The organism is Alteromonas sp. KUL17 (genome assembly GCF_006538305.1).
GTDB classification, from domain to species: Bacteria; Pseudomonadota; Gammaproteobacteria; order Enterobacterales; family Alteromonadaceae; genus Alteromonas; species Alteromonas macleodii.
Window position 1 is genome coordinate 173015 of sequence record NZ_BJKJ01000002.1, and the last position, 57671, is coordinate 230685.

A 57671-nucleotide genomic window follows, 5' to 3' on the forward strand; every position below is an offset into this window, starting at 1 on the left:
CATGTCGAACTTTATTGGGCTGGCGAAAAATACGAAATGGGTTCAAAAGCTTTACTCCTAATAGCTACGTTTTACGTGCGCGCATAACCTGTGAGATGGTTTGACGACAGATTTCTAGAATCAATTCAACGCGCATCTGTTGATGCGATTTTTACGCGACCTTAGACGTAAGATGACACAATTAGCTTAGGTAGGCTAGGCTACCTCAAGGATCTCTAAGAAAGTATTAAGATCATCGGTGATGGAAGGGAGTAGCGCTTCAGCGTCTTCCCACTTTTTCGCCTTTGACAATTCCCATAAGCTCTCAAAGTCTCGTTGTAACTGTACGGCACCAATATCTGCAGACATACCTTTGAGCTTCAATGAAAGCACCTGAACCTTTTCGAAGTCTCGACTATCAACAGCCTGCTGAAGTAATTTAAGCTTGTCAGGCGCGCTTCTGGAATACAGGTCGCAGACACGAGAAAATAGCGCTTTATCGCCCATTATCCGAGCAATGGCATCGTCTTTTTCCCAACATCCATCAAGCTCCTCTGAATTGTTTTCATAAGCTTGAGTTTTACTGACGTTATCAATTTCAGCCTCCTTCTCCGAGCCCTCGCGAGCGGCGATATCATTAGCTATTTTCGCATTCTGTAACGTGGGGGCTATTTCTACTTCAGACTCTTTACTTGACTGAGCCTCTGTTCTTGAATGCGATAGCGTGTCGCAGTCCATTTCTTTTGAGATGGCACTCAACAAACTGTCAACCAGTGGAGGTTCGCTCGCAGTGATTCCGGTACCTGACCTCGTATCAGTATCGTTAAGCTCTGCACTTGCTAATGCCGTTATTTGATGTACTAACCATTGTTTCACTTTAGGAATAAGTACATCGGCCATGACAGGCTTTGTCGCAAAGTCGTCCATACCTGCCTCTAAACATTTCTCTTTTTCGCCGAGCATGGCATTGGCTGTCATGGCAATTATAGGTACATCTTTGTGCATCGCTCCTGCCTTACCTTCTCGTATGGCTCGGGTAGCGTCATAACCATTCATATTAGGCATCTGACAATCCATCAATATGCTGTGAATTCTGCGGCCTTTGCTTTCACATTTCGTCAAGAACGCCACAACTTCCTCACCATCGCTGCAGGTAAACAATTTAACAGGTAAACTTTCCAGCACTCCCTTCGCCACCTCGCGATTGATCATATTGTCATCAACTATCAATAAGTTGGCATTCTCAATAGACAATTGCTGCTCAGTATCGTCTGCTGCCTCTTCACCGTCTGAGATGTCCTCAGCTTTCCCTTTACCCGATGAGATATCTGATTGGTTTAATGTATATCCCGACAGAGCAGCGTCTAACCCTTGTTGGACAATTGCGAAACTCGACCTGAATAATGGCTTTGGCAAGTAAAGCGGCACAAGGTGATTGAAGTGGAAAGGTGTCCCTTCTAGTTTTTGAAGAATATAAACCACAGGTAACGAACCAGCGTCTTTAGTGGCAGCTTGTGCCTGCCATATATCATCTAGCTCACGAATGAGTGAACTGGCCTCGTCCACAATAATGGCATTAAATTGCGTCCAAGGTACTGTTCCTAACTCAGAATGCTTACCTAATACTTGCGGCTCTGCACCGACGTGTAAGGCTAAACAACAGATGTTTTCCTCTAAAGGTGGATAACTTGCAGAAACACCAATTGTGATCCCGTTAAGCAGCATACTTTCGTTTTCCACCGCCATTTTATGCTCGAACGCGCTGTCGTACGTTGTTTCAGGAAGAGTAACGAAAAATGAGAAGGTGCTGCCTATGTCAACTTCAGAATTGAACGTAATGTCTCCTCCCATAAGCTGGCTCAATTGCTTGCAGATAGACAAGCCAAGTCCGGTACCTCCGTATTGGGTAGCAACAGATGCATCAGCCTGCGTAAACGCGGTAAACAATTTGGGCTGATTTTCTTGTGCTATCCCTACGCCCGTGTCACATACGCTGAAATGAAGCTGTTGTGTCCCCGCATCTACATCACTTAACGATGCTTGTAGCTTTATATGCCCTTTTTCAGTGAATTTAATAGCATTGTTCAATAAATTACTAAGAATTTGGTTGATTCTGTGTGGATCTGAGTTTATTTCCACGGGGGGAAGACCTGTTGTGTCAACAAGAAGCTGTAGTCCTTTAGAAGCTGCCTTAACGGTAAAGACCTTGGCGATAGACTCGATAAGTGCAAGCGGGTCAAAATATTGATTATTAATATCAAGCTTGCCCGCTTCAATTTTAGACAAGTCGAGAACGTCGTTAATCAGCACGCTGAGATTGTTGCAGCTAATTTCCATCATGGAAACAAGCTGTTCAGCTTTCTCATTAAGGGGCTGACGCTTAAGTAGCGCCAACGAGCCAACTACCCCGTTTAACGGTGTTCTCATTTCATGGCTAATATTGGAAATAAAAGAGCTTTTAACACTGCTCGCTTTTCGCGCCTCTTCCGTCGCTTCAACAAGTTCTTTCGTCCTGCTTACCACTTTTTCTTCAAGCTTCAGGTTTACCCTTTCTATCGCGTCTTTTGCCTTGCGTTCGTCGGTCACATCTCTAATTACAACAGCAACGCCTGAAAACTGTGACTGTTCACCCCAAATGGTAGATGCGGTTATAAGTAGCGTGTGCTCTTCTTTTTCGTCATCGGTGTAAGGGGTTGTAAAGGTACTTTGCTTTCCGCCTTTGGTGAGAACCGATTCAAGCCCTAATAGAGAAAGCTCCTCAAATGACGAATAGTGATGATTTAAAATAAGCTGGCTTGGGATCCCAAAAAGTGACTCGGCTGCCATATTCCAACTTTTCACCACGCCAGCAGAATCTACGCTAAAAATCGCATCTTTAGATATAGCGATAATAGCAACGGACTCACCGCGCACCTTAGCCAGCTCAATGTTTTTACTGTTACTTCGGTGTACGAAGAGTAAAACGCTTACAAAAATTAGCGTAACTACCCCAATTACACTGTAAACGCTAATCCTCTTCTCATTGATAAGGGCTGCCACTTCTGACTGAGACAATGCCGTATGAAGAAAAAACGGGGCGGTTTGCTGATTTCCGTTTATCGTAAAAGCACGAGTGACCGTATACAAAGATGAGTTTGTCTGTGCGGTCTGTTTAATTTTAGCCCTGCCTATTTTCGAAGGGCTTTCGAACTCGCTCGCCCAATTCACCATTGGATTTAAATCTCTGGAGAAGGACTTATCACTGTCTGGATGACTGACAAAAAAGCCTTCACTGTCGGTAACAAATAGCAATTGATTGCCGACAAGCGTTTGTTCCATTTGCGACAGTAGAAACTGAGCGTTTACATTCATGATTATAAAACCATAACGCTCACCAGAGCTGCTGAAGATTGGAAGAGAAAGGCGAATAACGCTTTTATAAGGAAACTCGAGCTTCCCATATTCACGATTCAAATTGATATCTGAAATATAAAACTCGCCCTTATTGCGCTTAACACTCTCTATGAAGTAACTTCTCGCTGCTTTAGGTTGTAAATCGTTGTCCTTAACTACTAAAACACTTCCCCCGTTTCTTTCCACCCGAATAAACTCACTTCCATCCTCATTGGCTTGAATGATCCTTAATTGGTCGACTTCTTCGTTATTTTCGATAAAAGCAACGAAAATCGTTTCTAGTCGCTGCTTCCACTGTTCCAACGTCGTACCGTCTTTGGGGTCTAGATTTTCACTTTCAGTCGCGCGGACGATGCCGCTTATAGGTGGTGTCTGATGTAGAAAGTTAAGCGCATTGATATACTTTCTCACCTGAGAGTTTGCAGCATTTTCAGCACTGGCGGCACTCTCTTCTAATGCCGTGAAAGTTTGAGATTCAGCCGTCGCTTTGATATTACTTTCGAACAAACCAACAACAAGTACAACAAGCACTGTTGCAAGTACTAACGCTAAGCCTAAAGTACTCTTAGCTTCACTGATGGATGAACTGGATTTAAGGAACGACAAACAGGCAATATCCGTATAAATTTTGATAACTTAAAGCTAGTCATCATTTTGTTAATGCGCAAGTTTCGCGTGATACATCAAAACGCAAAATACTCAAAAAAAGACAATGATTAACGCGTTTTTTTAAGTCTTGCCGATGGCGAACAAGTAAATCACTGTTCATATTAACGCCAGCATTTGGTATTCAATTTCTCGCGGTGTACACTGCCATCAATATTTCTCTAACATCGCAATAGTGGTTATGCACACACCTACATTTTTGTGGCACGATTTTGAAACCTTTGGCACCAGCCCACAAAAAGATCTCCCCTGCCAATTCGCTGCAGTAAGAACTGATATGGATTTAAATGTGATTGGTAAACCCATAAATATCATGAGCGCCATTGCGAATGATTATTTACCACATCCAGAAGCGTGTTTGGTGACCGGCATAACACCGCAGCAAACCATTCGCGACGGTTCTAACGAAGCTGACTTCGCCGCGCGAATTTATCAGGAAATGTCGACGCCAAATACCTGTAGTGTGGGCTTTAATAGTATCCGATTCGACGATGAAGTTTCCCGCTACCTGTTTTATAGAAACTTTTACGACCCATATTCACGTGAATGGCGAAATGGCAATAGCCGTTGGGATATAATCGATTTAGCGCGAGCGTGCTATGCACTGAGACCCGATGGTATTAATTGGCCAAGCCGAGAAGATGGTGCACCAAGCTTTAAACTTGAGGCGTTAACTGCTGCTAATAACATTGGCCACGAAAACGCTCACGATGCTTTGAGTGACGTCTACGCCACAATAGCCCTTGCTAAACTGATAAAAGAGAAGCAGCCTCGCCTTTTCGATTATGCGCTGTCGTTACGCAGTAAACACACGGTTATGCAGCAAATTGATCTCACTAAACCATCGGTATTGCTTCATATCTCGTCTAAACTCCCAGCCTCTCAAGGCTGTTGCACTTGGGTTATGCCTGTGGCAAAGCACCCAACCAACAACAATGCATTTATCGCTATTGATTTATCGCATGACATTGACAGTTTAGTGAATGACACACCAGAAGAAATTAGACAGGCGCTTTATGCCCCGTCAGATACATTTGACGATGCGTTAGAAAGACCAGGGCTTAAGCTCATTCACGTCAACCGCTCGCCGTTTATTACCACAGCTAAAGCAATGACAGAAGACAATGCCGCACGACTAGGACTGGATCGCGAGCGCTGCTTAGACAATTACAAAGTACTTGCCAGTATGCCCGAACTCGCCACTAAAATCGTAGATGTCTATGATGACGACATTCAAAGTGGTGAACTGGATATAGATCACGCGCTATATAGTGGTGGGTTTCTTAATGACGAAGACAGAAGGTGGTGTGAGCGTGTAATTGAAGCACAGCCCGATGATTTAGCCACTCTGAGTGAAAAAACACAGCACGAAGGGCTCAGAAAGCAGTTATTTCGATACCGCGCTAGAAATTATCCTAATACACTGACCGCAGATGAAATGACCAGGTGGCAGCATCATCGCCAAGCTCGCTTGACTGATTCAGCTTTTCACGGCTCAATCACATTAGAAAACTATATGATGCGGTTGGAATCACTGGCGCATGAACACAGCGACAATCCTGAGAAGCAGGCCATTTTACGCGCACTTTACCAATATGCCGAAAACCTTTGACGGGCGTTTTAGAACGCCTTAAATTAGTAGATGAAAAAAATAGACAGGCCGAGAACAAGTCAACGTCAAGTAATCGATAGATGCCGCCGATAAAAAGAATACACGTGCGCAAGGGAATAAAGAAGTTATGAATGGCGTAACAATAAGCTTCGACAAATCAAGAACCTACATTAACTTACAGTTAAATCCTTCTGATTTCACGTCAGAAGTTGATAGTAGGGAAATAAGAAAGCAACTAGAGAGCGGTGAAACTAAGCGGCTGTATGTTTCTGAAAAAGCGTTAAAGTCGGCCTGTGATACAGCTAATCATTATTTCAAGACGGGTGATAGCACTGTCGTTCAGGAACGCGTTGGCGAGCGCAAAAATGCTGAAATTGAATTTCGCATTCCCGAGGATGGGATGCAGGCGAACCTTGTGCTGACCACACCCTATGGCGGTAAACTTCCCTCATTAAGTACCGTTAAATCTCTAGCAGTAAAAAACAGAATCATTCGTGGCTTAAGCACCAAAACCATTGAATCTATGCTTACCCAAGCAAGGCAGTCTCCTCCAGGCACAGTACTAGAGCAAATTGTCGCGAAGGGCCTACCAGCTAGAAATGGCAAAAACTCAAAATTTATTCCCCTGGTACCAAACGCACTTGAAAGGGTGTTAAAACCCCAGACGGGTGATGGCGAACGCGTGGACATGCGTAATTTAGGCGAAGTAATTTGCGTTAAAGTGAACACGCCTGTGCTGAGAAGAACCGAGCCAACTCAGGGCCGTTCTGGCTTCGATATCAAAGGGAATAAAATTCCAGCCGTTGCGGGCGAATGGGTTAACTTTAAAATGGGCAGCGGCACCGTGGTGTCCGACAGCGACGCCAATTTATTAATGTCTGCAATTTCTGGTATGCCGAAATACCGAGACCAGATAATGAACATTGACGATACCTTCATTTGTAGCGGCGTGAACGTTGGCTCTGGGCACGTGAATTACGAAGGTGCAGTATTGGTAAACGGCGATGTTACAGAGAAAATGCAAATCAAGGCCGCTGGTGATGTAACCATTAACGGCTTTGTGGAGTCGGCGTATATCGAGTCTGGCGGCGATATCATCATTACCGAAGGCGCGATGGGTAAAGTTAACGATACCCAAGGTGAATTCCAATGCCAACTAGTCGCAGCCGGCAGTATCCACGTTCAACACGGTCAAGGCATTGATATACAATGTAGCGGTAATATTACCGTTGGTCGTCAGTTGGCGTATAGTCGCCTGCGTTGCGGCGGCGCAGTCATAGTTGGACAAATTGATAAGCCCATGGGAAATCTATTTGCTTGTGACATTATCAGCCAAGATCGCGTTGAAGCTGGCACTTTAGGCGCTGTATCTGGCAGTACGTTGAAAGTTGATTTTAGCCCAGGCTTTAACCAATTGTTAGAGCGCAAAGACTCTTTAGATGAATTGTTGAAGCAAATTCGCGAAAACAATCTAAAACACAAAGAAAAGATTAACCTTATTCAAGGTAAGAAAGTGCCTAAAGAGCTTCAACGTAAAGTAGCTGAAGCGTTAGAGCTTTTTAACAATGAGAGCGCATTGCTGGAGTGGCTTGAAAACAAAGCCAACGACGTCAAAGCAGCAAAAGAAAACTACCAGTCAGATATAAAACTTATCGCAAACAAACGTCTTTATCCCGGAGTATCGGCGAAGCTTAATAACCGTAACTGGCGTTCTGAGCGAGAATACGACAGGGCGCAAATTCGTTACGATTCGCACCAATGGCACTACGACCCTTTAATTTGACCTAACTAGTTCACTGAAGTTACTGTGCTACAGTTACGTTGCCATACCCTTGGCGCTTTGACTGGTACAGTGCCTTCATGGTGCGTTCAAACCACTCTGTGAATTCCTCAGACTCCCTGAGCTCAGATAAACCCATGGCCGTTTTAAAGCTCTCGACAAGCGAGTGATGGGTAGAAATGCAGTCTAACAGTCTGTCTGCAAGGTTTTTAGCTGCGTTTAACTCGGTTTGAGGGCACAAGATAATGAACTGTTCACCGCTAAAACGCGAAACAACATCGACTTCTCGAACGGTATTTAGACAATTCGTTGCCACGGCTTTTAGCGCCTCTTCTTTAGCCGAGGGCTCAATTGAATCTCTGTCATCGCTTACAGGGGTTAGTTCGATAACAATTAACGAAGCCGTAGTGTGAAATCGATGGAAACGTGAGATTTCTTCTTCCGCTCGCTGGATCATATGATTGCGGTTATATAGCCCCGTTACCGTGTCGTGAGCAGACAAGAAAGCAAGGGTCTTGTTCTTTTCTAACAAGGTTGCTTGTAACGCACCTATTTCCTCGTTTTTCTGGTTAATAATACGCTTGTAGCCGCTAACGTTTCTATTTCTAAAAGTAAAAAGCAAGAAAACTAAAATGACAATTGCGGTGCTCAAAACCATAACAACATAGTTACGACTATAGCGAACTTGAACATTATTCCACTGCTTATAAATTTCTACCTTTCGCGTTTCTGGAATACGCTCAATGGCAAAGTTGAGCTTGTCCACCAGGTGGCCATAGGTTTTATTCACACCAAAAGCTAATGAGTCGAAGGGCTCGGCATAACCAACAATATTGAGGTCTTTCAGCTTCAAATTATTGATGTGCATATTCACGCTCATTAATGAGCCCACCATTACATCAAACTCATCATTCGCCAGCTGCTTTAGCCCTTCTTCTTCAGACGGAATAAGCTTTAAACGTAACCCCGGATAGTGACGTGAAATATATTCAACTTGGCGATAACCCTGAACAATCCCTACTACTCGATTTCCCACTCCAGCATAGCCTTGTATCATTGGCATACCAGACTTAGCCACCAGCACATTGGGCGCTTCAAAATACGGCACGCTAAAGTCGAGGAACTGCTTTCGATAGTCGGAAGTATTTAGCATGGGGATAACTTGGCACTTCCCCTGCTGTACGTACTCTAGGCTCTGTTGCCAGCTCTCAGTGGGCACTAGGGTAAACGTTAACTCAGATATTTCAGCAATAAGCTGCATATATTGGGCAGAAATCCCCACATGGATACCGTTTCTGATTGCTTCGTAAGGCGCCCAGTTAGGATCTATACAGTACGTTACATTATTAGATTGTTCAGATGCCGCCTTTTGACCAGCTTCTGCTTGTAGGAGCGCGCTAAAACAACTCGCTCCTACAAACAACATGGTACAAAGCAGATATTTTCTTATTTTTTTCAACTGCACACCCAAAACATGTGAAGATATCGATGACAACCGCGAAGTATTAAGCGTAAATTCAAAAATTGCAATTATTTAGCTGATAATCTCTCTTTTCAGCTAGGTAACGCTCTGTCTTTGCTGAAACTCATCGTTTTCATAGCGCTTTTCATTCATAATTTTGGTCAGGCTTGCCACCGCTTTTTCAATATCGACGAAACTTAAATACAATGGCGCAAAACCTATTCGCAGAATATTTGGTGCACGGAAATCTGCAATCACCCCCTCAGCGATCCAAGCTTGGCAAATGGCGTAAGCGTGGTCGTGAGCGAAAGCTAGCTGACTTCCTCGATTATCAATATTGGGGCTTACAATGGAAAACTTTTCCAGAAGGCCTGCGCGCTTGGCTTCTGCGATGAAAAATGCCTGTAGCTTTTTGGATTTTTCATCAATGGCTTTAAGTGATACATCTTCAAATACGTCTAATGCCGCATCTAAAATGCTCATTCCAATAATTCCTGGCGTACCGCACAAGTTTTGCTTCACGGAATTGTCGCCAGCGTAATCAGGAGAAAATGAGAAAGGCGAGCTGTGCCCCATCCAACCAGACAAAGGTTGTTGATACTGTGCTTGATGTCGTTTAGCGACATAGATAAACGCTGGCGCACCAGGGCCGCCATTTAGATATTTGTAGGTACAGCCGACTGCAAAGTCCACATTACATGCGTCTAGGCTGACAGGAAATGCTCCAGCACTGTGCGCTAAATCCCACAAAGTTAAAATGCCCTTTTGGTGGGCTTGCTCGGTAATGATTTGCATATCGAGTTTATTGCCACTTCTGAAATTTACCTGTGTCAGCATCAGTACGGCAATATCATCAGTTAGCTGCGACCCAATGCATGCTTCGTCAACATAGCGAATACTGTAATCGCTGCCGAGTAAGTCAAGCAGGCCTTGCACCATGTATATGTCGGTAGGAAAATTATCGCGGGTAGTCGCTATTACCTTGCGGCTTGGGTGCATTTTCAACGCCGCACTTAATACTTTAAACAGATTAATAGAAATGGAGTCACAACAAATAACTTGGCCACTTTTAGCGCCAATCAGGCCGCCAATCTTATCACCCACTATTTGAGGTAGATGGATCCACTGATGCTTGTTCCAGCTTGTAATGAGCCCCTTTCCCCACTGTTCATTGACAACTTCGTCAGCTCGCTGTTTGGCTGCCTTAGGCAGAGGCCCTAGCGAATTGCCGTCTAAATAGACCGTATTAGCGGGAAGCGAAAACGCCTGCGCCTTGTCACGGAGTGGATCTTTAATATCAAGTTGTTCAGCTGAAAAAACCTTATTCATCATGTTCACTAATAACCTCAAGTAAAGCATCAAAGGATGTTGATTCAGGGTGAAGCCAATCGAAATGGCCACCATTTTTAATTATTTTTGGTTGGTTCCAGATAATACAGCGTGGCGCGCTGGCACAATACTATCAGCATCGCCTTGGAGTAGTGTAATTGGCAAACTGCCATGGGTTGGGCTTGGTGTCGCCCTTTGATACGCGGTTGGAACATCTTCAGGCGTTCCATTCATGAATTTCGCTGTAGCCGACTGGCAGCTGTTATGGCCCATGGCATAGGACTGGATGTCCGTAATTGCCGCTAACCCGATAATCCGTTTTATGTTTGCGCGCGATAAGTTCAAGGATGACGAAGAAAGGCGTTGCGCAGCAAGCAAAGCTAAGTGCCCACCAGCAGAATGCCCCGCAATGTAAATGTTAGTGTAGCGCCCTTCGTTCTCTATTCGTTTTAAGGCTGTACTTATTGCTTGTGTCACGTCGTCTAAACTACCGGGCCAGCCACCGCCTTCATCACCTACGCGCCGATACTCTGTTACGTAGACACCCATCCCAAGCTCTGCTAAAGCATGGTACATCCCTTTCGCATGTTCGTAACCGTAGGCATTAAGCCAACACCCACCGTGAATAAATATTAACGCTTTATCAGCATACTTTTCGTTCGTAGACGAACGTCCATGCCAAGTATAAATCGTTTGTAATGGGTCATCGCCGTAGCTGAATTGTTCATCAGCTTCGCTTGTTGGCAAGACACCCAACGCTGAATAAGGTACCTGGCTTATTTTCTTGGGGTAGATAGCTGACGATTCACTGTTGGCATGGGTGTCATCCGAAACAGCGTCGTCAGAACCATCAACGGTTGATTGAGTTTCGTGAAGCGCAGACAGAGTTAAGTCATCGTGGGTGTCTTCATTACTCGATAAAGAACGTGATTCCTCGTAGTGAGTGCCATTGTTATCGTGGGTGTCTGCGTAAGTCGAGTTTACTGAAAACGATGAGTCAGCTTGGACTTTCGCAACAAGCGTTAGAGTGGATAGGGCAACCGCAAGGGTTATAGAATTGATAACGTAAGTCACTGTCTTCATGCTTTTGCATTTTTCTTTATATTGAACCACAGAGCGAAATCAATGTGATTAGGCTCCGTGATTAAATATTTTACATATTTGCCATCTATAGCGGCTTAGAGCATTTCAACGGCAAGCGCTACACCCTCACCACCACCAATACATAAAGATGCGATACCTTTGCGACCACCGCGTTGCTTAAGCGCGTGAAGTAGTGTTACCAAAATGCGTGCACCAGAGGCTCCAATTGGGTGACCCAATGCACAAGCGCCGCCTTTTACGTTTACTTTACTTTCATCTAGTCCAAGCTTCTTGACAGCCAACATGGTTACCATGGCGAAGGCTTCGTTAATTTCGAAAAGATCGACTTCTTCTTTCGTCCAACCTGCTTTATCCAGCACTTTTTCCATAGCGCCAACAGGCGCAACGGTGAAGTTTTCAGGTTCAATAGAATTTGTAGCGTGAGCAACCACGCGCGCAAGCGGTGCTAGACCAAGTTCATTTGCTTTGCTTTCGCTCATTACAACCAGTGCCGCTGCACCGTCAGAGATTGAGCTTGAATTCGCAGCCGTGACCGTACCGTCTTTTTTGAAAGCTGGTCTTAATGTTGGAATTTTTTCAGGTCGAGCGGAACCTGGGCCTTCATCGGTATCAACAACAGTATCGCCCTTACGAGACGAAACTGTAACGGGTACTATTTCATCGACGAAAGTTCCGCTGTTTATTGCTTCATGCGCCTTGGAAAGCGAGCTTAGTGCAAACTCATCCATTTCGCCGCGAGAAATATTTTCTTCATCAGCAGTATCCTGTGCGAAGCAGCCCATTGCTTTGCCGTCATAGGCATTTTCCAGACCGTCTAACATCATATGGTCAAGCACTTGACCATGACCCATACGATATCCAGTTCTAGCTTTAGGCAACATATATGGCGCATTACTCATGCTTTCCATTCCGCCTGCCACGACTGCTGTCGCACTGCCTGCTTTAATTAAGTCGTGTGCCATCATTACCGCTTTTAAGCCCGACCCGCATACTTTGTTGATAGTTGTCACACCTGCACTTAGCGGAAGCCCTGCCCCCAGTGACGCTTGTCTCGCCGGAGATTGACCAAGACCAGCAGGTAATACACACCCCATGATGACTTCATCAATTACAGAGACATCCATCTCTTCACAGGCTGCTTTAATCGCAACTTCTCCAAGTTTGGTCGCAGCAAGCGAAGACAAATTACCGTTGAAACCACCCATTGGTGTGCGCTTAGCCGCGACAATAACTACTGATTCGTTACTCATAACCGTGCCCTTAAAATTCATATAAATTATAGAGTTAAGTGAAGAAAACTACGTAGATGTATACAAAAGTAAACACCACTAACACCTACAACGTCTTGCCTTCACCATGAAAAATTGACGTTAGCAAAATGTTACTTTACCTTAACGTAAAATGTAATTAACGTTAACGTAAACCTGTACTAAGTATGTGTCAACCAAACACTACGTTTTAATATAGCGGTATATAAAACCATCTACCTTAGAACGATAGTGCTATTGCAATGACACCCAACCTACTACAGAGAATTTAATTACAAAGACACCCACGTTAAAACAAGGGTGTTAAACAGCGCTGAAATACAAGGTACGTGTAATGAGCAAGTACGACGACGAAACAACATATGCAATAGGCGAACTCGCTCGAGAGTTTGACATTACTCCTCGTTCAATTCGTTTTTACGAAGAACAAGGCCTAATGTCACCGTCAAGAACGGGACAAAATCGCGTTTATCTGAACAAAGATAGAGTGCGCTTAAAGCTGATCTTGCGAGGAAAACGACTAGGATTTTCCCTTGCTGAAGTCAAAACACTGTTCGACATGTACGACACCAACCCCAATTCGGCTATTCAGTTAGAAGCCATGCTCGAAATGACTGAACAGAAAAGAGCGGTGCTTAAACAGCAGCTAGAAGACATCCAGATGTTAATGACTGAACTGGATGATGTTGAAGCACGTTGCCGTGAAGAACTCGCAGAACTCAAACGAGGAAATATCGCATGAACACCTCCTACCCTACTTTAAATTTTGGACTTGGCGAAGACATCGAGATGTTACGTGATCAGGTCTATCAATTTGCACAAAATGAGATTGCTCCTCTTGCTGAACAAGCAGACGCAGACAACCAATTCCCAAACCAATTGTGGACAAAACTTGGCGATATGGGCCTATTGGGCGTTACAGTTTCAGAGCAATATGGTGGCTCTGATATGGGCTACCTTGCGCATACTATCGCAATGGAAGAAGTTAGCCGCGCGTCAGGTGGTATCGGTTTGAGCTATGGCGCGCATTCGAACCTTTGTGTTAACCAGATCTTTAAAAACGGTAATGATGCCCAGCGTGAAAAGTATCTGCCTAAGTTAGTAAGCGGTGAACATATTGGTGCACTGGCAATGAGTGAACCCAATGCAGGTTCAGACGTTGTTAGTATGAAGTTAAAAGCTGAAAAACGCGGCAACAAATACATTCTAAACGGCAACAAGATGTGGATCACGAACGGTCCTGATGCACATACATTTGTTATCTACGCTAAGACCGACCCTAACGCAGGGCCAAGAGGGATCACAGCGTTTATCGTAGAGCGCGATTTCCCTGGCTTTAGCCGCGCACAGAAACTCGACAAACTAGGTATGCGCTCTTCTAATACCTGTGAATTAGTTTTCGAAGATTGCGAAGTACCAGCTGAGAACATTCTTGGCAAAGAAGGCGAAGGTGTTCGCGTACTTATGAGCGGCCTAGATTACGAGCGCCTTGTTTTATCAGGTGGCCCGCTAGGCATTATGCAATCGTGCATGGATATCGTAGTACCTTACATTCACGACCGTCAGCAGTTTGGCCAATCAATTGGTCAATTCCAGCTAGTACAAGGCAAAGTAGCTGACATGTACACGCATATGAATGCCGCACGCGCGTATGTCTACACCGTTGCACAGTCATGCGATCGCGGTGAATCAACGCGAAAAGATGCTGCTGGCGCTATTCTTTACTCAGCGGAACTAGCAACCAAAATGGCGCTGGATGCTATTCAGCTGCTTGGCGGTAATGGCTACATTAACGAATACCCGACGGGACGCTTATTACGTGATGCCAAGCTTTATGAAATTGGCGCGGGAACGTCTGAAATTCGCCGAATGCTTATAGGCCGCGAGCTATTTAACGAATCGAAATAGCACGAAGTTCTGGGTGGAAACAAACTTCGTTTGAAACAGTGAAAGCTTAGGCATTCCCTGTGTCATAGAAATTAGGAAGACACCCACCCTACTCTATTTAAAGTAGATTTAGAAACGCTGAACTTTATTAATAGGCTAATGAATTGCAAAGACACCCACCGCAGCGAAAGCGCTTAGCATGGGTGTCTTGCTAATCATCTTGCTAACTAGTGGCTAACGCGACAGCCGTCGCCTAGGCCCAACACAAGGAGGGGTTATGCCCGTTCTTCGCTCAAGTATAAATACGAAATCTGAAACATTTATCGCAAATGCTGAACACATGCAGGCTCAGGTAAATGATCTCCTCGAAAAAATCGAACAAATTTGCCAAGGTGGCGGTGAAAAAGCGGCGGAGCGCCACGTGTCTCGAGGGAAACTTCTACCTCGCGACCGAATCAACGCACTGATTGACCCAGACACGCCCTTTCTGGAAATAGGCCAACTGGCAGCATGGGAAGTCTACGAAGATTATGTACCTTGTGCCGGAGTCGTTGCCGGTATCGGTATTGTTGCAGGTATCGAGTGTATGATTGTAGCTAACGATGCCACTGTAAAAGGCGGGACGTACTACCCCCTTACCGTTAAAAAGCACCTTCGCGCTCAGACTATCGCAGAGCAAAATAACCTACCTTGTATTTACTTAGTGGATTCAGGTGGCGCTAACTTACCTCGCCAAGATGATGTATTCCCAGATAGAGAGCACTTTGGTCGCATCTTTTTTAATCAAGCGAATATGTCTGCTAAGAATATTCCTCAAATTGCGGTAGTAATGGGTTCCTGTACAGCTGGTGGTGCTTATGTTCCCGCCATGGCTGATGAAAGCATTATCGTTAAAGAACAAGCGACTATTTTTCTGGGCGGCCCACCGCTTGTTAAAGCTGCAACAGGTGAAGTTGTTACCGCAGAAGAGCTTGGCGGTGGTGACGTTCATACTCGAATTTCGGGCGTTGCCGACCATCTCGCCAACAACGACCACCACGCACTCTCATTAGCGCGTAATGCTGTCTCCAGACTAAACCGAAAGAAGCCAGAATGCCTAGATGTGGCCGAGGTAAAACCTCCACGCTACGACACCAAAGAAATTTACGGCATTGTGCCTGCTGATAGTCGTCAGACATACGATGTAAGAGAAATCATTGCGCGTGTTGTGGATGACTCAGACTTTGATGAGTTCAAACCGCTTTACGGCACAACCTTGGTTTGTGGTTTTGCGCGCATTTTCGGTTTCCCCGTAGGCATTGTGGCTAACAACGGCATACTTTTCGGTGAAAGCGCGCTTAAAGGTGCTCATTTTGTCGAACTATGCGCCATGCGAAAAATCCCTCTCGTGTTTTTGCAAAACATCACAGGCTTTATGGTCGGTAAGCAATACGAGCATGGCGGTATCGCAAAACACGGCGCAAAAATGGTAACCGCCGTTGCATGTGCGAATGTGCCAAAGCTCACAGTGCTTATCGGCGGAAGTTTCGGTGCAGGTAACTACGGCATGTGCGGCAGAGCCTATGACCCACGCTTCCTTTTCATGTGGCCAAACGCTCGAATCTCTGTAATGGGTGGTGAACAAGCTGCTGGCGTTCTCGCTCAGGTTAAGCGCGACCAAAAAGAGCGCTCAGGCGAATCATGGTCGGAAGAAGAAGAAAAGGCATTTAAACAACCTGTTATCGAAACGTACGAAAAACAAGGGCATCCATACTATGCGTCTGCAAGGCTTTGGGATGATGGTGTTATTGACCCTGCGGATACTCGATTAGTGCTTGGCCTATCGCTTTCAGCGGCGCTTAACAAGCCTATCGAAGACACCCAATTTGGCATATTTAGAATGTAGGAGTGCAGGTAATGGAACAATCAGTGATTTACAGCGTAGATGAAAGAAACATTGCCACTGTTACTTTAAACAGAGCTGAAAAACATAATGCCTTTGACGACGAAATGATAAACGAGCTTACTCGCGTTTTTAAAAAAGCGGGGGAAGATAAAAGCGTTAGGGCACTAATCCTGAGAGCTGAAGGCAAAAGTTTCAGTGCAGGAGCCGATCTTAACTGGATGAAAAAAATGGCCAGTTATACCGAAGCGCAAAATGAAAGTGATGCACTTGCATTAGCAACCATGCTGCAGACGCTTTACAAAATGCCGAAGCCCACGATAGCAAGAGTACAAGGTGCAGCTTTTGGCGGTGCTGTTGGTTTAATTGCATGTTGCGATATTGCTATTGGAAGCAAGCTCAGTAAATTTTGCTTAAGTGAAGTTAAAATTGGCCTTATTCCAGCAACTATCAGCCCTTACGTTGTTGAAGCAATGGGCGCACGAGTATGCCGACGCTACTTCCAGACCGCTGAAGTATTTTCTGCGCGCAGAGCAAGACGACTTGGACTTTTGAGCGAATCAGTAACAGAAGACGAACTCGATAGCACTATCGACAATATTTTATCAAACATACTGAAAAACGGCCCCCAAGCAGTGGCGAAAGCAAAAGACTTAGTGCAATGGGTGTCTACGCAAGAGATTAACGATGCCCTTCTCACAAAGACGAGCAAACTTATCGCACAAGTTAGGACATCTGAAGAAGGTCAAGAAGGTTTGGCAGCCTTTTTAGAAAAGCGCAGTGCTTCATGGGTGGAGGTTAAGAATGATAAATAAATTACTAATTGCAAACCGTGGTGAAATTGCATGCCGCGTTATAAAGACAGCCAACACTCAAGGTATAAAGACGGTAGCCGTTTACTCTGACGCCGACAAAAATGCCCTTCATGTACAAATGGCTGATGAAGCTGTTTATCTAGGGCCATCTCCGTCGAAGGAAAGTTATTTACGAGGCGAGTTGATCATTGAAAAAGCAAAGGAGCTTGGTGTAGACGCTATCCACCCAGGCTACGGCTTTCTCTCAGAAAATGCTGACTTTGCGAATCTATGTGCCAAAAACAATATTATCTTTGTAGGCCCACCAGCATCTGCAATTGAAGCGATGGGTTCTAAGTCTGCCGCCAAACACATTATGGAAAAAGCTGGTGTTCCTTTGGTCCCAGGCTATCACGGCGACGATCAAAGTGAAGCGGTATTGAAAGGCGCTGCCGATGATATGGGCTACCCAGTCCTATTAAAAGCCGCTGCTGGCGGTGGCGGTAAAGGCATGCGCCAAGTTTGGAGTGAAAAAGAGTTTTCTCAAGCATTAAACGCAGCCAAACGTGAATCTATGGCGAGCTTTGGTGACGACCACATGCTGGTTGAAAAGTACCTGACGCGCCCTCGTCATGTTGAAATTCAAGTTTTCTGTGACACCCATGGCAACGGCGTATACCTTTTTGAACGTGATTGTTCAGTTCAACGCCGACACCAAAAGATTATTGAAGAAGCCCCTGCCCCCAATATGCCTCAGTCAGTGAGAGAAAAAATGGGTGAAGCGGCGATACTCGCGGCGAAAGCCATTAACTACGTAGGTGCGGGAACGGTTGAGTTTTTACTTGATGAAGACGATTCATTTTACTTCATGGAAATGAATACACGCTTGCAAGTAGAGCATCCTGTGACAGAAATGATCACCCGAGAGGATTTGGTTCACTGGCAATTAACTATTGCCGAAGGAAAGCCCCTTCCCAAAGAACAAAATGAACTCACCTTAACAGGACACGCATTCGAAGCGCGCATTTATGCTGAAGATCCAAACAACGAGTTTTTGCCTTCTACTGGCACGCTGTGCCTTTTACGTACGCCAAAAGAAAACGACGTAGTTCGCGTTGACACAGGTGTCGTTGAAGGTGATGAAGTAAGCGTTTTTTACGACCCTATGATTGCTAAGCTCGTGGTTTGGGGAGAGAACCGTGAGATAGCGCTCAAACGCCTAATTAGTGCATTGGGTGACTACTATATTGACGGTGTAAGCACAAACATCGACTTCTTAAAGCGTGTGGCTACACACCCTGCGTTCGTTGCCGCTGAGCTTACAACTACGTTTGTGGAGAAACACCATGATTCGTTGTTTAGCGCGACAAGTAATGATGCAGCTAGCGATGACACCCAAGTAAACATTCCTGTGATGGCATTGCTTTCACTTTTAAATAGAAAAGTTTCTAGAAGCGATAAAACCCCATCTGTGTGGTCAACCGCCGGTGCGTGGCGCGCTAACGCAAATCACACAGAAACTCTTACATTGCTTTGCAACCAAGAAGAAGTGCATGTTGGGGTCAAACACCAGCGTCACGGAACTGAAGATGCTTGGGAGCTATCTGTTGGAGACAATTCCTATAACGTTAAAGGCAAGCTGGTAGATAGTGCTTTGCAAGCAACGATTAATGGGTACAAATCAACATTTACGTTTTCAGATAATGATGGCGTGTTTACACTCTTCAACAAAGACACCCATGCTAAGTTCACCCTAATCTCAGCATCTCTTGGTGATGATAACGATGATAATGGCGACGCTAATTTCAGTGCCCCGATGAACGGAACCATAGTGGCGCATTTGGTCGAAAAGGGTTCGTTGGTCAAAAAAGGCGAGCCTATACTTGTTATGGAAGCGATGAAAATGGAGCACAGCATCATTGCCCCGCACGATGGTGCAGTAGAAGAGTTCTTTTTCAATCCCGGTGAACTAGTTGACGGTGGCGCAACACTGTTGGCGTTCTCCACTAAAGAAGCTGCCGAGGTTTGATGTGATGTTTCCTAAAGAAGTGAGTATTGTTGAAGTAGGTCCTCGAGATGGCCTTCAGAATGAAAAGCAGGCCTTAAGCGCCGAACAAAAGATTGAACTTATTCAACTTCTTTCTAAAACTGGCCTTAACCGTATCGAAGCAGGAAGCTTTGTATCGCCCAAATGGGTGCCCCAAATGGCGAACTCGGATGCGGTTTTTAAGGCGCTTAGCCCCGAAGACAAGATTCATTATTCTGCATTGACACCCAACCTTAAGGGCTTGGAAGCAGCCATTGAAGCGGGTGCGAAAGAGGTTGCAGTATTCGGTGCTGCCTCTGAATCCTTTTCACAAAAGAACATTAACTGCTCTATAAGCGAGAGCTTAAAGCGTTTCGAGGCTGTGTTTGACCTGGCAAGCGAAAACAAAATCAAAGTGAGGGGCTACGTTTCATGCGTAATGGGGTGTCCTTATGAAGGTGAAATTTCACCTAGTGCCGTTACACAGGTGAGTAAAGAACTTATTGACATGGGGTGTTACGAAGTATCCCTTGGCGATACTATCGGCGTAGGCACACCAATGTCTACAAAATTGCTATTAGATGACGTATTGAAAGAGATTAATGTCAGCAAAGTTGCCGCCCATTTCCATGATACTTATGGACAAGCGCTAGTGAATTTATACACTGCCCTTGGATATGGCATCTCTTCCATTGATTCAGCTGTTGCAGGACTTGGAGGCTGCCCGTATGCCAAAGGTGCAAGTGGGAATGTTGCAACTGAAGACGTCCTATATATGTTGAACGGTATGGGTATATCAACAGGTATAGACATGACGAAGTTGTTAAAAGCGTCTTCTTACATTTCAGAACTTTTAGGCCGCTCTCCCGTGTCGAAAGCAGCTAATGCGCTTCTAGCAAAATAAAAAAACTGATGGGGGATGCGGCAATGCGCCCCCTCTAAGAAAGACACCCACCCTAATTGTGAAGTTTCACTTTAAATCACCGTTTATGTAATGGGTGTCTTTATAAGTTTATAGGCACAAACTCAAAAATACATTCTTTCACGCTCAGCTAGTTCGCTTTGCAATGGATGTCTCTTCAAATATTCATTACTTTTCAGCGAAAAGTCTTACGTTGGGTGTCTCTTCTCAAACAAAACAAGTCCATCGGTCAGGTCACAACTCAATGTTCACAATGCTAAGGTCACACAATGACTAATTACCTTGCATTTATCTAACATGGCTCAAAGCAGAAAATCCCTCATTAGTTTAAAAGATACACCCTACTATCATTGTATATCTCGCTGCGTGCGCCGTAGCTACTTATGCGGGTACGACCGAAACAATAGAATTAGTTACGAGCATCGAAAATCGTGGGTAGAACAACGGCTGTTATTTTTGAGCCGGGTATTCGCGATAGATATTTGTGCTTACGCTGTTATGAGTAACCATGTCCATATCGTTTTATGCGTGAATAAAGAGGCAGCGCTCTCATGGTCATTACAAACTGTGTTACATCAATGGCATAAAATGCACAAAGGAACCGTACTCACTCAAAAGTTTATGAAGGGCGAAATCTTGAGCGAAAGTGAGTATGAGACAGTTAAAAGTACTGCTGATGTGTACAGAAAAAGGCTCTACGACATAAGCTGGTTTATGAGAAATTTAAACGAGTATATTGCGAGAAAAGCAAACGAAGAGGACGATTGTACTGGCAGATTTTGGGAAGGTCGCTTCCGTTCACAAGCATTGCTAACAGAAAAAGCTCTACTGTCATGTATGGCATATGTTGACTTAAACCCTATACGCGCAAAGGTCGCAACGGACTTACAAGACTCATATCACACAAGCATTAATAAAAGATTGAACACGAGTATTTCACAAAAAAGACAATAAAAGGGTTAATGCCATTAAAAAGCCACCAACGATGTAGAAACACTCGCGGCTTAGATTTAACGTTGAATGACTATTGCGATCTTCTTAACCAGTCAATCGAACTGTTGCGCGACACCGATTCGACAGCCGCTCAAACGAGACCTATTCAACATGTAAAACCTCTTGGTGTATGCCAACATCATTGGCATCACATTATCAGTGATTTCGAAAACGTGTTTTCAGTTGCGGCAGGAGACGGTTCATCTATGCGGAAGTTCCAAGCAAATACTAAAAGAAAGCGAATGGCCAAAATATCTTCGGCAGCGATATGCTTTGACTAAACCATTCTACTTTTCGTCAGGTAAGATAACAGTAGTGATAATTGCCAGTAACAGCATACCAGCCATAATATAAACCACTGAAAAGGTTAAAACAGGGGTTAATGCAGCGTAAAGTGCACCGAATGCTAATAAAATCATACCTATAGCCGTGTTTGAGAAGCCAACCAGCTCTGTTCTTTCATGACCTTCTTTAACATCTAAACTATATGTTTTCCGTCCGGTTCTTACGCCAGCATGGGATACCGATAACAAGAAAAACAACAGTGCAGAGGTTACAATTGTCGTCGTTTGCAATGTAAGCAAACCAATGCATGAAATTATTGCGAGTAACCCTGAAATTTGAAGTGTTAACTTTGCGCTTTTGTCTGCAATCTTTCCCCAAATTATTGATGATAGAAGAGCAGCAGTTGCTTCGGCTCCTATATAAATAGGAAGCAGCTCTTTTACATCGCCATTTTTTTCTATCATGAAATAAGGCGCAACCAAGGCTGAGTGAACGAAAAGCCCTCTTACCAAAATGAATTTGTAAACCGTGGCGTCGAAGTCAATACTAAACGCTTTCTCCTCTTTATCACCCACATCTACCGTCGTTTTAACAGGCCATACACATATAAGGGTCAAAACAAATGATAAAAGACTTACGCACAAGACTATCAGCAGTACGTTCGAAGAAAGAGAGCCGTCATAAATTGCCAAAGGTATAGCGATAACAAGGGTGACCATGCCTGAAACGGTAGATGCAATTCCGATTAGGTTACCCCGCTCACCTTTCTTAGCTACATCAGCCTCCATATCTTTCACGGTAAGAGAACAGGCAGAGCGACCCAGGCTCAGGAAGACAAGCGAAATAAGTATCAAGGTACCCGCCAAGCCCCCCGAAAATGAAATGGCCGCGATCAGCATACAGAAAACTGAAAGCGTTTGTGTGAGCATACCGACACGCCAAACCAAGTGCCGCTGAGTATGTTTTCGAAGATAAATGCTAATAAGTACTTGAGGCAGAAGCGCGCCCGACTCTCTAATTGGAACCAGCCAGCCTATCATCCAAACTGGTGCGCCAATGCTAATAAGAAGTGCGGTCAAGGTTGTTTTAGTAGAGATCAGTAGGTCGGCTAGTTTATTAAGCGAAAGGCCTGTAATAAGTAAACTTTTTTGTTTCATGGAAGATAAGCATGCACCGCAATTCGATTGAACATATACGGTGCACTTATTCAGTCAGATCAGAAAATTATATGCCCTACCCAGCGTTTTCAGCGAGTATTTTAAGATTTTCTAGGCCCATTTCGAAATCCGGACCAATCATGCTGTCCATCATCAAAGCAAAATATTTGTTTATAGGGTTATTGTCTACCGAGCCTTCATCTCTCCAGGTTACAAGAGAACCATTTTCTGTGGGCTCAATTTCTACGACGCCCGATGAACCCATGTCAAAATCGGGAAAATATAATCGGTACATCACACGTCTGTTATGCTCTAGTTGAGTAATCTCCATTTCTCCATTTCCCTCGGTTTCACTTAACCACTCGGAACGCATCCCAATAGCCCTATCAGGCCCTGAATAATCAAGTTTCATATCAGGATCACGCTTGAACCATACGCCCCATTTCTTCCACTCTTTCAAATCAACGACATAGGGATATATTTCTGATGGCTGAGCATCAATATTAATTGTTCTTTCAACGCTGTAATCTTTAGGAATAAAAAAGCTTGTTGCGACAAATAATACGATAACAACACCTACGACCATTAAGAGTTTTTTTAACGCTCCCATCTGAGACTCCATAAAAGAATTGACTCTTCAAATATAACATTTAATTAACACTTGTCACTTAAAGATCTTTCTTGCTCATTTTACTGTTAGATAGACACCCATCCCGTCATGTTTAACGCAGTTGAAAGCAAATTTATACTCAACATAACTATTATTGAGCCTTCTCTTTTGCGTTACCGAGAAAGGACACTCAGCAATAAAACCTTATGATGCATGAAGTAACCACTTCGTTTATCGAGCAAAGTGTAGACTAACTTTCTACAGTTTAAAAATGGGTGTCTACACAGTGACTTGCTTTGATCGAGGGTCTTTTCTGGATGCGCATGATGAAATTGAATTGTATGTCTCACTAACTTTTTTATCGTCAAATTTACTAAGTAACTAACTCATAGTAGCGATGGGTGTCATGCTAATACTTTAATTCAAGAAGCCTATTCCAGCTTAATAATAAGAGATAAGGGTGGGTGTCTTTGTAAGAGCAACGGTTGAATGCCATTGGATGAGATTAAGGGAATTAGGGTGGGTGTCTCTGTAAGGGCGAGAGCCCCCCGACCTACAATTTTTTAAAAACATTTACCATTTCATCACAAAGCATGAAAATCGCGCTGTCATTCTAAATTATCTTGTGTAATATGGATTTAGGTTATCAAGAAAGCCTGTTCAATCAGGCCTATCATGCATAGCGCAGTCAATCGCAACACTTCGTTTTCTTTTTATATTTCTATCGATACACAGTTGTCGCTTTATTACAGGAGTTTATAGGAAATGGCAGATCAAAGTTCTCGTTACATCAGTAACCTTACTCGCGATACATATGCGCTCATCCTCGCGGGTGGTAAAGGTTCTAGACTACACGAGCTCACAAATTGGCGAGCCAAACCGGCACTTTATTTCGGCGGTAAATTTAGAATAATTGATTTTCCGCTTTCAAATTGTGTTAATTCAGGTATCCGTCGAATAGGCGTGGTTACTCAATATAAGTCCCATTCACTCATTCGTCATCTCGTCAGAGGTTGGGGTCATTTTAAAAAAGAACTTGGCGAATCTGTAGAAATCCTACCTGCTTCTCAACGTTTCTCCGACAGTTGGTATGAAGGAACCGCAGACGCGGTCTTCCAAAACATAGATATCATTCGTGATGAGCTTCCAAAATATGTCATGATCCTTTCGGGCGACCACATATACCGTATGGACTACGGTGATATGTTGGCCAAGCACAAAGAATCTGGTGCAAAAATGACGGTTTCATGTATGTCAGTGCCCTTGGAAGAAGCCGCGGGTGCGTTTGGCGTTATGTCGGTTGATGAAAACTATCGTATTAACGGATTTGAAGAGAAGCCAGCTAACCCGACTCCACTTCCTAATGACCCAACGCGCTGCTTAGCATCTATGGGCAATTACGTGTTTGATACAGAGTTTTTATTCGAGCAATTACGTGTTGATGCTGAAAATATGGGCTCGCAGCGAGACTTCGGGAAAGACATCATTCCATCAATCATCGCCGACCACCCTGTATACGCTTATCCTTTTGAGAAAAGTGGCGGAGACAACGCCTATTGGCGCGATGTAGGTACTATCGATTCATTTTGGGAAGCCAATATGGAAATGGTTGCTCCTGTACCTCAATTGAACCTCTACGATAGAAAATGGCCCATATGGACATACCAAGAGCAACTGCCACCAGCAAAATTTGTTTGGGAAGACCACGACAGACGTGGTGAAGCGATTAACTCCGTAGTTTCTGGGGGCTGTATAATTTCAGGCTCTACACTTCGTTCATCTATTTGCTTTTCCAATGTACGCGTACATTCCTATGGCCTTATTGAGGACGCCGTTATTCTTCCTGATGTGGAAATTAAACGCCATTGTAAGCTGAAAAAGGTGATTATTGATCGAGGTTGTGTCATTCCTGAAGGTACTACAATTGGTTACGATCACGAGCAAGACAAGGCTCGTGGATTCCGCGTATCTGAAAAAGGCGTGGTACTGGTGACGCGAGAAATGTTAGGTCAGCCCGTGGGTGGACTAAGCAAGCCTAGAAAGCACGACTAACTCATTTATCCTAATGTTATGGCGAGATTGATTTTGGCGTTAAAACGCTTAAATCAATCTACGTAATGTTTAATTCGCCTCATTACTCCACTGCGTTAAAGTACGCTCAATAAAGCTCGCTACCTGCTCAGGGTGTTCTAGTGGAAACATATGCCCACCATCGAGCACGCTATGCTCAATAGCATTATGCTTCAGAAGCCGCGAGTACATTTCTGGCTTACACACGTTACTTTTGCTTCCAGTCGCCAATACGGCCGGACACTTAAGCTTTCCTTTATATTTACCCAAATTGTGCGGAACATTGCGAAACAAATCTGCTTCTACTTCTGCACGAAATGTGAGTGAAATATTGTCCCCCTTCAAGGCGGTTACAGATTTTACATAGTCGCGCACGCATCGTTTATCCATATCTCTAAACAATGCTTTGCTGTGAAAGTACGCCACCAAATCAGTATTGCTTGGCCAACTGGTATTGCGTGTTTGCGCGAGTTTCGCTGGCGTTAGCTTGTTAATTAACGGCGTGTGTTTCGCGAATTTAAAAAAGTAACTCAAAGGGCCAACTACGAGCGGAGGATCAAATAAAATAATGCCTCTGAACAGCTCTGGCGCTTCGCAAGCCGCCATATAGGTGATGACTGCACCAAATGAATGCCCAATACCATACACGCCTCGCGGATCCTTGTTCTCTTTTTTTATGTGCTTGATTAGTTCTTGAACTTGATTGCGCCAGTTACCATTCACAGGAAGCTGAGGATCGTGTCCGAAGCGCTCAACATGAAGACGGTGAAAGTGATCAGGTAACGCTGAAAACATCGCATTATAACTACCTGCCGGAAATCCATTTGCATGGGCAAAATGAAAACTCAACTCTGACGACGTCACCAATACACTCCTTTATACTTAAACAACAAAGGGGCTTTAAATCAGCCCCTTAGCATGAAAGTTCGATAATACTACAAGCCTCTGGCTTCTGCCATTTCCCAATCTTTTACAATCTTCGTGCTCGTCCATAAGAACACGGCAATAGAAAGCGCGTAAGGAACTACTAGGTAGATGAGTGCCTGTCTTAATGCCTCTGTCTCGCCTAAAGATGGCACCAATGCTTGGCTAATAATACCAGTCAGCGTTGGGCCACCGCCCAGAGCAATGATGTTCAATACAAAGAAGAACAACGCTGTCGACATAGCTCTTACGTTTATTGGAGCTAGTGTCTGTGCCATCGCAAAACTTGGGCCTAGGTATGAACCACTGGTGAATAACAACAGCGCCATGAGCCCTACTGATAACCACAAATCTTGCACTTGTAACGATGCATAAAATGCCGGCACACCAATAATAAGTGCGATCGCGGGCAATAACGCATAAGCTTTTTTATTGTGCTTACCCCATCTATCAGCAATATAGCCTCCTAGCCATACACCGAGCGCATAGGCGGTGCCATTGATAATGCCAAAAACGATTAGCAACTGTGTAATATCTAAACCCGCAAAGGCGCGAACGTAGTAATCAATTACCCATGTCGATATGGCATAGTTACCGAATGATCCAAAGGAAATACCCAGTGCCATTCCCCACCACGTCGGAATTTTCAATAGCATCTTGAGGGACGACTTTACACTCGGCTTATTCGCATCATCTGCGCTTGGTAAAGAGACCGTTCTGGCAGGTTCCTTGACTGTGAGCTTAAGCAAAATAGCCAGTAACACCCCTGGAATACCCACGCTGTACATTACCGTTCGCCAGTCGGCAGAACCGCCCTGTAAAAAGAACGCTGATGCAAAAAACGCAAGCATGACGCCAAAAGGAATACCTAAAGAGTATATTGCGAGCGCGCCCGCGCGTTTTTCTTTAGGGAATAAGTCAGAAATAATACTGTGGGACGGTGGACTACCACCCGCTTCACCAATGCCGACACCAATACGTGCTATGGCAAGCTGCATGTAATTGGCAGCTAACCCAGATGCAGCGGTAAAACCACTCCAAAGCGTTAGAGAGATCGCAATGATATTAACGCGGCTGTACCTGTCGGCAAGCCATGCAATTGGGATCCCCATCACGGTATAAAGTAGCGCAAAGTAGATGCCTTTAAGCCACCCAAGTTGGGCGTCATCTAACCCCAAATCAGCTTTGATAAAAGGAGATAAAATCCCAATGATTTGCCTGTCTATAAAGTTAAAGGCATACACCAAGGTTAATATGAATAGAACGTAATTCCGGTAACTTCTAGATGCTCCTGCATCTGCAGAGGGAATACCTTCAACGTGAGTATGGGCCATAACAGTCCTTTTAAGTGACAATAGCCCAGTCTATGCATTAGGCAAAAAATAAACAACTAATTGTTACTTATTTGTTAACATAACGAAAATTTCTAACTGAGGCTTTTCGTTCTATAGCGCTTAAGGTACGATGACAAACACTTAACTCATCAGACCAGACAAGCAAATATGACAGTAGATGAATTGCTCAATATTCCTCAATTATCTCAAACTTCGGAAAACACATGGAAAGTTGATGGACTAGTTATCCCTAAGACGTGGGGACAGGGACGAACTGCATTTGGAGGAATTTCTGCCGGTATGCTTTACACCGCAGTAAAGCAGCAAGTCACTGATAACCGCGTGCTGCGCTCTTTTACCACTAACTTTGTTGGTCCCCTATCTCTTGAAACGCCTTTTTCTATCGAAGTAACGCTACTTAGAACAGGGAAAAATGTCTCTCAGTTCACTGCTCATGCTATTCAAGACGGCAAAAGCTGTGTTTTTTCGCAAGCCTGTTTTGGTGTTGCGCGTCAGTCAGGTATTCAAGTTGAGAATACAGATACACACGACATGCCTCAGCCGAATAAAGCAAAGTTCATCCCGCAAATACCTAAAGTTACGCCTAAATTCTTACGCTATTTTGATTTGGCAATTGAAGATGGCGGCATTCCATTTACGCGCAGAAAAACCAGCCATTATCACGGCTTTATGCGCTTCAAGCAGCCCCCCGAAGCCATCACTGATGCACATATTATTACTATGATCGACGCATGGCCACCTACACTTTTACAAATGATGAAGCTTCCGGCACCAGCCAGTACAGTAAGTTGGAACTTGGAATTTATCCATCCTCACAAGCCGGTAAGCCCGACAGACTGGTTTGCTTATAAGGCTCACACAAGACAAGCTGCAGATGGTTATGGCCATACTGAAGCGACGATTTGGGATAAGGATAATGAAGTGATTGCCATCAGTAGACAAACCGTAGCGATTTTCGACTGATCGCTACGGCATTTCGAAAAGCACGTTATAAACGTTACATTAATACAACATAAACGCGTTAGGGTTAAACAAGGAAATCACCGAAATACACTGCAGATTGGTTATATCTAGCGCGTCTTCTAAATCTTCGCGATTAAGCGACAATGCCTCATGCAATTCTGGCTTTAAGTTGTGATAACTCGGGTAGATCTCAGGGTTAACGTTATCGAGTGCCAACACATACGAGAGTTGTAGAATCTTCTCATCTGTAGAAGCAGACTCCTCCTCTTCTTTGTGGATACTGGCAATTGGCGTATAAATAGAGCTTGGAATATCCCACTTTTCAATTAATCTTGCCGATAATTCCGCATACGTGAACCCTAGCACTCCAAATTGAAGTTCAGCAGGACTTACTCTGGTGTTGAATGCCTGACAACGGGTTGCCGACTCAGGCAAAACCGAAACGGTTACCAGCTCGCCTATGTTGTGAAGCAGCCCCGAAACAAAGAGTCGCTCAGGCTCACGAATATTGCGCATATCGGCAAAGTATTTTGCCAGGAGACCGCACGATACACTTTGCTCCCAAAACTTGTCGAGATCGATACGTTGACCGTCTACATCACTGAATGCTTGGCTTACGCCATAAGCCAGTGCCAAGTCGTAAGTGGAGCGGGTCCCCACTACCTGGATGGCTCTTGTGACGGTGTCTATTTTATTAGGAAAACGATAGAGCGCTGAGTTTGCTACTCTTAGCAATTGCGTTGCCAATGACGGATCGAAAGCAATAATATCGCCGATGTCGTCAATGCTTGAAGCTTCATCATCCATACAAGCTTTAAGTCGAGTTACCGAATCAGGTAAAACAAAGAGGTTTTCCGCTTTCGAAACTAATTCATCTAAATTCATTCGTGCACTCTCTTTCATGCCGCCTTTGTCAATATAGCGTTGAAGGCACCTCCATTCGCCTTGTGTCCATTAAGGTATAGGCACAAAAATGTAGTTGGTCAATAAATATCAACTAGTAAAAAAGTATGATTTCTTTACTAATCATTAAGTTAACCTGAATCCTTCATAAGCCGTGATACCGCGGGGCTCATTTTCAATTTGAAAATCTTGCTTTACGCTGAACATCAACAATTCACGCAACGCCGCTGATACGCACTGCCCTCGTGTATTCAGCGCATCTCTGGAAGGCCTGTATTATAGCTTTTTGCCCCTTTTTACATACAAATAATTCTAATACACAGAAAAACTTAGGGTAATTACCTATAAGAATTAGATTTTCTAAGGAACACTTGCTTTTGTAATGACCAATTCAAATTTATGGTAGTATTTACATACTATTCACTATGCCCTTGATGGCAAAATTCTTAAAGCAAAAGTTGTAATCCATCCATGTTAAATGTCGCTGTTATCGGTTATGTGTGGCCTGAGCCAAATTCTTCGGCCGCGGGCCAAAATATGTTAGCTATTATTAAGCGTTGCTTATCTGCCGATTTCAATGTGACATTTCTGACCGCTGCCACCGATAGCGACCATAAAGAAGACCTTACAGCATTAGGCGTTGATGTGCATTCTGTGGCATTGAATTGTAGTTCTTTTGATAGCCAAATAGCACATATAAAGCCTGACGTTGTTATATTCGACCGCTACATGACAGAAGAGCAATTTTCTTGGCGAGTAAAAGAAGCGTGCCCAGATGCACTTCGAGTTTTAAACACTGAAGATTTGCACAGCCTGCGTCAGGCTAGACACGAAGCGGTAAAACAGGACAATGATGCTCGCCTTGCTCAGTTAAATAGCGAATTGGCGCAAAGAGAAGTTGCAGCAATACTAAGAAGCGACCTTACATTAGTAATTTCAAAACGAGAAATGGCGCTTTTGACGGAACATTACGGTGTACCTAGAGCGCAGCTCCAATACCACCCTCTTGTTGTAGGAAAAACGCCCCTCGTCACGCTTCCTTTTGAGGAAAGAGCGCACTTTGTTCATATTGGAAACTTTCGCCATGCGCCTAATTGGGACGCGGTCCTGCAACTAAAGCAAAGCATATGGCCTGAGATAAGAAAAGCGCTACCTAAAGCAGAATTGCACATATACGGCGCTTACCCGCCTAAAAAGGCCACCCAACTGCACAACGAAAAACAAGGCTATTTGGTAAAAGGTTGGGCCGAAAATGTGGAATCTATAATGTTGAGCGCAAAGGTGCTGATTGCTCCTTTACGATTTGGCGCAGGCACTAAAGGCAAACTAATTGATGCGATGCGCTGCGCTACACCTAGTATCACCACGTGGATAGGCGCAGAAGGTATCACCTCAACCAGCTCAATCATTGCTAATAGCAATATACAGGAAATCGATGCTACAAAGCAGCTAGCGCAATGGCCTGGTGCGCTTTGTAGCGCGAATACAACTGACGCAGCGGTTATTCAAGACTACGTCAGACAAGCTGTGGCACTTCACAATGATAAGTCTACGTGGGATAGCGCTAGTAACTTAACGGCGACAATACTTAGCTCATTTGAAAGCGAACAGCCAGAAGTGCCGTTAATTGAAAAAATCACTGGTTTAAAACAGTCGCTTAACACGCATAGAAACGGTTTATTTATGCAAAGCTTGTTGTGGCATCAAACACTGACAGCGAGCAAGTACATGAGCCAGTGGATTGAAGCAAAAAACAAATAACGGCAGCCACTAGTTTAGCGGCTAGATGCCCTTTAATTTAGCTATTACAGATTTAATCCCGTTTCCACGGGACTGACTTAAGTAGCGTTCCAGCTGACAGCGAGACAAATATCTCTCAAAGTCGAATTCACTGCGCTGCTGCGGGGTTAACTCGTTTGCTTTTTCTAACAATACTGCAAGCACGCCGCGAATCACTTTGCTAGGCGAGTAAGCCATCAAACTGCCTTGTTCGTCAGAAGTGGCGAGCCATACTGGGCTTTCACACCCTTCTACTTCTGTTTCAGTCAGACGTTTTTCCGCTGGAAGCGGGACAAGCGATTTACCCGCAAGCATCAGTGTACGAGTAAAATCGTCCCACCCTTTCGCGTTAGCCAAAGAAGAAGCCAGAGGAAGCAAAGTTTCGAGAGAACTCATGATCTCTATACCTTGCTTAATTTCCGCTAAGCTCTGAGGCTAAGTCATCTGCAGTCATAACTAGGTTTTCAACATCACTCGTGGTGGGGAACATTACTAGCTCAACGCCATTCTTATCAAGGCCTGGCAACCAAGTTTGCATAAACTCATCGAGTGTAATATTCACGCATTGGCCTTCAATTTCGTTTATATCTACAAACTTTTGAGCTAAATCGTGATGCGGGAATACCGGCAGCTGAACGCTTTCACCACCTTCAAACATCACAAAACCTTCACTACCTTGCACCATCCAAATTTCATTTGCTTTTGCTATATAGCTCACTACAAGCTCTTGTCGGTCTTCTGCACTTAGCTTCATCGCTTGCTCGATAACCGCTTCACTCAATTTGTCTGCAACTGTTTCTGGAAACACGTTATTTCACCTATCTAAAATTTTGCGGCAAGTATACCTGCCCCAGTAATAGGCGCAATGCAATAAGCGTTAAAAAAGCCCCCTCGGCTAACCCACTTACAAAGACACCCATCCATAGCTCTTCTTCATCATCAAAAACATTATTAAGAAGACACCCAAGTTTACCCCTAAAATTACGGGAATCATCTCCCAATTTTCACTCAATCAGCCATTACATTATTAACATTGACATTTTTCGCCCGTTACGAAGACACCCATGATAAAGTTAGAGCAAATCATTCAACGCTGTGAAAGCTTAAACGCAAAGACCTTTACCTCATGCGCAATCTATTTACTGCTCTTAAGCAAGACACCCATGCCAACCACGCTATCTTGGAAAATACCTTTCCCTTCTCGATGTACCACAAAGATAGTGAGTTTAACCATGAGGCCTATCTTGCCATCCTTAACATCATGAGGGTGTTTCACCAAACAACAGCAGAAACCGTAAAACAGGCTGCACTCCAGACCCCTTCCCTTAGCCGCATCGCCTCAATGCTCAATAGCGAGGTTGTTCTACTAGCGCTTAATAATGACACCCACGCGTTGTCGTCCGTAACACTGTCTGCTCAACAACGTTACAATGACACCCATGCCAAGCTCGAACCTACTACAAGAATAAAAAACAAAGATGAGCCAGTCTTAAACGCCCAGGCTATCGCACAGTTAATTCCTTGCTCTAATTCAACCACCAGCCAGGCTATCGCAGCCATCTATGTATGGTTGGGCTCATCAATGGGCGCCAACATTATTGTTAGGCGGTTAGAAGCCATGAAGTTAGATATTCCTACCAAGTATTATCAAGCGATGGCAGGGTGTGCCAAAGCATGGGTGTCTTTCAAACAAGAAGTAGAAACACTCTTACCCGAGCTCGGCCTAGATAATGAAAGCTTTGTTAAGAACGCGGTGCAAGACGCAAATGCTTGGTTTGAGTTCTTGATTTCACTCGGTAAGCGCACGGCACCAAATGACACTCCCTACCATGAGGCAAACGTGTGATTAAGGGATGACTAAATTTATGCTAATGACGAGCTTTTATACACAGCGATTTCACCATTAGCTATAAATAAACTTAATCTAGCCAATCGACTGAATGCATTAATATAGTGGCAAAACGTCGTTAAGCGGCCGTGCAGTTTCTGGTAAACTCTAGCCAAATTCGAAGCAACCACTAAAAAAGCATGAAAGTAATCTCATTTAATATAAACGGTATTCGCGCTCGTCTACATCAACTTCAGGCGGTTATCGACGCACACCAACCCGATATTATTGGCTTACAGGAAATTAAAGTTCACAACGAACAGTTTCCGGTAGAAGCCGTTGAGGCCATGGGCTATCACGTTTATTTCCACGGACAAAAGAGCCATTACGGCGTTGCTTTTTTGGCGAAGAAAGAGCCGCTTTCTGTGTCGATGGGTTTCCCAACAGATGACGAAGACGCCCAACGTCGCATGATTATTTTAAAAACCACCGATGATGCTGGCCAGCCCGTTACCGTTCTAAATGGTTACTTCCCTCAGGGCGAAAACGAAAAGCATGAAACCAAGTACCCAGCTAAGCGTAAGTTCTACAAAGACTTAATGACTTATTTAGATGATAACCACACACCAGATGACAATGTAATTGTTATGGGCGATGTCAACATCTCTCATACAGACTTGGACATTGGCATTGGTGAAGACAACCGCAAACGTTGGCTGAAAACTGGAAAATGCAGCTTCTTGCCGGAAGAGCGTGAGTGGTTGAACACAGTAATTGACTGGGGCTTTGAAGATAGTTTTCGAACACTCAACCCAGAGACAAATGACAAGTTTTCATGGTTCGATTACCGCTCAAAAGGATTCAACGATAATCGTGGCCTTCGCATAGATTTGATTTTGGCAACAAAACCGCTTCATACAAAACTACATGACGCCGGTATTGATTATGAGCTGAGAGGCATCGAAAAGCCGTCTGATCATGCGCCTATTTGGGCTGAATATAAAGGGTAAACAGTACTAAATACTGCTCCCCGCCATTAACTAAGGAGTAAAAGTGAGTTCACTACAACTGCTAGCATTGCTGATTTACGGTGTATTTTTACTCGGTGCGGTCAGGCATGTGGACTTTACTCATTTTGCGAGTAACAAGCAGCAGCAACATCTTATTTTTGGTACTGCTGCTTCGCTTTTCGTTCTCTGGTTGTTTAAAGCAGGCATCTTCGAGGGCCTAGATGTTCATTTTCTAGGCCTTTCAGTTTTGACATTAATGCTCGGCTTTAGAAACGCTATTATTGCATCGTTTATCGCGCTACTAGGCGCAAATGCAGTCGGCTACGGTAGTTGGGAAAACTTTGGCGTTAATGGGCTACTCGGCACCGTTCTACCTATTGGCATAACCTATCTATTTTATATGCTTTCTTTTCACCGTATCCCTCGACAACTTTTCGTGTACATTTTTGTTTGTGCCTTTTTCCCTGCCGCTCTTTCTATTGCATTAAAGACGCTAACGCTCGGTGCGTTTTATTACATTGAAGGTACATATACTTGGGACATCATTTTTGACAACTACGTTTTGCTTATACCACTTTTGGTCTTTCCTGAAGCTCTGTTAAACGGTATGGCGATAACGCTTTTAGTGATCTACCAGCCAACGTGGGTTTATACCTTTCACGACAAGTTTTACCTCGATAATTAAGTTCTCTTCAACACAGTTACTGTAACTCGTGTAACTCTTCAACTAATGTTTAATAAGCTTTTCCTAATTTCAATCTATTATTAAAGAGTATGGTTGAGTGGTAAAGGCCGAATGTATATACAAACATTTTCGTTGGAGTGTAACGACGCATCTAGTATGGCGTCCGAAATAGATAGGTTATTTAGTGAAAATACACCTTCACTCGTTATTGGCTACGGCAATGCAGACTTACCTTTCAACGAGCTTCAACATGGCCTTAGCGCGTTTACCGCGCCTTATTTCATTTCCAGCTCTTGTTTAGGAGCGCTACTTTGCGACGGCAGTACCGTTGACGCGGGGTGCCAGTTAGCGCTTTTTTGTGTGAATGACGATGGTGGAGCCTACGGCGTTGGAAGTGCAGACGCCTCCTGCTACAGCGCCTTTGAAGCTGGCGCCATCGCGTTACAAAATGCGCTAAACAATGCGGGAAGACCTTATGAAAGCCCAGCGTTAATTTGGTGTGCGTTGCCGCCAGGAGAAGAAGAAAGAATACTTGAAGGTTTCGCCAGCATTGTAGGGACTCAAGTTCCTATTTTTGGTGGTTCAATGGCAGACAACACGGTTTCAGGCGACTGGACAACCGTTACAAAAGATGCGTGCGGACCACACACTGTGGTAGTTGCAGTTATGTATCCCTCTACTCCATTAGGGGTGAGTTATAGCTCAGGATACAAGCCAACCGATACCCTATTTAAAGCAACGAAAGCGAAAGGACGCCAACTACAACAGCTTAACAATAGCGGTGCAAGCACCGTTTATAACAAAGCGACCAATAACCTTATCGCTCAACAGCTATATGGCGGTCAAATTTTAGGACTAACATCGTCAGCACCGCTAGGCAGACCAGTAGAATTAGACAACGGTGCGGTGAATTACCTTCTGTGCCACCCCGATTCTGTCGATGAAAGTGGTGCACTACATGTTTTTTCAGAAGTAGAAGAAGGTGAAGAGTTGGTGTTGATGGAAGGTAGCATTTCTAGCCTTACATCTCGTGCAGAGCGTGTGATAAACAATGCAGTTATGTTGCTGCCCGAAAATAGAAAGCCTGTTGGCGTACTAATGATTTACTGCGCAGGATGTCGCTTGATGGTTGGAGACGAAATTAATTTCATGCTGAATTCGCTGCAAGAAAAATTTCCAGCATTACCTATTTGCGGCCCGTTTACTTTTGGCGAGCAAGGGCGCTTTTTAGATGGCAAGAACAGACACGGCAACCTTATGATATCAGCGGTAGTGTTCTCTCAATGAATAAAGATTACGAAAATGTTTTAGAAGATCTAGCGCTTGTTTACCGCCTTAAACAGCAGGCTGAGGCACATAAGAAGGAAAGCGATGCTTTGCTAGAAGGCACTCGCGTATTACTTACCGCAGAGGACGAACAAGACCTTTATAAAAAAATGTTTAGTGTGTTCAAAGGACTGTATAATTATCAAGTTTGCTTTGTTCTTGAGAATGAAAGCGCTGGCAAAATGAGGTGCATTAACAGCACCCATCCACCGCTACTTAACACCGTATGGCAAATCGATGACACGCTCTCCCGCGCGGTAAAAAGTGAGCCTATAGCACTATTCAACATCAAGCAGCAAGCGACGTGGCAACGCCACCTATCCTTATTCGACACGCCCGTCACCTCTGTACTTTATTGTCCATTTAAAGTACATCAGCAACACGCAGTTATTGTGTTTTGCCATCAAGCTCTGGGTTATTACACCCAAGAATTTGTGGATATGGCTAACAGATACCGTACCTTTACCGAGCAAATGGCCATGGGGATGCAGGCTAAGCTAATGGCGCTTGAAACGGTGAGGTTGAAAGAAGAAAAAGCCATTGTAGAAAAAAGCCTTATCGATTCAGAAAAAATGGCATCGCTAGGTTTACTTGCCGCTGGTGTTGCCCATGAAATTAATAACCCTGTTGCTTTCATTAATAGCAACATTCACTTTTTACGGAACGTGCTGCCTGCGCTATCGCAAATGCAAGACATCGTCTTACAATTGGCAGCTAGCGCAACCGACGATGAGAGGCTGAAGGTAGCTGAAGCTGCGAAACAGTGGAAGGTTGAAAATAAGATTGATTCATTAAGCGACGAAATTGCAGATATTTGCAGCGAATCAGAGGAAGGCCTAAATAGAGTTACAGACATTATCACCAGTCTTCGCTCTTTTTCCCACGATGCAGATATTCCCGATGATGAAACCGTAAACGTGAACGACTGCATAGCTCATGCCTTGCGATTAGTAAACAGTGAATTGAAGCACCGAATAAAGATTCAACAGCACCTAAGCGATGTGCCTTTAATTAAGGGAAAAACAGGAAAATTAAACCAAGTATTAGTCAATTTATTCGTAAATGCTGCGCAAGCGATGGAAGATGGGGATAAATTAACTATTTCTTCGTTTGAAGAAAAAGATCACACCGTCATAACGGTAAAAGATACGGGCTGTGGTATAGAAAAGCATGCCCTTCAAAAGCTCTTTGAACCGTTTTACACCACCAAACCAACCGGCAAAGGCACTGGATTAGGACTTTATATCTCGTTCTCCATCGTTGAAGCGATGGGGGGAACCATTAGCGTAGAAAGTGAAGTAAACGTGGGCACCACATTTACCCTATCTTTTCCAGCGAAGTTGGAAGATAAAAAAACCGCACAAGAGTGCGGTTTAGATACGTTTAACAGCAACTCCTAGTCGCTTATATCAAGCATTTACTCACTACTTTTTGAACAAAATGTCCATAACGTCAGCCAGCTCGCCTTTGCCTTCACGAATTTCTTCTTCCGACAATCCCGCAATTTCGTGAGGGAAAACCAGCCATTCATCACTTTCGTTAACGTAATAATCTGGCACGATGTCTGTCGTGTTGTTTTGCGGTTTGTACCACGGACATGCAATGCGAATATCTTTAGGCATGTTCAAGCGCATTAGTTTATTAATTTGCTTAATAAGTGCATCTACACTGCGGCCTGAATCGAAAACATCATCAACAATCAACAACTTGTCATCAGCATTCGCGTTTTCTACCAAGTAGTGTAATCCGTGCACACGGATCTCTTTCGATTGTTTGTTTATTCCATAGTAAGACGATGTACGTACTGCGATATGGTCGGTTGATGTATTCTTAAATTCAAAGAATTCTTGAACCGCGATACCAATGGGAGCACCACCACGCCAGATACCAATAATAAAGTCAGGGCGAAAGCCGTCTTCATACACCTTTGCCGCTAGGCGAAAGGAATCCTGTAGAAGCGATTGCGAGGTGATAAAATTCTTGTTCATGACGTCTCACTGGGCAAAATTTAAAAGACCGCGAGTATAGTGAATTTTGCACTAACTTGCACGGTAAATTCAGCGATTTATTCGTTTTGGAGCGCTTGCGACGGTGCAATTTTCATCGCTTTGCGCGCTGGATAAACGCTGGCTAAAACACACAGTAGCAAAGACAGCAAAGCAATGCCTGCAATTTGTACAACGTCCATTTCAATTGGCAGCCCTCTACCGTCTGCCGCTAAGGCTAACGGCGACCCGATAAGGTCCAAAATGTTATTTAATTGGAGCGTAATCACTACGCCTAATACTAGACCAATGCCAGCGCCTTTGATGCCGTTAAACAAGCCGTTTAACACAAAAATCCACATTACCGAACTGGGTAACATACCTTGAGTTTGGAGTACTGCGATATCGCCTTGTTTTTCCGTTACCACCATTACCAGTGCCGAAACGATATTAAATGCCGCTACCGCGATAATAAGCAGCAACATGAGCGTCATCATGTTCTTCTCCATCTTGACGGCATCAAATAGCGGCCCCTGACGCTCACGCCAAGTCTTCATATTATTTACAGAGACACCCACCCTATCGGTGAGCGCGCTAACAACTGCTTGGTAGTTAAAAGCGTCATTTAAAAAGAGTCGAAGCGATTGTTCGCTACCTTTAGGATCTCGCATTAAGCGGTTCACATCCTTAAGGTTCATATACATCACTTTGTCATCCATCTGCGAGCCCATATCGAAGACACCCACCACGGTTACAAGCCGTTGACTTGGCATTCTTCCAAAAGGTGTATACACACTTGCGCCTGCCACCATAACCCGCAATCTGTCTCCAACCCGCGCTTCAAGTTTAATGGCAAGTGAGCGCCCAATAATGGCAGCAAAACTCCCCTCAGTTAAATCGCTAAATCGCCCCTGCTCCATGTGGTTTGCTACCAAAGTGTGCTCAATCATTACTTCAGGTTGAACACCGTGAACCTGAACACCACGCAAGTCCGAGCGAGACTGCACTACTGCTTCAGCTTCCCTGTAAGCCATAGTGGCAACAACGCCTTCGATGGGTGTCTCGCTAATTTCTTTTAAAGTAACTGTCTGCGTTTTTTCTGCAGTTTGCGTGGGTGTCTCTGTAACTTCGTTCTCGCTGGATGTCCTGCTAGGACTCTCGCTTATGATGGGTGTCTTTGTAATTTCAATATGGGGGACAATGCCTAAGATGCGCTGTTTTAGTTGACCTTCTAGGCCGTTCATAACAGACACAACGATAATGAGCGCCATCAATCCCAGTGCAATACCCGCCACTGAAAATCGATTAATAAATGAAACAAAACTGGTTTGGCTTGCTTTGTTAGACTTGGCATAACGATAAGCAATGAATGCAGAAAGAGGATAAAACATAGCGCCTTGCTTTTCAGTAATACGGTAATCTGCCTTATGTTTAGCTATGCTTAATGAATGAGAAATTCAGATAAGTAGCCCAAAGACGAGATGACGGGTTAACCCCAAAATAGTAAAGTGGGTATACTACGTGTGATCGGTATACTACTTATAAGTTACTAACTGCACAAGAATTAGTGGCAGAGGAATGATGTGAGCGAACTTAGCCTAGAACAAAAAAAAGCCCAATTCGATGAATATTTTTCTATCGCACATCGCATAAACGCCAATATGCGCCCGTTAGGTGAAGACGAAGTAGTGCCTGATGAAGAAAACTTAGAGGAGTCGATGCCGTATGCATTTCGCATTGCCAGCGAAATGGCCGCTATTGAAGCACAGGCAATTCGTCCGCTTCGCAACCTAAGTGACCACGCTGAGTCGCTGGCTGACTACTTAAACCATCAATCTCGAAAAATTGACTTGATGATGTCGTTCGTTTTGCACCAGCAAGACGAGCCAGAGTTTCGCTTCAAAACCGTAAAGCTCGGTGGTGGCGGTGTGGTCATCGAGTCAAAAGAAGCATTGGATGTGGGCGCCAAAGCGGAACTTAAACTTTTCTTGGATGCCGAAGCAGCAGCAATATTTTGTTTTGGCGAAGTAATTACTTGCGAGCAAGTAGAAGACCGTTACCATATCGCCTTTATTTTTAACACCATTCGAGAGCAAGACCAGGAGCTTTTAGTTCGCGCTAGCTTGCATATTCAAACGCAACAGCTAAGAAAGCGGGCAAAAGAAAAAAAGCGGGATCTGAATAGACCCTAACATCAGTATATAAGCCGTAAAACTCATCTTGCACTTAAAAAACAGGACGTCATGACAGCCACTTTATTATCGCTTCCATTACCTGCGCCTAAAAAAGAAGCCTCATCACAAGATCACAAACACTGGGGCCAACTTCAAGGCAGCAGTGCCGCACTATGTATCAGCCAAGCACTCAGCCAATACAAAGGCCCTATTGTACTGATTACCGCCGATACACCGTCGGCAATGAAGCTCGAAAAAGAAATAGCCTTCTTCTTAAGCGATAATACAAAGCATACACCTATTACTCTGTTTCCAGATTGGGAAACACTGCCCTACGATTCGTTTTCGCCCCATCAAGACATTGTTTCTCAGCGATTAGAAACCCTATTCCGCTTTACACAGCAAGGCGAAGGCATATTCATAGTGCCTGTTAACACGTTAATGCAGCGTTTAGCCCCTACCGATTATTTAGCAAAGTATTTGCTTATGCTAAACAAGGGCGACACCTTAGATAGAGATCAGTTCAGACGCAATCTCGAGCAAGCCGGCTACCTGCATGTTAGTCAGGTAATGAGCCACAGCGAATTCTCGGTGCGCGGCAGCATCATCGACCTTTTTCCGATGGGAAGCGACCAGCCATTTCGAATAGACTTGTTTGATGACGAAATCGACTCCATTCGCTATTTCGATACTGAAACCCAACGCTCTGGCGAGGCTGTTAACGAAATTCGCTTGCTACCAGCACGAGAATTTCCTACAGACAAAGAGGCAATCACGCTTTTCCGCCAGCAGTTTTTAGAAAAGTTCGACGCAAACAATGCATCTGAAAGCGTATTTTCTCAGGTAAGCAAGGGCACCATGCCGAGCGGTGTGGAATATTATCTTCCCCTCTTCTTTGAAAAAACCGCCACGCTTTTTGACTATCTTCACCCTAAAAGCCTGCTATTACTTCACGGTGATGTGCAAGACGCCAGCGAGTTTTTCTGGGCCGACGTACAAGAACGTTACGAGCAGTATCGTTATAACTTAGCCCGTCCACTGCTTGCACCAGACGAGCTATTTTTACCTATAAATGAGCTATTTGGTGCCATAAAACAGTGGCCTCGTGCATCTCTTTCCAGCAAGGTACTTGAAGAAAAATCAGGTACTAGCAACCTACAGTGTGAAAAGCTTGACGACATCGCGATTAACTCGCAGAAAAAAGTACCTGCTGAAAGACTCATTAAAACGGTAAATCAAGCCACTGACAACGGGGCTAAGGTACTGTTTTGTGCTGAGACCCAAGGTCGCCGAGAGGGTTTGCTAACCGTACTCGCAAAAGCAGGCATCAAACCAAAGATTGTTGATAGCTTTAGCGATTTTATCGCAAGTCACGACAACATTGGCATTACCGTGGGTATGGTTGATAACAGTTTCCGCTGGCAAACCCAGGAAGGCGAACTGTTATTTATTACCGAAACCGAACTATTAGGCCAGAAAGTAAGTCAGCGCCGTCTTCGCGATAAACGCACCGCCACCGACGAAAGCGCCATTATCCGTAATCTTGCCGAACTTTCTATTGGTCAGCCTGTGGTGCACCTCGATCACGGTGTTGGCCGCTATTTGGGTCTTCAAACGTTGGACGCGGGCGGCGTAGCAACCGAATATTTGTGCATCGAGTATGCTAAGCAATCTAAGCTTTACGTGCCTGTGGCCTCGCTTCACTTAATTTCACGCTACACCGGTGGCGACGCCGATAGCGCGCCAGTAAGCGCCTTGGGCTCAGACGCATGGACAAAAGCCAAGCAAAAAGCCGCCGAAAAAGTTCGTGACGTGGCCGCCGAGCTTTTAGATGTATATGCCCGCCGCGCAGCCAAGCCAGGTTTTGCGTATAAAATTAACTGGGACGACTACCAAGCGTTCTCAGACAGCTTCCCCTTTGAAGAAACGCCTGACCAAGCCCAAGCCATTGCAGCGGTTATGCACGACATGGGCAGTCCATCGGCTATGGATCGCCTCGTTTGCGGTGACGTAGGTTTCGGTAAAACCGAAGTTGCCATGCGCGCGGCCTTCCTTGCTGCTAATGCTGGTAAACAGGTGGCTATTTTGGTGCCCACTACCCTACTTGCGCAGCAACATTACGAGAACTTCAAAGACCGTTTCGCGGCATGGCCGTTTGAAATTGAAGTCATGAGCCGTTTTGTAAGCGGTAAAGCACAAAAATCTGTGGTTGAGCGGATCGGCGAAGGCAAAGTAGATATCGTAGTAGGCACACATAAACTGCTGTCTAGCGATATTAAATACAAAGATTTGGGGCTGGTGATCATCGACGAAGAACATCGCTTTGGCGTGCGTCAAAAAGAGAAACTTAAGTCCTTACGTGCCGATGTAGATATCTTAACGTTAACCGCTACGCCAATTCCTCGTACGCTTAACATGGCGTTATCAGGCATGCGCGACTTATCGATTATTGCCACAGCCCCAGCCCGTCGTTTATCAATTAAGACCTTTGTGCAGCAGCGTAATAAAGCCGTTATTCGCGAAGCCATTATGCGTGAGATATTGCGTGGTGGTCAGGTTTACTTCCTTCACAACGAAGTGGATAGCATTGCGCGAACGGCCGAAGAAATCGCTGAAATCGTTCCCGAAGCCCGTATTGCAGTGGGGCACGGTCAAATGCGCGAGCGTGAACTTGAAGGCGTAATGAGCGACTTCTATCACCAGCGCTACAACGTACTTGTGTGTACTACCATCATTGAAACAGGTATCGACGTACCAAGTGCGAATACCATTATTATGGATAGAGCCGACCATTTAGGTTTAGCGCAGCTGCACCAGCTTCGTGGTCGTGTGGGTCGCTCGCATCATCAAGCGTACGCCTACTTATTAACGCCTCATCCAAAGCGCATGACCAAAGATGCAGTAAAACGTTTAGAAGCAATATCGCAGCTTGAAGATTTAGGTGCAGGTTTTGCGCTTGCTACCCACGATTTAGAAATTCGTGGTGCCGGTGAGCTGTTAGGCGATGACCAATCAGGGCAAATAGCGAGTATTGGTTTCAGTTTGTATATGGATATGCTCGATAAAGCCGTTAACGCCCTTAAAGAAGGCCGAGAGCCTTCATTAGACGACGCGACTTCGGGCCATACCGAAGTTGAACTGCGTATTCCAGCCCTATTGCCTGAAGACTATATTGCCGACGTTAACACTCGCCTATCGCTATATAAGCGTCTGGCAAGCTGTACGTCGCAAGACGACATTGATGAATTCCAGGTAGAATGTATTGACCGCTTTGGTCTATTGCCAGAGCCAGCTAAAAACTTGATAGAAGTGGCTGAAATTAAACTAAAAGCCCAGGCGTTAGGCATTCTAAAAGTAGACTTGTCGTCCCAAGGCGGTACCATAGAGTTTAAAGAAACCACTAAGGTTAACCCAGGCTATATTATTAGTTTGGTGCAAACCAAACCAAACACCTTTAAGTTTGAAGGAAGCCAAAAACTGCGTTTGGTGAAAAAGACCGAAACAGCTAAAGAGCGCATCGCGTTTATTAGCGATATTATTGCCGATTTTGCAAAGGAGTCGCGGTAACATGAAGTTATCTCGCTGGTGCCCGTTAGTTGCATCAATAAGCGCCGTTTTCTTAACGACAATTTCAACTACAGCTAACGCCAATGACAACTGGTGGTTCGATGTGGAAGTTATTGCGTTTAAGCGCAACGTGGCACTAACTGAGTTAGAAGAGCAGTTTTCTTTGGCTGACAACTTGTCAGCCCCTCGCGCTCAGGCAGACATCATCAGCGATATCATTTCGCCTGATATAAGCTATCTAAAACAAGGGTTAGCCGTTTGCGGCGCTGATACATCGGTTAAGTGGCCTAGCAACGGACTTTTGAGCGTGCCCGCAAAAGATGTAGATTTCTTGTCGCTGCCTAAAGATAACAGTGCGCAGTACGGTGACATGTCTCCTAGCTCTTACTCTGAAGAAGCGGGCTATGGATATAATGAAACATCTGGTTTAACAGCCAATGAGCCAACTCCTACAGCAGACGTAGCGAGTCAGGCACAAAGCGAAAACATTAATGGCGATGAGTTTGGGGCTTCTTATTCGTCGTCAGACTCCGACTATAGCGATAGCCTTGACTACTCAAATGAGGGTATCATCACTGACGACGTCACACCCGCTCCTGATGCTGCAACCATCGCCAGCTATTGGACGTCTTTCTTCGGCGTAAAAGATTCCTCACCTGTCACGGTGCCTGTATTTAAGTACTGTGAAGAAGCGAAGCCATGGCTTAGCGCTGAGGTAACCACTGCACTGAACGTTGTTGTTCCAGGCGACGACGAACTAAACTCAGGCGTTTCGATAAGCGAGAGCAAGTCTAGAAGCAGCGCGCTTCAACCTGTAATCGTATGGAAGGTGAATCAGCCGGATAATAGGCTACCCGCTCCAGCAAGTTTACCTATTATCATTGAAGGACACGACTGGCCGCTTGCTTCAAAAGCGCATCTGCTTACCAGTAATCAGCAAGCACTGTCTTCAATTTCTCGCCAAATACGTTCTAATCGCGAGCTAGAACGTTTGTTCCACGCAACCTGGCGTCAGCCAGTTATGTTTGGTAAAAACAAAGCTTTCAACGTGCGTCTTTATGGTGGGCAAAACTACGCGCAGCAGTTTGACTTGAACGGTGATATGCGAGCTTCAAAACACGTTGATAATGTAAACAATGAAACTGACGATTCCACTCCAGAGTTTGGTTACGGCTCCACCGCCACTCTTACTGATAATGATAACCATAGAAATACATCGAGCACAGATGAAAACAGCCTAAGTGATGTAAGTACTGCTTTTGAAGCTGATAAAACTGCAGCGCAAGGCACTGATCAATTTCTTGCTGTTTCAGATATTTTTGCCGATTTGGACCGCCGTTTGTCAAACCCACAGGCTATAGAGTATGGCGCATTTAAAGCGCTTGATACGCCGATTATTGTAGAGCAAGGTGAAGATGACACTACCGACGCTTCGTTAAGAACCCCCATTTGGGAAATTGACGGCACTATCAAAGTATTTCTTAAGTATATTAACCGCGTACCTTACCTTCATGTAGATGGCGAGATGTTTTATCGCCAGCCGGTGCCAATGAGCTACTTCAGCAGTGAAGATGACAGCTCTGGTAATGCTGCTAAGCCCCGTCAAGCGACATCAACAGCGTACAAACTGGTTTCGGTTCCGTTAGCTGAGCAAAGACGTGTAATCAGTACGCAACTGCATTATTTCGACCACCCGCTGTTTGGTTTTGTAGTACAAATTCGTCGCTACAATCGCCCTGACGTTAGTGAGTGATTTAAGTAAACGCTTAGTGTAAGTGCTTTGGTTTTAAATACAAAAGACAACATTTGCGATTGATAGAGAGATATAGGTTTTTATGAAGATTTACACTCGCACTGGTGATAAGGGCAGCACGCAAATTTACGCTGACAAAGCCGTTCGTGTAGATAAGGATGATTTAGTAGTACAAAGCTACGGCGATATGGACGAACTCAATAGCCATATCGGGCTACTCGCAGCGCATGTTACTGACAAACATAAGCCAATGCTCCAGGACATTCAGCGCAACCTGTTTCAAGCTGGCTTTGCTATTTCAGCAAGCTCAACGCTGACAAAAACTGATATTGAGAACCTAGAAAGCCTTATAGACAATATTACCCGTCAAATGCCGCCTAATACGTCGTTCGTGCTGCCTGGCGGATGTAAGGCTGCTGCCCAGGCTCATGTTTGTCGCGCAGTATGCCGCCGAGCTGAACGTGCTGTCATTAGCCTATCTAAACATTATGACGTGCCAGAAGTGGTACATGCTTATTTAAATCGCTTAAGCGATTTTCTCTTCACTTTTGCGCGATTTATGAATGTAGAAGCTGGCGTAGAAGAAGTACCAGTATAAGCAAACGGCATTAAAAACAGAAAATGAAAAACGGTAGTTATAAAAACTACCGTTCGCTTAAACGCTTCACCAGCTCAACCGCACTGTCGTATTTATCATTGAGCCCCGCAGGCATGACACGGTCATAAAGCGCCATAACGCGCTCTCGCTTTTGTAAATCGTTGTTAGACGGATTAGCAAAGCGCATTTCCAATCCATCAAGGATAGTCTCAGCCCCTTTCGGATTGTTGCACGCAAGTACCATGTCGCAACCTGCTTCCAGCGCTGCCTCAGCACGCTCCACGTAACTTCCCGCAACACTTGCGCCGTGCATAGACAAGTCATCAGAAAATACTGCGCCGCCAAAGCCTAGATCCTGTTTAAGGATATCCTGCAGCCATTTAGTTGAGAAACCCGCTGGCTTATCGCACACCTGATTATAAATAACATGGGCAGGCATAACGCCATCAAGCAACGCACGCTCAATTAAGCGTTCAAAGACCACCATATCGGTACTGCGTATCTCATCAAATTCGCGTTCATCGACGGGTAACGCTACATGCGAATCTGGCGCTACACTGCCATGCCCAGGAAAGTGCTTTCCAATAGCTGGCATATTTACGGCTTTTAGACCTTGGATTAGATGAGCGGCAAGACGAATAACGTCGTCTGCACTGTCTGAAAATGCTCTGTCACCAATAACTTGCGATACACCATTTATATCAAGCACCGGTGCAAAGCTAAAATCGATATCTAAGGTTTTAAGTTCATAAGCCAATACTAATCCACACGCTTTTGCGTATGCAGCACTTTCATCTTGATGCTCTGACTGCCTTAAAATATCGCCCATTGCAGGTATGGCAGTAAAGCCTTCACGAAAACGCTGAACGCGGCCTCCTTCATGATCGACGGCGATCAGTACTGGACGCTTTGCAAAGCGTCTTATATCTTGAACCAGCGCAGAGAGCTGACGCTTGTCGTGATAGTTGCGGCTAAATAAAATAACGCCACCCACTACTGGATGTGTTAACTTTTCCTTTTCTTCAGGCAGAAGTTCTTCGGCCTGACAATCCAACATTAATGGCCCCACGGCACCGCCTTAGTATGTGTCATAAAACATCACTTCAATTTTGCAAGTTCTGTGGTTAGGATAGAGAAAAATAGGGAGTTTTACACGTGATAAATTGGTTCAAGTGGTTGGTTTTAAGTGTTTTAGCACTGCTTTTTTTAACGGTACTGGGATTGTACATCTCGCTTCGTATGAGTTTGCCCGCACTTGACGGAAATAGCGCCACCTATCACGTAAACGCACCTACTGAGCTAAGCCGTGACGAACTAGGCCAAGCTGTTATTAAAGCCAACGATATTTTCGACGCAGCCTATGCACTGGGTTTTGCGCATGCTCAAGATCGCTTTTTTCAAATGGATTTACAGCGCCGCGCCGCATCGGGCAGTTTGTCACAATGGGTGGGCGACATTGCCCTAGATATCGATAAAAAAGCCCGCTTTCATCAATTTGAGAAACGAGCAAAAGCCGTATTCGATAACCTTCCCTCAAAACAACAAGAACTACTTGTACGTTACGCCCACGGCGTAAATGACGCATTGTCTGAGTATACGTTGCCACCTTTTGAATACCTAGCTGCAGGCGTTGATATAAAACAATGGCGCCCCACCGACAGTATTCTTGTGATTTACAGTATGTATTTGGATTTACAAGGTAGCCAAGTAGAACTTGATTTAGCGAGAGAGGCACTGCTTTCAACATTTGGGAATGATGTATACAGCTTCATTACTCAGCCGAGTAATTATCAGGCAGCGCTTGATGCCAGCGAGATACCATTGCTTGAAGCACCTATTCCAGAGTACCCTGCATCGCTACGCCCAATTACTCACTCACCAGAAGATAGTAATGGCGAGAGCATTAAGCAAGAGCCTGAAGACGCGACTACTCAGTACTCAAACGATAGCGACAATACTGCTATTGCCCGTGCACAATATAACGGTACTGAACTTCCTGATATTGGTAGCAATAACTGGGCGGTGACCGGGAGTCACACCACTACAAGCGCAGGCCTTTTAGCAAACGACATGCATTTGGGCTTACGGGTTCCCATCATCTGGTATCGCGCCCAGCTAAACTATCAAGAATCGGGCAGCGATGTGCAAGTAACCGGGGTTTCCCTTCCGGGCATTCCTGGCATTGTTGTAGGCACCAACGGCCATATCGCTTGGGGTTTTACGAATGCAAATTTAGACAATGTAGATTGGATTGAGCTAGGCGAATCGACGGCCACAAGTACGGTAACAGAGCGTATTCCTTTACCTGATGGTGAGCACACATTTGAGTTTGAAGTAAGTTCGTATGGGCCAGTGAAAGAACTCAATGGCAAGCGCTATGCACTTAATTGGGTAGCGCATCATCCGTTTGCTGCTAACTTGGGAATAATAAACTTCGGCAATGCAAAAAATGTCCAAGCAGCGATAAAGATGGGCCAACGCATTGCTATTCCCACGCAAAACCTCGTGATTGTTGATGAAAGCGGCAATGCGGCTTGGCTTCCTGGCGGCGCAGTTATGGAAAGGCAGCAGGCTTCATTCACTGCTATAAAAGAACAAGAAGCAGTAAACACACCACCAAAGCGCGCATCGAAGCTTCCCATGGTTTTAAACCCCGATATGGGAAGAATATGGACTGCAAATGCTAGAGTAATTTCGGCTGATGACTTCAAAGTCTGGGGCGACGGTGGTTACGCGCTAGGTGCTCGCGGACAACAAATAAGAGACCGTTTATTTGAAAAAGACACCTTTACTGAGACTGACTTTTACGCCATTCAGTTAGATAATCATGCCCGCTTTCTTATTCCTTGGCAGCACCTTTTGTATGGGCTGCTCAATATGCAAGACATTGAATTTAAACCCGACCTCGCTTACCTAAACACATGGGACGAATGCGCATGTGAAGATTCGGTTGGCTACACGTTAGTTAAGCACTTTAGGCAGGAAGTGGTACAAACCCTTTTTGGAGGCGTACTTTCAACGTTAGACCAACAAGGTGTAAACAGCCGTACACTCTTACGTGGCATTGAACCTGCTGTGTGGCAACTTATTCATAGTCAGCCTGACTCTTGGCTACCTCACGATACTGAAAGCTTCGACGAGCTACTTGTAGACGCTTACAGGCGCGCCAAACACAAGCTGTTAGACAAGTATTCACCAGTAGAAGCTAATATGGAAACATTAGCCTGGGGCAAGGTGAACGCACTTTCTGTTAAACATCCATTTGCTGATCAAATTCCTCTAGTTGGTGATATGTTAAACATGCAACAAGTAGAAGGTTTTGGTGATACATACATGCCTGCTGTACAAGCACCTAGTTTTGGTGCCTCTGAGCGACTATTTGTCAGCCCTGGCCATTTAGAGGATGCCATTCTAACACTACCTGGCGGACAATCCGGCCACCCACTGTCAAAATTTTTTACAACTGGCTTTAACGACTACGCAACACACGCAGCTACTCCTCTGCTGCCCAGCCAGCCGATACACAGCCGAACATTTTACAAAAAAGAGGTTGAATGACACCTGCAATCACTTTGCTTACTAAAAAGCGTATCGCTCACAGCGTTTTAAAATATGAACACGACGCAAATGCGTCATCTTACGGGCTAGAGGCGGTTGAAAAGCTAAACCTTAATGCGGATACCGTTTTTAAAACATTGGTAGTGAGTACAGATAATAACAGGCTTGCCGTGGCCGTGGTCCCTGTAAACACCAAACTTAGCGAAAAGAAAATGGCTAAAGCGTTAGGTGTTAAAAAGGTAGAAATGGCGCAAGCAAACGCGGTAATGGTTGCAACAGGCTATGTGTTAGGTGGTGTAAGCCCCATAGGGCAAAAAAAGCGCTTAGCAAGCGTTATCCATAACAGCGCTGAAAATCTGCAAACTATTCACGTAAGCGCTGGAAAACGAGGTTTAGAAGTGGCACTCGCCCCTTCTGATCTAGCTACGCTCACTAGTGCTAAGTTTGCAGATATTTCAGTAGATTGAACATAGATTGAGAGAGTGCGTTACTTGGCTACTTGCTAGCCTGGGCTAACCATTGCTCACGTGCTTCTTTAAGCGCGGCTTCATCAGGCTGCTCGCTTCCTGCAATGGCTACAGCAATTTGTTGAATTATAGCGTCACGCTTTTCAATCAGTGCATCAGTGCGGGGAAACAAGTCTTTGGCTTCCGGATATTGCTCTTTAAGCGTTTCTACCTCTTCCAACGCATAATAACGCGCTTCAAACGCTTCGTTGTACAGCTGGCGCTTAGCATTGAATACGACGTAATCTTTCGCAGTTTCGGAATTAAGATAATCCATATCTTCAGATGACAGGTTGGCAGCCTGCCCTACTTCACGGGCTTGTATCATCCAAGAATCTACTACTTCGATATTCCCATCTTTCACAGCCTGCTTAACGCCTTCCTGCAAATCACTAGCGTGAAGAATTTCCATGACTGTGATTAGCGGAACTTGCGCTGCGTCTTGGTCTCGCTTGTCTGCATCTAGCGACAGATAAGCAAACCATGAAAACGTAGCAGCAACAATAATAGCAAGAACGACAAGTGCTTTCTTCACACTTTCCTCCAAAGAAATTGCATATGAAAACCAGTGCGACGGCACTGTATAAAAGAAGCAATACAAAAAGAGCGAGAGACCCCGCTCTTTTTCAGTATTGTAACGACCTAAAGATTATTGGTCGACAGGTGCAGAGTTTTCAACTCGGCTTTTCAATTTTTGACCCGGGCGGAATGTAACCACACGACGTGCTTTAATTGGAATGTCTTCACCGGTTTTTGGATTGCGGCCAGGACGTTCATTTTTATCACGCAGGTCAAAGTTGCCAAAACCTGACAGTTTTACTTGCTCACCAGATTCCAGAGCGCCTTTAATCTCTTCGAAAAAAAGCTCTACCAGATCCTTCGCATCACGCTTGTTAATGCCTAGTTTCTCGAATAGGTGTTCAGCCATCTCGGCTTTGGTCAATGCCATAGTTTACTCTCTTAACGCGGCCCCAAACTCAGATTCCAGACCTTTAACCACAGTATCTACAGCTTGCTGAATCTCAGCTTCTTCCAAGGTTTTATCCGGATCTTGTAAATGAAGTGACAAAGCAAGGCTCTTATAGCCAGGCTCAATTCCCTTGCCTTTGTACTCATCGAACAAGTTTAGAGCAACTAGTTGATTTACGCCAATATTTTCTATGTAAGAAAGAACATTCCCTACACGCACTTCATCTTTAACCGTAATAGCAATATCACGGCGATTCGATGGGAAGCGCGATACTGGTACGGCTGACGGTAACTTGCGATCAGTAATGGCATCTACCACTAGTTCGAACACAAATACACGGCCGTTAACACCAAGCAATTTAGTGAACTGCGGGTGTATAGCACCAATATAGCCAACTTCTTCATCATTAAGCAAAATTTTTGCCGTCATGCCAGGGTGTAACGCACTGTGTTGCCCTGTAACGAACTGGAACTCACCGGTTCTGCCTGTAAGTGCCAATAACGCCTCAACGTCGGCTTTTGCATCGAAGAAATCAACCGGGCTGTCGCCCAAGTCCCAGTGTTCTTCATTACGACGCCCTGCTACTACACCACCAATTACTTGCTGTTGCAATACACCATTTGGCGCATCTTGTTGAGGAATAAAGCGTAATCCGGTTTCAAACATGCGAACACGTTGTTGCTGACGCTTCTGATTATAAGCAGTAGCACCAACTAATCCCGGCCATAAACTTACACGCATTACCGACATATCAGATGAAATTGGGTGTGGTAACACCATACCTTTTACGTCTGGGAATAATGCGTTTTGAATTTTAGGGTCTACAAACGAATAGGTAATTGCTTCATTGTAGCCACGGCTTAGAAGCAATGACTTCATTGTGTTTAACGGAAGCTTGGCTTCTTGCGAAGGCAGCATTGCCAACGTCGCTTTTGGTGCCACGTTTGGAATGTTGTTGTAACCGTATACGCGCGCAATTTCTTCAATCAAATCTTCTTCAATTGAAATATCGAAACGATAGCTTGGCGCAACTGCTTCCCAGCCAGCTTCGGTTTGCGTTACGTCTAAACCAAGGCGGTTTAGCATTTCGGTTACTTTTGCATCGTCAATGCTAATGCCTAGTACGCGAGACAAACGTTCGCGACGAAGCGTAACCGTAGCCTGCTTGGGTAGCTTGTCTTCAGCCACTGCTTCAACAACAGGGCCAGCTTCACCACCGCAAATTTCTAGTACCAGTGCAGTAGCGCGCTCCATGGCTTTACGCTGAAGCTGTGGGTCTACACCACGCTCGTAACGGTGCGACGCATCGGTATGCAAACCGTACTGACGGGCACGGCCCATAATCGCATCACGGCTAAAGAAAGCACTTTCAAGTAAAATATCTTGGGTTTCGGTGGTAACACCAGAATGTAAGCCGCCGAAAATACCTGCCATAGCTAACGCTTTGTTGTCATCAGCAATAACTAAAGTATTGCTTTGTAACTTAGCTTCGGTTTCATCAAGTAGTGTAAGCGTTTCGCCTTCATTAGCCATACGCACGTTAATGTTGCCTTCAATGCTGGCAAGATTAAACGCGTGCATTGGCTGGCCAAGCTCTAACAATACAAAGTTAGTCACATCTACAATGGGGTCGATGCTGCGAATACCGCAGCGACGTAGCTTTTCAACTAACCAAAGTGGTGACGCTGCTTTAACGTTAACGCCCTTAACCACACGGCCTAAATAACGCGGGCATGCGTCATCAGCGCTTAGCGTAATTGATAATTTATCTTCAATAGTTGCGTTTACCGCAGCTACTTCAGGCTCGCACACGTCAAGGTTATTAAGTACGCCAACTTCACGGGCAATGCCGCGAATACCCAAGCAGTCTGCACGGTTTGGTGTTAGGTCTACTTCGATTGCGTTGTCATCAAGACCAAGATAATCGCGAATGTCTGTGCCAATAGGTGCATCGGCTGGAAGCTCGATAATACCATCGTGATCGTCGCTAATACCTAGCTCAGAGAAGCTACATAGCATACCGAATGACGGCTCGCCGCGAAGCTTTGCTTTCTTAATTTTAAAGTCGCCTGGCAATACAGCACCAACAACAGCAACTGCTACTTTAATGCCCTGACGGCAGTTAGGCGCACCACAAACGATATCAAGTAGCTCATCGCCACCTACGTTTATTTTAGTCACGCGCAGTTTATCGGCGTTAGGATGCTGGCCGCACTCCACTACTTCACCTACTAGCACGCCTTTAAAATCGCCTGCCACTGGCTCAACGCCGTCTACTTCTAGGCCAGCCATGCTCAACTGTTCAGACAGCTCATGTGCCGACAGCGACGGGTTAACCCACTCTCTTAACCATTTTTCACTGAATTTCATGTGTACTCTCTGCCTTAGTTGAACTGCTTAAGGAAACGAAGATCGTTTTCAAAGAACGCGCGTAAGTCGTTAACACCGTAACGAAGCATTGTTAAACGCTCTACGCCCATACCAAAGGCAAAACCTGTGTACTCTTCTGGGTCGATACCTACCGCTTTAAGTACATTTGGGTGCACCATGCCGCAGCCCAATACTTCAAGCCACTGACCGTTTTTACCCATTACGTCCACTTCAGCTGAAGGCTCAGTAAACGGGAAGTAAGACGGACGGAAGCGAATTTCTAGTGACTCTTCAAAGAAGTGATGTAAGAAGTCGTGCAAGATACCTTTAAGATCGGTAAAGCTGACATTCTTATCAACCATCAAACCTTCCACTTGGTGGAACATCGGCGTGTGTGTTTGGTCGTAGTCGTTACGATACACGCGGCCTGGCGAGATAATACGCAATGGTGGCTTTTCCGCTTCCATAGTACGAATTTGAACACCAGAGGTTTGCGTACGAAGCATCATGTCTGGGTTGAAATAAAAGGTATCATGGTCGGCACGCGCTGGGTGATTCGCAGGAATGTTCAGCGCGTCAAAGTTGTGAAAACCATCTTCAATTTCAGGTCCAGTCTTAACTGAAAAGCCAAGCTCGCCAAAGAATGATTCGATACGTGCAATCGTGCGGCTAACCGGGTGTAAGTTTCCTGGCTTTTCTGTGCGACCAGGCAAAGTTACATCTACTGCCTCTTCTGCTAGCTTTTTGTTAAGCTCTTCAGTGCGTAAAAACTCACCTTTTGCAGAAATAGCTTGCTGAATAACCTGCTTAGCTTGGTTAATCTTTTGGCCTGCGGCAGGACGTTCTTCGTTAGATAACTTTCCAAGCCCTTTAAGTAAGTCGGTAAGTTTACCTTTCTTACCCATGAATTCGACCCTAACTTGGTCTAATGTGGCTGCATCTTGTGCAGCGTCAATCTGGCTTTGTGCCTGATTGATAATAGCGTCAAGCTCCATGTTTTCCTCAATTTACATGATGACTGCATGGCCAAAGCATAGGAAGAATTTTTCTGTGCGCTAAGGCTTGCCTGAAATAAAAGCGATAGTTTACACGAGTGACTGACATTACCGCTACCCTATATGGCTGATAATGGCGAAATTTTGGAAAAAGCTATAAATGTGATGCAACAATCCGGCTGTTGTAAGGTTAATAGATACTTCGAATTTCTGAAAAATTGATAATTCGAATATTCAAAGTAGAAGGAAAGCTAAGTCAGTTAACACACTTTGATTCTTTTCAATCACGGTTATTGATAAATATTATTTTTTTGCCAAGACAAACAATGGCTTCGCGTTGACATTCGCGCATGATACTATGAAGTTTCTATTCCAAGGCTACAGAAAGCTTCTCAAGCGATTGATTAGTAGCGGAAAAGCCAAACAACCGCATTTTCTTAGAACAGTTTCGATTTATACTTATGGAGTTTTTTATGAGATTTATTGGTCTCGATGGACTGAGAGGGCTAATGTGTTTGTGGGTAGTCGTAGGGCATACTGTTACTATGGCTGGCTTCAACTTAAATGAGTCGCAATTATCAACAAAACTTCTCGGACAAGGATTAGCAGTAGAATTATTTTTCATCATTAGTGGTTTTGTAATTACCTTGATGTTTATGAATAAGAACTTACCATTCAAAAAGTATCTCTCCCAAAGAATTCTTCGCATATTTCCAGTTTATCTTTTGTTCTTACTTATCACCGCAGCGATGCTCCCAATAGCACTATATGTATTGCAAAATTTCCCTGTAGAAATAGAGAAAACAGCTTCCAGACTAGCTTTCACTGAAGTTTCAATTAATGATTTTGTTAAGCATTTCATTCCTCACTTACTAATGGCGCACGGTCTTATCCCAAACGCGATTTTAGACAAGACAGCTTATACTATAATGGGCCAAGCTTGGAGTCTCACTCTACAATTTCAATTTTTCATAATCGCACCATTTTTATTCGTTTGTTTTAGAAAAAACCAAGTGATTTTCTATGCACTTATCTTGATGGCTTTGTGTGTAGAGCCTGTTTTCAAAGCAACTATGGGTCACGGTTCCTTCATATTGGCAAACAGCAAAATGTTTATTGTGGGAATTCTAAGCGCAATACTTTTAAACCATAAGGTCTCTGCAAAAATCTCACACAAAAACTTCGCGATAGCGCTATTTTTTTGTTTATTATACTGTTTTTCTATCAATGGTTGAATTATCGCCTTATTAAAACTATCCCTATATTGATTTGGTTTAGTTTTATCTGTATTGAATCGCTCTTTCGCGATTCACTTCTTTACAGCTATTATCAAAGAGCACTAAACAACAGATACTGTAAATTTTTTGGCAATATATCTTATTCAATGTATTGCTCTCACATGGCTTTTCTATACGGTATTTCTGCAATACTTATCTGGTATGAGGTAGACATTAACACTTATAAGTATACGATGATTTTTCTCCCGTTCTTACTAACCTGTCTCGCCTCATATTACTCTTTTAATTATGTTGAGAAATACTTCATAAATGTAGGAAAAAATGCTAAGAGAGCCATTTAAATTTAGTTTCTAAATATGTCATGAGCTCTGTTGATCACAAATTGCACTTCAGCGAAATCTCTTTACATCTTAAACGATTGAGAAACCTTTTCTTTTCAAGAGCAAATATCAACGTAACTCCTATTGAAGCGTTCTTCGCGACGATTCAGTAGGAGTTACAAAGCCATTAGACGAAGCCCCATATGATTATCCAAATAAAATGATTCCACCGATATCAAACAAGATAAAGCTTATCAAGCTTGTGAACTGGTAAATGCACCACTAAACTAAAGATGTGGCTTTTTTCAACGTTTTTTTGACGGCCTTACTTCAGTTGTCTTCATCATGCACAATGAGGAATTTCTAATGAAAGTTCATTCTTTTCTTTTTTCTACGTCGAAACTATTATTTCCCCTCTACTGCCTAATAATTTTAACTTCTTGCAGTAACAATTTAGCATACACCAGTCAAAATGCAGAAAAGGAGCAGCTAGGCAGTAAGGTCATAAGAAGTTTAAAAAATCAAAAATCAACCTCCCAACTACTTGTACTTTCAGACTTAGCAGCAACACTTAATATCAACTTCAAAGATGGACAAAAAGAAGCCATTCTTGAAATGTTTAACGACGGTACTCTTGTAGATATTTTCAATAAAGACTATCGGAAACTTTCTCTATTGATAAACGACACTCCAAATAAAAAAGCAATAAACTACAAGCGCTATACACCCTTTTTCCAGACGACCTAGATTACCTAAACTATTACATCATTAACAATAATGTTCTTTCTGAAGAAAAGCTGGTGGCGTTATTAGTAGAAAATGGACTAGATCCATCAATTAATATGTTAGCTCCGGCCGCTGGGGTTGACTTTGACACTAAAAGAATCGGATGGGGCGGCAGTGGAGTATTCAGTAGCGTAGTTGAATTTAATGGCGATATATATGCATCGTCTGACGTAACAGGAGTTTGGAAACATAGACGTCCCCATTGGTATCCTGTGGTAAAAGGACTTACTAACTACAATATAACAGGGTTACTGGTTCACAATAGCTCCTTGCTTGCAGTAGCAAAAAATCAAGTACTCAAACTTAGCAGCGAAAATGTATGGGAGCCAATCGGTCTAACGCTTAGCACTTTTAGAAACACAAGTCTTCAACTCTATTCTACCTCTGTAAATGGAACTACATGTTTCGCAGCTTTAGAACCAAAATTGGCTTGCATAGATGATCGAGGTAGTGTGTCAGAAGTACCTCTATCGATAAGCAAATTGAAAGGCGTGTACTTTAGCAGTGATAGCGACCACCTTTACGGATTTTACGACAATGAGCTATATAGAATAAATCGTATTGATGGATATCATACCCTTGAGTATACGTTTCCCCACAAAATTTTACGAATTACTGAATTAAATAGAGAATCAGGTGCACTGATTTTCACTGAAAAAGGTGTATATGAATTAGGTTCTTTTGCAACAGTTAATATCGAATTAAAAAATAAAAATATAGTGAACGTATTAGTTGATTCATCTAACTTCGATAAGCACTTTGTCGCATTGGGAAGTCAATGGAATACCTCGATATATGAGCTTCGTTCGACCCCCTCTGGCTGGCATGTAGGGGAGAAAGTAAAAATTGTCTATGATAG

Annotated in this window: 45 protein-coding genes and 1 pseudogene (2 of these 46 running past the window's edge); 26 read left to right on the plus strand and 20 right to left on the minus strand. The window is 44.3% G+C overall.

Going from position 1 to position 57671, the window contains the following annotated elements; genetic code table 11:
* Together KUL49_RS02535 and KUL49_RS02540 are read right to left on the minus strand one after the other, a co-directional pair.
* Positions 1 to 46, minus strand: the 5' end (the start) of a protein-coding gene (locus tag KUL49_RS02535) for an isoaspartyl peptidase/L-asparaginase family protein (RefSeq protein WP_131136206.1). Its footprint begins 1022 nt before the window's first position; the window shows 46 of its 1068 coding nt (coding positions 1-46); it begins with the start codon at positions 44 to 46; its stop codon lies beyond the left edge, outside the window.
* A gap of 149 nt (positions 47 to 195) precedes the next feature.
* Positions 196 to 3978, minus strand: a complete 3783-nt coding sequence (locus KUL49_RS02540) for an ATP-binding protein (protein WP_131136207.1) — start codon at positions 3976 to 3978, stop codon at positions 196 to 198.
* A gap of 241 nt (positions 3979 to 4219) precedes the next feature.
* Between KUL49_RS02540 and sbcB the strand changes: the two genes are divergently transcribed.
* Both sbcB and KUL49_RS02550 read left to right on the plus strand, forming a co-directional pair.
* Entirely contained in the window at positions 4220 to 5650 is a 1431-nt protein-coding gene (gene sbcB, locus KUL49_RS02545) for an exodeoxyribonuclease I (protein ID WP_131136208.1), read from the plus strand.
* 127 nt (positions 5651 to 5777) lie between these two features.
* Positions 5778 to 7433, plus strand: coding sequence for a FapA family protein (locus KUL49_RS02550; RefSeq protein WP_131136209.1), 1656 nt, complete (start codon positions 5778 to 5780; stop codon positions 7431 to 7433).
* A gap of 19 nt (positions 7434 to 7452) precedes the next feature.
* Here the strand turns inward: KUL49_RS02550 and KUL49_RS02555 are convergent, their stop codons facing one another.
* From KUL49_RS02555 to KUL49_RS02570, 4 genes are all read right to left on the minus strand, one after another.
* Positions 7453 to 8856, minus strand: a complete 1404-nt coding sequence (locus KUL49_RS02555; protein WP_039227064.1) for a diguanylate cyclase — start codon at positions 8854 to 8856, stop codon at positions 7453 to 7455.
* Between the two features lie 132 nt (positions 8857 to 8988).
* A complete protein-coding gene (kynU, locus tag KUL49_RS02560) occupies positions 8989 to 10224 on the minus strand; it encodes a kynureninase (RefSeq protein ID WP_131136210.1) in 1236 nt (411 codons plus the stop codon).
* Positions 10225 to 10302: 78 nt separating this feature from the next.
* Positions 10303 to 11304 (minus strand): S9 family peptidase, encoded by a 1002-nt coding sequence (locus KUL49_RS02565; RefSeq protein ID WP_242633706.1) that lies wholly within the window; start codon positions 11302 to 11304, stop codon positions 10303 to 10305.
* Between the two features lie 95 nt (positions 11305 to 11399).
* Positions 11400 to 12575 carry an acetyl-CoA C-acyltransferase gene (locus tag KUL49_RS02570; RefSeq protein ID WP_014949162.1) on the minus strand — a complete coding sequence of 392 codons (1176 nt, stop codon included), beginning with the start codon at positions 12573 to 12575 and terminating at the stop codon, positions 11400 to 11402.
* Between the two features lie 352 nt (positions 12576 to 12927).
* Here KUL49_RS02570 and KUL49_RS02575 point away from each other — a divergent pair, with 352 nt between their 5' ends.
* From KUL49_RS02575 to KUL49_RS21435, 7 genes and pseudogenes are all read left to right on the plus strand, one after another.
* Positions 12928 to 13335 (plus strand): MerR family DNA-binding transcriptional regulator, encoded by a 408-nt coding sequence (locus tag KUL49_RS02575; protein WP_014949161.1) that lies wholly within the window; start codon positions 12928 to 12930, stop codon positions 13333 to 13335.
* The gene (locus tag KUL49_RS02580; RefSeq protein ID WP_131136211.1) at positions 13332 to 14501 is read left to right on the plus strand and encodes an isovaleryl-CoA dehydrogenase; all 1170 of its coding nucleotides are present in this window, start codon (positions 13332 to 13334) and stop codon (positions 14499 to 14501) included. The genes KUL49_RS02575 and KUL49_RS02580 overlap by 4 nt, the downstream gene beginning before the upstream one ends.
* A gap of 256 nt (positions 14502 to 14757) precedes the next feature.
* Positions 14758 to 16365, plus strand: coding sequence for a carboxyl transferase domain-containing protein (locus KUL49_RS02585; RefSeq protein WP_131136212.1), 1608 nt, complete (start codon positions 14758 to 14760; stop codon positions 16363 to 16365).
* 11 nt (positions 16366 to 16376) lie between these two features.
* Positions 16377 to 17177, plus strand: a complete 801-nt coding sequence (locus KUL49_RS02590; RefSeq protein ID WP_131136213.1) for an enoyl-CoA hydratase/isomerase family protein — start codon at positions 16377 to 16379, stop codon at positions 17175 to 17177.
* Positions 17167 to 19185, plus strand: a complete 2019-nt coding sequence (locus tag KUL49_RS02595) for an acetyl/propionyl/methylcrotonyl-CoA carboxylase subunit alpha (RefSeq protein ID WP_131136214.1) — start codon at positions 17167 to 17169, stop codon at positions 19183 to 19185. The genes KUL49_RS02590 and KUL49_RS02595 overlap by 11 nt, the downstream gene beginning before the upstream one ends.
* 4 nt (positions 19186 to 19189) lie before the next feature.
* On the plus strand, positions 19190 to 20086 hold the full coding sequence (locus KUL49_RS02600; RefSeq protein WP_131136305.1) for a hydroxymethylglutaryl-CoA lyase: 897 nt from the start codon (positions 19190 to 19192) through the stop codon (positions 20084 to 20086).
* A 315-nt stretch (positions 20087 to 20401) separates the two neighbouring features.
* A pseudogene (locus KUL49_RS21435) lies at positions 20402 to 21378 on the plus strand (hypothetical protein).
* A 6-nt stretch (positions 21379 to 21384) separates the two neighbouring features.
* On the opposite strand, the gene KUL49_RS02610 reads toward KUL49_RS21435, so the two are convergent.
* Together KUL49_RS02610 and KUL49_RS02615 are read right to left on the minus strand one after the other, a co-directional pair.
* On the minus strand, positions 21385 to 22539 hold the full coding sequence (locus tag KUL49_RS02610) for an MFS transporter (protein WP_131136215.1): 1155 nt from the start codon (positions 22537 to 22539) through the stop codon (positions 21385 to 21387).
* A gap of 76 nt (positions 22540 to 22615) precedes the next feature.
* Complete coding sequence (locus KUL49_RS02615) at positions 22616 to 23149, minus strand: SRPBCC family protein (protein ID WP_014976267.1); 534 nt, start codon at positions 23147 to 23149, stop codon at positions 22616 to 22618.
* A gap of 765 nt (positions 23150 to 23914) precedes the next feature.
* On the opposite strand from KUL49_RS02615, the gene glgC reads away from it, so the two are divergent.
* Positions 23915 to 25201 (plus strand): glucose-1-phosphate adenylyltransferase, encoded by a 1287-nt coding sequence (gene glgC / locus KUL49_RS02620; RefSeq protein ID WP_014976266.1) that lies wholly within the window; start codon positions 23915 to 23917, stop codon positions 25199 to 25201.
* Between the two features lie 69 nt (positions 25202 to 25270).
* Here glgC and KUL49_RS02625 read toward each other — a convergent pair whose 3' ends face one another.
* Both KUL49_RS02625 and KUL49_RS02630 read right to left on the minus strand, forming a co-directional pair.
* The gene (locus KUL49_RS02625) at positions 25271 to 26083 is read right to left on the minus strand and encodes an alpha/beta fold hydrolase (RefSeq protein WP_131136216.1); all 813 of its coding nucleotides are present in this window, start codon (positions 26081 to 26083) and stop codon (positions 25271 to 25273) included.
* A 71-nt stretch (positions 26084 to 26154) separates the two neighbouring features.
* Positions 26155 to 27477, minus strand: a complete 1323-nt coding sequence (locus KUL49_RS02630; RefSeq protein ID WP_131136217.1) for an MFS transporter — start codon at positions 27475 to 27477, stop codon at positions 26155 to 26157.
* Between the two features lie 168 nt (positions 27478 to 27645).
* Between KUL49_RS02630 and KUL49_RS02635 the strand changes: the two genes are divergently transcribed.
* Positions 27646 to 28461, plus strand: a complete 816-nt coding sequence (locus KUL49_RS02635) for an acyl-CoA thioesterase II (RefSeq protein ID WP_014949149.1) — start codon at positions 27646 to 27648, stop codon at positions 28459 to 28461.
* Positions 28462 to 28500: 39 nt separating this feature from the next.
* On the opposite strand, the gene KUL49_RS02640 is transcribed toward KUL49_RS02635, so the two are convergent.
* Positions 28501 to 29346 carry an HDOD domain-containing protein gene (locus KUL49_RS02640; RefSeq protein ID WP_014976262.1) on the minus strand — a complete coding sequence of 282 codons (846 nt, stop codon included), beginning with the start codon at positions 29344 to 29346 and terminating at the stop codon, positions 28501 to 28503.
* 489 nt (positions 29347 to 29835) lie between these two features.
* On the opposite strand from KUL49_RS02640, the gene KUL49_RS02645 reads away from it, so the two are divergent.
* On the plus strand, positions 29836 to 31125 hold the full coding sequence (locus tag KUL49_RS02645; RefSeq protein ID WP_131136218.1) for a glycosyltransferase: 1290 nt from the start codon (positions 29836 to 29838) through the stop codon (positions 31123 to 31125).
* 21 nt (positions 31126 to 31146) lie between these two features.
* Here the strand turns inward: KUL49_RS02645 and KUL49_RS02650 are convergent, their stop codons facing one another.
* Together KUL49_RS02650 and KUL49_RS02655 are read right to left on the minus strand one after the other, a co-directional pair.
* Positions 31147 to 31539, minus strand: a complete 393-nt coding sequence (locus tag KUL49_RS02650; RefSeq protein WP_131136219.1) for a SufE family protein — start codon at positions 31537 to 31539, stop codon at positions 31147 to 31149.
* 16 nt (positions 31540 to 31555) lie between these two features.
* Positions 31556 to 31951, minus strand: coding sequence for a DUF2750 domain-containing protein (locus KUL49_RS02655; RefSeq protein ID WP_131136220.1), 396 nt, complete (start codon positions 31949 to 31951; stop codon positions 31556 to 31558).
* Positions 31952 to 32269: 318 nt separating this feature from the next.
* On the opposite strand from KUL49_RS02655, the gene KUL49_RS02660 reads away from it, so the two are divergent.
* The 5 genes from KUL49_RS02660 to KUL49_RS02680 all read left to right on the plus strand — a co-directional run bounded on the left by KUL49_RS02660 (position 32270) and on the right by KUL49_RS02680 (position 37392).
* The gene (locus KUL49_RS02660; protein ID WP_131136221.1) at positions 32270 to 32989 is read left to right on the plus strand and encodes a hypothetical protein; all 720 of its coding nucleotides are present in this window, start codon (positions 32270 to 32272) and stop codon (positions 32987 to 32989) included.
* Between the two features lie 182 nt (positions 32990 to 33171).
* Positions 33172 to 33981 (plus strand): exodeoxyribonuclease III, encoded by an 810-nt coding sequence (xthA, locus tag KUL49_RS02665; protein ID WP_131136222.1) that lies wholly within the window; start codon positions 33172 to 33174, stop codon positions 33979 to 33981.
* 43 nt (positions 33982 to 34024) lie between these two features.
* The gene (locus tag KUL49_RS02670; protein ID WP_049586496.1) at positions 34025 to 34666 is read left to right on the plus strand and encodes an energy-coupling factor ABC transporter permease; all 642 of its coding nucleotides are present in this window, start codon (positions 34025 to 34027) and stop codon (positions 34664 to 34666) included.
* Between the two features lie 111 nt (positions 34667 to 34777).
* Complete coding sequence (locus tag KUL49_RS02675) at positions 34778 to 35953, plus strand: FIST signal transduction protein (RefSeq protein WP_131136223.1); 1176 nt, start codon at positions 34778 to 34780, stop codon at positions 35951 to 35953.
* Positions 35950 to 37392 (plus strand): sensor histidine kinase, encoded by a 1443-nt coding sequence (locus tag KUL49_RS02680; RefSeq protein ID WP_075176382.1) that lies wholly within the window; start codon positions 35950 to 35952, stop codon positions 37390 to 37392. The genes KUL49_RS02675 and KUL49_RS02680 overlap by 4 nt, the downstream gene beginning before the upstream one ends.
* A 24-nt stretch (positions 37393 to 37416) precedes the next feature.
* On the opposite strand, the gene KUL49_RS02685 is transcribed toward KUL49_RS02680, so the two are convergent.
* Both KUL49_RS02685 and KUL49_RS02690 read right to left on the minus strand, forming a co-directional pair.
* Positions 37417 to 37980, minus strand: a complete 564-nt coding sequence (locus KUL49_RS02685; protein WP_014949139.1) for a phosphoribosyltransferase — start codon at positions 37978 to 37980, stop codon at positions 37417 to 37419.
* Between the two features lie 77 nt (positions 37981 to 38057).
* Positions 38058 to 39368, minus strand: a complete 1311-nt coding sequence (locus KUL49_RS02690; protein ID WP_131136224.1) for a lipoprotein-releasing ABC transporter permease subunit — start codon at positions 39366 to 39368, stop codon at positions 38058 to 38060.
* A gap of 192 nt (positions 39369 to 39560) precedes the next feature.
* On the opposite strand from KUL49_RS02690, the gene KUL49_RS02695 reads away from it, so the two are divergent.
* The 4 genes from KUL49_RS02695 to KUL49_RS02710 all read left to right on the plus strand — a co-directional run bounded on the left by KUL49_RS02695 (position 39561) and on the right by KUL49_RS02710 (position 46069).
* Positions 39561 to 40169 carry a PilZ domain-containing protein gene (locus KUL49_RS02695; RefSeq protein ID WP_131136225.1) on the plus strand — a complete coding sequence of 203 codons (609 nt, stop codon included), beginning with the start codon at positions 39561 to 39563 and terminating at the stop codon, positions 40167 to 40169.
* Between the two features lie 51 nt (positions 40170 to 40220).
* Entirely contained in the window at positions 40221 to 43718 is a 3498-nt protein-coding gene (gene mfd / locus KUL49_RS02700; RefSeq protein ID WP_131136226.1) for a transcription-repair coupling factor, read from the plus strand.
* Between the two features lies 1 nt (position 43719).
* Positions 43720 to 45471: a CsiV family protein gene (locus KUL49_RS02705; RefSeq protein WP_131136227.1), complete on the plus strand. Its 1752-nt coding sequence runs from the start codon at positions 43720 to 43722 to the stop codon at positions 45469 to 45471.
* Between the two features lie 82 nt (positions 45472 to 45553).
* The gene (locus tag KUL49_RS02710; protein ID WP_131136228.1) at positions 45554 to 46069 is read left to right on the plus strand and encodes a cob(I)yrinic acid a,c-diamide adenosyltransferase; all 516 of its coding nucleotides are present in this window, start codon (positions 45554 to 45556) and stop codon (positions 46067 to 46069) included.
* A gap of 46 nt (positions 46070 to 46115) precedes the next feature.
* Here KUL49_RS02710 and nagZ read toward each other — a convergent pair whose 3' ends face one another.
* Positions 46116 to 47126, minus strand: a complete 1011-nt coding sequence (gene nagZ / locus KUL49_RS02715) for a beta-N-acetylhexosaminidase (RefSeq protein ID WP_131136306.1) — start codon at positions 47124 to 47126, stop codon at positions 46116 to 46118.
* A gap of 98 nt (positions 47127 to 47224) precedes the next feature.
* Between nagZ and KUL49_RS02720 the strand changes: the two genes are divergently transcribed.
* The gene (locus KUL49_RS02720; protein WP_131136229.1) at positions 47225 to 49627 is read left to right on the plus strand and encodes a penicillin acylase family protein; all 2403 of its coding nucleotides are present in this window, start codon (positions 47225 to 47227) and stop codon (positions 49625 to 49627) included.
* Positions 49624 to 50094, plus strand: coding sequence for a Cys-tRNA(Pro) deacylase (ybaK, locus tag KUL49_RS02725; RefSeq protein WP_131136230.1), 471 nt, complete (start codon positions 49624 to 49626; stop codon positions 50092 to 50094). The genes KUL49_RS02720 and ybaK overlap by 4 nt, the downstream gene beginning before the upstream one ends.
* Before the next feature lie 28 nt (positions 50095 to 50122).
* Here the strand turns inward: ybaK and KUL49_RS02730 are convergent, their stop codons facing one another.
* The 4 genes from KUL49_RS02730 to pheS form a co-directional block, all read right to left on the minus strand.
* Complete coding sequence (locus KUL49_RS02730; RefSeq protein ID WP_131136231.1) at positions 50123 to 50668, minus strand: hypothetical protein; 546 nt, start codon at positions 50666 to 50668, stop codon at positions 50123 to 50125.
* A 114-nt stretch (positions 50669 to 50782) separates the two neighbouring features.
* Positions 50783 to 51082, minus strand: a complete 300-nt coding sequence (gene ihfA / locus KUL49_RS02735) for an integration host factor subunit alpha (protein WP_014949129.1) — start codon at positions 51080 to 51082, stop codon at positions 50783 to 50785.
* A 3-nt stretch (positions 51083 to 51085) separates the two neighbouring features.
* The gene (gene pheT / locus KUL49_RS02740) at positions 51086 to 53473 is read right to left on the minus strand and encodes a phenylalanine--tRNA ligase subunit beta (protein WP_039227110.1); all 2388 of its coding nucleotides are present in this window, start codon (positions 53471 to 53473) and stop codon (positions 51086 to 51088) included.
* 14 nt (positions 53474 to 53487) lie between these two features.
* Positions 53488 to 54468, minus strand: coding sequence for a phenylalanine--tRNA ligase subunit alpha (gene pheS, locus KUL49_RS02745; protein WP_012518127.1), 981 nt, complete (start codon positions 54466 to 54468; stop codon positions 53488 to 53490).
* 473 nt (positions 54469 to 54941) lie between these two features.
* On the opposite strand from pheS, the gene KUL49_RS02750 reads away from it, so the two are divergent.
* The 3 genes from KUL49_RS02750 to KUL49_RS02760 all read left to right on the plus strand — a co-directional run.
* Positions 54942 to 55703, plus strand: a complete 762-nt coding sequence (locus KUL49_RS02750; RefSeq protein WP_165477865.1) for an acyltransferase — start codon at positions 54942 to 54944, stop codon at positions 55701 to 55703.
* Between the two features lie 689 nt (positions 55704 to 56392).
* On the plus strand, positions 56393 to 56773 hold the full coding sequence (locus KUL49_RS02755; protein WP_131136233.1) for a hypothetical protein: 381 nt from the start codon (positions 56393 to 56395) through the stop codon (positions 56771 to 56773).
* 53 nt (positions 56774 to 56826) lie between these two features.
* On the plus strand, positions 56827 to 57671 hold the 5' end (the start) of the coding sequence (locus tag KUL49_RS02760; RefSeq protein ID WP_131136234.1) for a hypothetical protein. 1153 nt of this gene lie beyond the right edge of the window; 845 of the gene's 1998 nt are visible here — the first part of the coding sequence; it begins with the start codon at positions 56827 to 56829; its stop codon lies off the right edge, out of view.

Excerpts from the sequence above, each read along its gene's own strand:
- KUL49_RS02705 (WP_131136227.1), top strand. The coding sequence starts at position 43,720 with ATGAAGTTATCTCGCTGGTGCCCGTTAGTTGCATCAATAAGCGCCGTT.
- KUL49_RS02635 (WP_014949149.1), top strand. The coding sequence starts at position 27,646 with ATGACAGTAGATGAATTGCTCAATATTCCTCAATTATCTCAAACTTCG.
- pheS (WP_012518127.1), bottom strand. The coding sequence starts at position 54,468 with ATGGAGCTTGACGCTATTATCAATCAGGCACAAAGCCAGATTGACGCT.
- KUL49_RS02550 (WP_131136209.1), top strand. The coding sequence starts at position 5,778 with ATGAATGGCGTAACAATAAGCTTCGACAAATCAAGAACCTACATTAAC.
- KUL49_RS02755 (WP_131136233.1), top strand. The coding sequence starts at position 56,393 with ATGAAAGTTCATTCTTTTCTTTTTTCTACGTCGAAACTATTATTTCCC.
- KUL49_RS02750 (WP_165477865.1), top strand. The coding sequence starts at position 54,942 with ATGAGATTTATTGGTCTCGATGGACTGAGAGGGCTAATGTGTTTGTGG.
- KUL49_RS02585 (WP_131136212.1), top strand. The coding sequence starts at position 14,758 with ATGCCCGTTCTTCGCTCAAGTATAAATACGAAATCTGAAACATTTATC.
- pheT (WP_039227110.1), bottom strand. The coding sequence starts at position 53,473 with ATGAAATTCAGTGAAAAATGGTTAAGAGAGTGGGTTAACCCGTCGCTG.
- KUL49_RS02685 (WP_014949139.1), bottom strand. The coding sequence starts at position 37,980 with ATGAACAAGAATTTTATCACCTCGCAATCGCTTCTACAGGATTCCTTT.
- KUL49_RS02570 (WP_014949162.1), bottom strand. The coding sequence starts at position 12,575 with ATGAGTAACGAATCAGTAGTTATTGTCGCGGCTAAGCGCACACCAATG.
- KUL49_RS02660 (WP_131136221.1), top strand. The coding sequence starts at position 32,270 with ATGCGCAATCTATTTACTGCTCTTAAGCAAGACACCCATGCCAACCAC.
- KUL49_RS02630 (WP_131136217.1), bottom strand. The coding sequence starts at position 27,477 with ATGGCCCATACTCACGTTGAAGGTATTCCCTCTGCAGATGCAGGAGCA.
- ybaK (WP_131136230.1), top strand. The coding sequence starts at position 49,624 with ATGACACCTGCAATCACTTTGCTTACTAAAAAGCGTATCGCTCACAGC.
- KUL49_RS02640 (WP_014976262.1), bottom strand. The coding sequence starts at position 29,346 with ATGAATTTAGATGAATTAGTTTCGAAAGCGGAAAACCTCTTTGTTTTA.
- kynU (WP_131136210.1), bottom strand. The coding sequence starts at position 10,224 with ATGATGAATAAGGTTTTTTCAGCTGAACAACTTGATATTAAAGATCCA.
- KUL49_RS02675 (WP_131136223.1), top strand. The coding sequence starts at position 34,778 with ATGTATATACAAACATTTTCGTTGGAGTGTAACGACGCATCTAGTATG.
- glgC (WP_014976266.1), top strand. The coding sequence starts at position 23,915 with ATGGCAGATCAAAGTTCTCGTTACATCAGTAACCTTACTCGCGATACA.
- KUL49_RS02690 (WP_131136224.1), bottom strand. The coding sequence starts at position 39,368 with ATGTTTTATCCTCTTTCTGCATTCATTGCTTATCGTTATGCCAAGTCT.
- sbcB (WP_131136208.1), top strand. The coding sequence starts at position 4,220 with ATGCACACACCTACATTTTTGTGGCACGATTTTGAAACCTTTGGCACC.
- mfd (WP_131136226.1), top strand. The coding sequence starts at position 40,221 with ATGACAGCCACTTTATTATCGCTTCCATTACCTGCGCCTAAAAAAGAA.
- KUL49_RS02600 (WP_131136305.1), top strand. The coding sequence starts at position 19,190 with ATGTTTCCTAAAGAAGTGAGTATTGTTGAAGTAGGTCCTCGAGATGGC.
- KUL49_RS02610 (WP_131136215.1), bottom strand. The coding sequence starts at position 22,539 with ATGAAACAAAAAAGTTTACTTATTACAGGCCTTTCGCTTAATAAACTA.
- KUL49_RS02645 (WP_131136218.1), top strand. The coding sequence starts at position 29,836 with ATGTTAAATGTCGCTGTTATCGGTTATGTGTGGCCTGAGCCAAATTCT.
- KUL49_RS02555 (WP_039227064.1), bottom strand. The coding sequence starts at position 8,856 with ATGTTGTTTGTAGGAGCGAGTTGTTTTAGCGCGCTCCTACAAGCAGAA.
- KUL49_RS02590 (WP_131136213.1), top strand. The coding sequence starts at position 16,377 with ATGGAACAATCAGTGATTTACAGCGTAGATGAAAGAAACATTGCCACT.
- KUL49_RS02595 (WP_131136214.1), top strand. The coding sequence starts at position 17,167 with ATGATAAATAAATTACTAATTGCAAACCGTGGTGAAATTGCATGCCGC.
- KUL49_RS02650 (WP_131136219.1), bottom strand. The coding sequence starts at position 31,539 with ATGAGTTCTCTCGAAACTTTGCTTCCTCTGGCTTCTTCTTTGGCTAAC.
- KUL49_RS02565 (WP_242633706.1), bottom strand. The coding sequence starts at position 11,304 with ATGAAGACAGTGACTTACGTTATCAATTCTATAACCCTTGCGGTTGCC.
- ihfA (WP_014949129.1), bottom strand. The coding sequence starts at position 51,082 with ATGGCATTGACCAAAGCCGAGATGGCTGAACACCTATTCGAGAAACTA.
- xthA (WP_131136222.1), top strand. The coding sequence starts at position 33,172 with ATGAAAGTAATCTCATTTAATATAAACGGTATTCGCGCTCGTCTACAT.
- KUL49_RS02580 (WP_131136211.1), top strand. The coding sequence starts at position 13,332 with ATGAACACCTCCTACCCTACTTTAAATTTTGGACTTGGCGAAGACATC.
- nagZ (WP_131136306.1), bottom strand. The coding sequence starts at position 47,126 with ATGTTGGATTGTCAGGCCGAAGAACTTCTGCCTGAAGAAAAGGAAAAG.
- KUL49_RS02680 (WP_075176382.1), top strand. The coding sequence starts at position 35,950 with ATGAATAAAGATTACGAAAATGTTTTAGAAGATCTAGCGCTTGTTTAC.
- KUL49_RS02615 (WP_014976267.1), bottom strand. The coding sequence starts at position 23,149 with ATGGGAGCGTTAAAAAAACTCTTAATGGTCGTAGGTGTTGTTATCGTA.
- KUL49_RS02575 (WP_014949161.1), top strand. The coding sequence starts at position 12,928 with ATGAGCAAGTACGACGACGAAACAACATATGCAATAGGCGAACTCGCT.
- KUL49_RS02710 (WP_131136228.1), top strand. The coding sequence starts at position 45,554 with ATGAAGATTTACACTCGCACTGGTGATAAGGGCAGCACGCAAATTTAC.